The 57,671-nt window shown below is 63.4% G+C and carries 47 protein-coding genes, 1 tRNA gene and 1 pseudogene (1 of these 49 cut by a window edge); 27 read left to right on the top strand and 22 right to left on the bottom strand.

The genetic code is table 11. The features are described 5' to 3' along the window. Positions 1–1,238, top strand: the 3' portion of a protein-coding gene (locus VM94_RS03630; protein ID WP_082127536.1) for a S9 family peptidase. The gene continues 1,162 nt to the left of window position 1, outside the view; 1,238 of the gene's 2,400 nt are visible here — the last part of the coding sequence; its start codon lies beyond the left edge, outside the window; the stop codon is at positions 1,236–1,238. A 106-nt stretch (positions 1,239–1,344) separates the two neighbouring features. Here the strand turns inward: VM94_RS03630 and VM94_RS03625 are convergent, their stop codons facing one another. Next, positions 1,345–2,328 carry a cytochrome-c peroxidase gene (locus VM94_RS03625; protein ID WP_235432804.1) on the bottom strand — a complete coding sequence of 328 codons (984 nt, stop codon included), beginning with the start codon at positions 2,326–2,328 and terminating at the stop codon, positions 1,345–1,347. Between the two features lie 220 nt (positions 2,329–2,548). Between VM94_RS03625 and VM94_RS03620 the strand changes: the two genes are divergently transcribed. After that, complete coding sequence (locus VM94_RS03620) at positions 2,549–2,980, top strand: hypothetical protein (RefSeq protein ID WP_046682216.1); 432 nt, start codon at positions 2,549–2,551, stop codon at positions 2,978–2,980. 20 nt (positions 2,981–3,000) lie between these two features. Here the strand turns inward: VM94_RS03620 and VM94_RS03615 are convergent, their stop codons facing one another. Then, entirely contained in the window at positions 3,001–3,771 is a 771-nt protein-coding gene (locus tag VM94_RS03615) for a hypothetical protein (RefSeq protein ID WP_046682215.1), read from the bottom strand. 119 nt (positions 3,772–3,890) lie between these two features. Between VM94_RS03615 and VM94_RS03610 the strand changes: the two genes are divergently transcribed. From VM94_RS03610 to VM94_RS03600, 3 genes are all read left to right on the top strand, one after another. Then, a tRNA-Phe gene (locus VM94_RS03610) sits at positions 3,891–3,966 on the top strand. Between the two features lie 285 nt (positions 3,967–4,251). Then, a complete protein-coding gene (locus VM94_RS03605; RefSeq protein ID WP_046682214.1) occupies positions 4,252–4,584 on the top strand; it encodes a hypothetical protein in 333 nt (110 codons plus the stop codon). Between the two features lie 123 nt (positions 4,585–4,707). Beyond that, positions 4,708–7,155, top strand: a complete 2,448-nt coding sequence (locus tag VM94_RS03600) for an acyl-CoA dehydrogenase (protein WP_082127535.1) — start codon at positions 4,708–4,710, stop codon at positions 7,153–7,155. Here the strand turns inward: VM94_RS03600 and VM94_RS28810 are convergent. Continuing rightward, positions 7,131–8,237 (bottom strand): annotated as a pseudogene (locus VM94_RS28810) (TCR/Tet family MFS transporter); the annotation flags it as partial. The gene VM94_RS03600 and the pseudogene VM94_RS28810 overlap by 25 nt on opposite strands. A gap of 105 nt (positions 8,238–8,342) precedes the next feature. Between VM94_RS28810 and VM94_RS03590 the strand changes: the two are divergent. The 4 genes from VM94_RS03590 (at position 8,343) to gdhA (ending at position 13,421) form a co-directional block, all read left to right on the top strand. After that, positions 8,343–8,981 (top strand): TetR/AcrR family transcriptional regulator, encoded by a 639-nt coding sequence (locus VM94_RS03590; RefSeq protein ID WP_046682212.1) that lies wholly within the window; start codon positions 8,343–8,345, stop codon positions 8,979–8,981. 90 nt (positions 8,982–9,071) lie between these two features. Further along, positions 9,072–10,433 (top strand): prephenate-dependent tRNA uridine(34) hydroxylase TrhP, encoded by a 1,362-nt coding sequence (gene trhP / locus VM94_RS03585; protein ID WP_046682211.1) that lies wholly within the window; start codon positions 9,072–9,074, stop codon positions 10,431–10,433. Between the two features lie 183 nt (positions 10,434–10,616). Then, the gene (locus tag VM94_RS03580; RefSeq protein WP_046682210.1) at positions 10,617–11,864 is read left to right on the top strand and encodes a DUF819 family protein; all 1,248 of its coding nucleotides are present in this window, start codon (positions 10,617–10,619) and stop codon (positions 11,862–11,864) included. A 213-nt stretch (positions 11,865–12,077) separates the two neighbouring features. Continuing rightward, a complete protein-coding gene (gene gdhA, locus VM94_RS03575) occupies positions 12,078–13,421 on the top strand; it encodes an NADP-specific glutamate dehydrogenase (protein WP_046682209.1) in 1,344 nt (447 codons plus the stop codon). A 234-nt stretch (positions 13,422–13,655) separates the two neighbouring features. On the opposite strand, the gene VM94_RS03570 is transcribed toward gdhA, so the two are convergent. Continuing rightward, positions 13,656–14,213, bottom strand: coding sequence for a flavin reductase family protein (locus tag VM94_RS03570; protein ID WP_046682208.1), 558 nt, complete (start codon positions 14,211–14,213; stop codon positions 13,656–13,658). Positions 14,214–14,388: 175 nt separating this feature from the next. Here VM94_RS03570 and VM94_RS03565 point away from each other — a divergent pair, with 175 nt between their 5' ends. Then, positions 14,389–15,018 (top strand): head GIN domain-containing protein, encoded by a 630-nt coding sequence (locus VM94_RS03565; protein ID WP_046682207.1) that lies wholly within the window; start codon positions 14,389–14,391, stop codon positions 15,016–15,018. Between the two features lie 42 nt (positions 15,019–15,060). Then, positions 15,061–15,861 (top strand): enoyl-CoA hydratase, encoded by an 801-nt coding sequence (locus VM94_RS03560; protein ID WP_046682206.1) that lies wholly within the window; start codon positions 15,061–15,063, stop codon positions 15,859–15,861. Position 15,862: 1 nt separating this feature from the next. Here VM94_RS03560 and VM94_RS03555 read toward each other — a convergent pair whose 3' ends face one another. From VM94_RS03555 to VM94_RS28670, 5 genes are all read right to left on the bottom strand, one after another. Then, positions 15,863–16,600, bottom strand: coding sequence for an AIM24 family protein (locus VM94_RS03555; RefSeq protein ID WP_046682205.1), 738 nt, complete (start codon positions 16,598–16,600; stop codon positions 15,863–15,865). A 3-nt stretch (positions 16,601–16,603) separates the two neighbouring features. After that, the gene (locus VM94_RS03550) at positions 16,604–17,245 is read right to left on the bottom strand and encodes an AIM24 family protein (protein WP_034753503.1); all 642 of its coding nucleotides are present in this window, start codon (positions 17,243–17,245) and stop codon (positions 16,604–16,606) included. A 17-nt stretch (positions 17,246–17,262) separates the two neighbouring features. After that, on the bottom strand, positions 17,263–17,916 hold the full coding sequence (locus tag VM94_RS03545; protein WP_081922678.1) for an AIM24 family protein: 654 nt from the start codon (positions 17,914–17,916) through the stop codon (positions 17,263–17,265). Between the two features lie 122 nt (positions 17,917–18,038). Continuing rightward, entirely contained in the window at positions 18,039–21,203 is a 3,165-nt protein-coding gene (locus VM94_RS03540) for a S8 family serine peptidase (protein WP_046682204.1), read from the bottom strand. Position 21,204: 1 nt separating this feature from the next. Further along, positions 21,205–22,020 (bottom strand): NF038120 family PEP-CTERM protein, encoded by an 816-nt coding sequence (locus tag VM94_RS28670; protein WP_046682203.1) that lies wholly within the window; start codon positions 22,018–22,020, stop codon positions 21,205–21,207. 430 nt (positions 22,021–22,450) lie between these two features. On the opposite strand from VM94_RS28670, the gene VM94_RS03530 reads away from it, so the two are divergent. Beyond that, the gene (locus VM94_RS03530) at positions 22,451–23,362 is read left to right on the top strand and encodes a histidine kinase (RefSeq protein WP_052755498.1); all 912 of its coding nucleotides are present in this window, start codon (positions 22,451–22,453) and stop codon (positions 23,360–23,362) included. Positions 23,363–23,370: 8 nt separating this feature from the next. Continuing rightward, entirely contained in the window at positions 23,371–24,018 is a 648-nt protein-coding gene (locus tag VM94_RS03525) for a response regulator transcription factor (protein WP_046682258.1), read from the top strand. Here VM94_RS03525 and VM94_RS03520 read toward each other — a convergent pair. After that, entirely contained in the window at positions 24,015–26,501 is a 2,487-nt protein-coding gene (locus tag VM94_RS03520) for a TonB-dependent receptor (protein WP_046682202.1), read from the bottom strand. The two genes, VM94_RS03525 and VM94_RS03520, sit on opposite strands and share 4 nt — an antisense overlap. Before the next feature lie 103 nt (positions 26,502–26,604). Next, on the bottom strand, positions 26,605–27,066 hold the full coding sequence (locus tag VM94_RS03515) for an Lrp/AsnC family transcriptional regulator (protein WP_034784295.1): 462 nt from the start codon (positions 27,064–27,066) through the stop codon (positions 26,605–26,607). A gap of 99 nt (positions 27,067–27,165) precedes the next feature. Between VM94_RS03515 and ilvB the strand changes: the two genes are divergently transcribed. Beyond that, positions 27,166–28,917: a biosynthetic-type acetolactate synthase large subunit gene (gene ilvB / locus VM94_RS03510; RefSeq protein WP_046682257.1), complete on the top strand. Its 1,752-nt coding sequence runs from the start codon at positions 27,166–27,168 to the stop codon at positions 28,915–28,917. A gap of 164 nt (positions 28,918–29,081) precedes the next feature. On the opposite strand, the gene VM94_RS03505 is transcribed toward ilvB, so the two are convergent. Then, positions 29,082–29,939 carry a helix-turn-helix domain-containing protein gene (locus VM94_RS03505; protein ID WP_046682201.1) on the bottom strand — a complete coding sequence of 286 codons (858 nt, stop codon included), beginning with the start codon at positions 29,937–29,939 and terminating at the stop codon, positions 29,082–29,084. 135 nt (positions 29,940–30,074) lie between these two features. On the opposite strand from VM94_RS03505, the gene VM94_RS03500 reads away from it, so the two are divergent. The 5 genes from VM94_RS03500 to bamE are packed head-to-tail and all read left to right on the top strand — an operon-like array spanning position 30,075 to position 33,521. Further along, on the top strand, positions 30,075–31,514 hold the full coding sequence (locus VM94_RS03500; protein WP_046682256.1) for a cytochrome P450: 1,440 nt from the start codon (positions 30,075–30,077) through the stop codon (positions 31,512–31,514). 35 nt (positions 31,515–31,549) lie between these two features. Next, positions 31,550–32,011, top strand: a complete 462-nt coding sequence (locus VM94_RS03495) for a GNAT family N-acetyltransferase (protein WP_046682200.1) — start codon at positions 31,550–31,552, stop codon at positions 32,009–32,011. Beyond that, the gene (locus VM94_RS03490) at positions 32,008–32,367 is read left to right on the top strand and encodes a nucleotide pyrophosphohydrolase (RefSeq protein ID WP_046682199.1); all 360 of its coding nucleotides are present in this window, start codon (positions 32,008–32,010) and stop codon (positions 32,365–32,367) included. The genes VM94_RS03495 and VM94_RS03490 overlap by 4 nt, the downstream gene beginning before the upstream one ends. A 60-nt stretch (positions 32,368–32,427) precedes the next feature. Continuing rightward, positions 32,428–33,216 (top strand): hypothetical protein, encoded by a 789-nt coding sequence (locus VM94_RS03485; protein WP_046682198.1) that lies wholly within the window; start codon positions 32,428–32,430, stop codon positions 33,214–33,216. Then, a complete protein-coding gene (gene bamE / locus VM94_RS03480; protein WP_046682197.1) occupies positions 33,213–33,521 on the top strand; it encodes an outer membrane protein assembly factor BamE domain-containing protein in 309 nt (102 codons plus the stop codon). Before VM94_RS03485 ends, bamE begins: the two co-directional genes overlap by 4 nt. A 34-nt stretch (positions 33,522–33,555) precedes the next feature. On the opposite strand, the gene VM94_RS03475 is transcribed toward bamE, so the two are convergent. The 3 genes from VM94_RS03475 to VM94_RS03465 form a co-directional block, all read right to left on the bottom strand. After that, entirely contained in the window at positions 33,556–35,211 is a 1,656-nt protein-coding gene (locus tag VM94_RS03475) for a methyl-accepting chemotaxis protein (RefSeq protein ID WP_046682196.1), read from the bottom strand. A 441-nt stretch (positions 35,212–35,652) separates the two neighbouring features. Beyond that, positions 35,653–37,812, bottom strand: coding sequence for a DEAD/DEAH box helicase (locus VM94_RS03470; RefSeq protein ID WP_082127541.1), 2,160 nt, complete (start codon positions 37,810–37,812; stop codon positions 35,653–35,655). Positions 37,813–38,012: 200 nt separating this feature from the next. Next, complete coding sequence (locus VM94_RS03465; protein ID WP_046682255.1) at positions 38,013–38,894, bottom strand: alpha/beta fold hydrolase; 882 nt, start codon at positions 38,892–38,894, stop codon at positions 38,013–38,015. 135 nt (positions 38,895–39,029) lie between these two features. On the opposite strand from VM94_RS03465, the gene VM94_RS03460 reads away from it, so the two are divergent. Then, a complete protein-coding gene (locus tag VM94_RS03460) occupies positions 39,030–40,655 on the top strand; it encodes a M28 family peptidase (RefSeq protein WP_046682195.1) in 1,626 nt (541 codons plus the stop codon). A gap of 88 nt (positions 40,656–40,743) precedes the next feature. On the opposite strand, the gene VM94_RS03455 is transcribed toward VM94_RS03460, so the two are convergent. From VM94_RS03455 to VM94_RS03445, 3 genes are all read right to left on the bottom strand, one after another. Further along, entirely contained in the window at positions 40,744–41,160 is a 417-nt protein-coding gene (locus tag VM94_RS03455) for an SRPBCC family protein (protein ID WP_046682194.1), read from the bottom strand. Positions 41,161–41,300: 140 nt separating this feature from the next. Beyond that, positions 41,301–41,999, bottom strand: a complete 699-nt coding sequence (locus VM94_RS03450; RefSeq protein ID WP_046682193.1) for a dienelactone hydrolase family protein — start codon at positions 41,997–41,999, stop codon at positions 41,301–41,303. 86 nt (positions 42,000–42,085) lie between these two features. After that, on the bottom strand, positions 42,086–45,016 hold the full coding sequence (locus VM94_RS03445; protein WP_046682192.1) for a polymer-forming cytoskeletal protein: 2,931 nt from the start codon (positions 45,014–45,016) through the stop codon (positions 42,086–42,088). Positions 45,017–45,131: 115 nt separating this feature from the next. Here VM94_RS03445 and VM94_RS03440 point away from each other — a divergent pair, with 115 nt between their 5' ends. Beyond that, positions 45,132–46,136, top strand: coding sequence for a GlxA family transcriptional regulator (locus VM94_RS03440; protein WP_046682191.1), 1,005 nt, complete (start codon positions 45,132–45,134; stop codon positions 46,134–46,136). 12 nt (positions 46,137–46,148) lie between these two features. Here VM94_RS03440 and VM94_RS03435 read toward each other — a convergent pair whose 3' ends face one another. Continuing rightward, a complete protein-coding gene (locus tag VM94_RS03435; protein WP_046682190.1) occupies positions 46,149–46,382 on the bottom strand; it encodes a hypothetical protein in 234 nt (77 codons plus the stop codon). Between the two features lie 132 nt (positions 46,383–46,514). Further along, a complete protein-coding gene (locus VM94_RS03430; protein ID WP_035824324.1) occupies positions 46,515–47,621 on the bottom strand; it encodes an S-(hydroxymethyl)glutathione dehydrogenase/class III alcohol dehydrogenase in 1,107 nt (368 codons plus the stop codon). Positions 47,622–47,835: 214 nt separating this feature from the next. Here VM94_RS03430 and VM94_RS03425 point away from each other — a divergent pair, with 214 nt between their 5' ends. From VM94_RS03425 to VM94_RS03415, 3 genes are all read left to right on the top strand, one after another. Then, positions 47,836–49,284: a PQQ-dependent sugar dehydrogenase gene (locus VM94_RS03425; RefSeq protein WP_046682189.1), complete on the top strand. Its 1,449-nt coding sequence runs from the start codon at positions 47,836–47,838 to the stop codon at positions 49,282–49,284. Positions 49,285–49,402: 118 nt separating this feature from the next. Next, a complete protein-coding gene (locus VM94_RS03420; RefSeq protein WP_046682188.1) occupies positions 49,403–49,846 on the top strand; it encodes a thioesterase family protein in 444 nt (147 codons plus the stop codon). A gap of 69 nt (positions 49,847–49,915) precedes the next feature. Continuing rightward, complete coding sequence (locus VM94_RS03415) at positions 49,916–50,707, top strand: substrate-binding periplasmic protein (protein WP_046682187.1); 792 nt, start codon at positions 49,916–49,918, stop codon at positions 50,705–50,707. Positions 50,708–50,724: 17 nt separating this feature from the next. Here the strand turns inward: VM94_RS03415 and VM94_RS03410 are convergent, their stop codons facing one another. Next, the gene (locus VM94_RS03410) at positions 50,725–51,228 is read right to left on the bottom strand and encodes a DUF3016 domain-containing protein (RefSeq protein ID WP_046682186.1); all 504 of its coding nucleotides are present in this window, start codon (positions 51,226–51,228) and stop codon (positions 50,725–50,727) included. A gap of 433 nt (positions 51,229–51,661) precedes the next feature. Here VM94_RS03410 and VM94_RS03405 point away from each other — a divergent pair, with 433 nt between their 5' ends. Then, positions 51,662–53,173: a DUF3369 domain-containing protein gene (locus VM94_RS03405; protein ID WP_046682185.1), complete on the top strand. Its 1,512-nt coding sequence runs from the start codon at positions 51,662–51,664 to the stop codon at positions 53,171–53,173. A 205-nt stretch (positions 53,174–53,378) separates the two neighbouring features. On the opposite strand, the gene VM94_RS03400 is transcribed toward VM94_RS03405, so the two are convergent. After that, entirely contained in the window at positions 53,379–55,334 is a 1,956-nt protein-coding gene (locus VM94_RS03400; protein WP_046682184.1) for a GAF domain-containing sensor histidine kinase, read from the bottom strand. Between the two features lie 185 nt (positions 55,335–55,519). On the opposite strand from VM94_RS03400, the gene VM94_RS03395 reads away from it, so the two are divergent. Then, positions 55,520–57,067: a C13 family peptidase gene (locus VM94_RS03395; RefSeq protein WP_052755494.1), complete on the top strand. Its 1,548-nt coding sequence runs from the start codon at positions 55,520–55,522 to the stop codon at positions 57,065–57,067. Between the two features lie 29 nt (positions 57,068–57,096). Further along, entirely contained in the window at positions 57,097–57,471 is a 375-nt protein-coding gene (gene czcI / locus VM94_RS03390) for a cation efflux protein, CzcI family (protein WP_046682183.1), read from the top strand. The last annotated feature ends 200 nt before the right edge of the window (positions 57,472–57,671 follow it).

Raw genomic sequence — 57,671 nt, 5'->3', positions numbered from 1 at the left:
TGCACCGCGTCAGCGACACGGCCTGGGTCAACCGCCGCGCCGAGGAATTCGGCTGGCTGCCCGACAACGCCACCCTGTGGTATCTGTCCGAGGAAAGCAGCTACGCCCACCTGTACACGAAAACAGGCGCTGCCCCGGCACGTGCACTGACCAGCGGCCAGTGGGAAGTGAGCGCCGTCGAATGGAGCCGCGACGGCAAGAATGCCTATTTCATGTGCAACCGGCAGGCGCCGGGCACGTATGAAGTATGCGCCAGCACGGCCAGGGATGGCGGCGCGCGCGAAGTGACCAGTTTGAAAGGCGTGGAAAACTTCGGCCTGTCGCCCGACAACGGCAAACTGCTGCTGCGCTATTCCACCAGCTATATGCCGGCCCAGCTGGCCACGATTTCCGTTGCGGGCGGCAAGGCGAATATCCTCACCGATACACGCAGCGACGCCTTCAAGGCGCGCAACTGGGTCATGCCGGAACTGGTGCAAGTACCGTCCACGCATGGCGCGGCACCCATCTGGGCCAAGCTGTACCGGCCTAAGCAGCTGGAAGCGGGCAAGCGCTACCCGATCGTCATGTTCGCGCACGGCGCCGGCTACCTGCAGAATGTGACCGAGCGCTATCCCGTGTATTTCCGCGAACAGATGTTCCATAACCTGCTGGTCGAGCAAGGCTACATCGTGCTCGACGTCGACTACCGCGCCTCGCTCGGTTACGGCAGCGCCTGGCGCACGGCCATCTACCGCCAGATGGGCCACCCGGAACTGGAAGATTTCATCGACGGTACCAACTGGCTGGCGCAGCAGCACCAAGGCGACATCAAGAACGTGGGCATCTATGGCGGCAGCTATGGCGGCTTCATGAGCCTGATGGCCCTGATGCGCGCACCTGACATCTTCAAGTCGGGCGCCGCCCTGCGCCCCGTGACGGACTGGACCACCTACAACCACGAGTACACGGCGAATATCCTGAACACGCCGGACATCGATCCGCAAGCGTATAAAATCTCGTCTCCGATCGAATATGCGGACAAGCTGACGGGCAACCTGCTGATCGCCCACGGCATGATCGACGACAACGTGTTTTACCAGGACTCCGTGCGCCTGTCGCAGCGCCTGATCGAGCTGAAAAAGGATAACTGGGAAATGGCCAGCTACCCGATGGAGCGCCACGGCTTCGTGCAGCCGGAAGCGTGGTATGACGAGTACCGCCGCATCTATCAGTTGTTCCAGCGGACGCTGAAGTAAGCGATATCAGAATGTCGGATTACGCGGCTACGCCGCTAATCCGACCTACCCGCTCCGGCGTAGCTCGGATTAGGTCCGCAGGACCGTAATGCGACACCACACCCAGTCAGTCAAACGGCACCGGCCGCGGCGTCGTGTCCGACGATGGCGGCAGGATTGGCAGCACAATGTGCGGCTGCTTGCCCGTCAGGGTCTTCAGGAAGGCCACCAGTTTCGCGTTTTCGTCGGGCGTAAACGTGCGGCCCAGCTGCAAGCGGCCCATCACGTCGACGGCCTGCGTCAGGGTCGCCGCTTCGCCATCGTGGAAGTACGGATACGTCAGCTCCACGTTGCGCAGGGTCGGCACCTTGAAGTTGAAGCGGTCCGCATCCTTGCCCGTCACGGCCGAGCGCCCTTCTGCCGTCATCGCCGTTTTATATGGTTCCACCACGCCCATCTTCTGGAAAGTGTTGCCACCCACGGCGGGACCGTTATGGCAGGCGATGCAGCCGCTCGACTTGAACAGCTGGTAGCCGGCCAGTTCGTCTTTCGTCAGCGCGCTTTTCTTGCCCGACAGCCATTGATCGAAGCGCGAACCGGGCGTCACCAGCACTTCCTCGAAGGCGGCGATGGCGCGCGTGACTTGCTCGATGGTCAGCTTGTCCTGGCCAAACACTTGTCTGAACTCCGCGCGGTAGGCGGGAATCGAGGCCAGCACGTCGATGGCCAGTTCGTGCGTAAAAGCCATCTCGCCGGGATTGGCGATGGGGCCGCCCGCCTGCTCCTGCAAATCCTTGGCGCGGCCATCCCAGAATTGCGCCACGTTCATGCCGGCATTGAGCACGGTGGGCGAATTGATGGGCCCGCGCTGCCAGTTGTGGCCAATCGAGGTCTTGATATTGTCCGTGCCGCCCATACTCAGGTTATGGCAGCTGTTGCAGGAAATAAAGCCCGAGCGCGACAGGCGCGGGTCGAAAAACAGTTTTTTGCCCAGCTCGACCATCGCTGGATTGGCCACCTTGGCGGCGGTAATCGGCTGGATCGGCTCCTTGCTGGCGGCGTGCAGTGCGCCACTGAAAGCAAGGCTGGCAATAAAGAATAAGGGGGACATGGTGCGGCGCATAGTCTAACTCCTGGAAACATTCCCGAATCGGCGGCGCGCACCGGCGCGGGAATGCAGCGCGCCGGCCCGGTTGCCACCCGTACATCGCTGACTGGATGTTGATTTATATTAACTTTGACGGGTTGACAATGAAAATGACCGGGGTCAAGGATCGAGCAGCATACGAATCGTGCTTGCCATTTACGCAAGCGTGGCACATGATGAAGGCATGAAAACGCCTAACTACTCCTCCCTGTTGCGCGCCACGTGCGCCAGCTTTCTGCTGCTGGCCGCCAGCGCCTGCGGCAGCGCCCCCACGCAAGACGATGCGCCGCCCGCGCCCGGCAATGCCGGCTTGCTGGCGCAAATCCAGGCGGAAGTGGGCCCCGCCGCCTGCGATTCCACCCAGCAATGTCAGACGATCGCCATCGGCGCCAAGGCTTGCGGCGGCCCCGAGCGCTACCTGGCCTGGTCCAGCAAGGGCAATGACGGCAAGAAACTCAAGGCACTGGCCCAGGCACAAGCCGACGCCAGCCGCAAACAGCAGCAGGCGGACGGCATGATGTCGACCTGCTCCATCGTCACGGACCCGGGCGCCACCTGCGAAGCGGGACGCTGCGTGCTGCAAAAGAGCGCCATGGGCGGCAGTGCCGCCATGTAATGGAGTGATTCGGCAACACGTCAGGACTGCAATTGCAGGGTCTTGACGATCTTGCTCTCCACCCTCTCGCCCGCGCCTGAGGTGGTGTTCTTGCTCTCCTTGCGCAGCAACAATAAATGGTCGCCGCTGACGCCATACTGGCGCGTCTCGTCCGTCTTTTGCGTAAAGCTGACGACGACAAAGGCGCGCCCGCTCACGTCGAAGTGAAAACGGCTGGCCAGCGGCGTGCCATCCGCGGCGATCCACACCTCGATACCGCCTTCGAACTTCTTCACATACTTGCGGTCCTTCTCAGGCACCTTGTCGAGCGACAAGGTAAAGCTGAGCAGGCGCGCCGGCTTGCCCTTGTAGCTATCCACTTTTTCACTGCTGAACACGGCTTCCTCGATCTCGCGCGACAAAGAGTCCGCCGCCGACACCATGGAGCGCAGCTCCGTCGCCTTCATTTCCCCCAGCGCAAAGCCGATCGGCGTCTTGACCTTCGGATCTTTCACCTTGGCGCGCTGCTCGGCCTCCACTTTCGCCAGCAGGTCCTTGCCGTAGAGCACTTGCAACCCCGCCGGCCCGCCGTCGACGGAGACCGTGGCCTGGCCGCTATCTTCTTCCGCCTCCTTGCCCTCGCCCTCCCGACGCCAGCTTTTCGATTCCACCTGCGCCTTGATCGGCGTCTGCCCTTGCAGCCGCGCCAGCGCCGCATTCAGGTCAGCCAACCCATCGGCCCGCGCCACACCGCACACCACGCTGAACAAGCCGCCCAGCACCAGCCATTGCACGCCATTACGTCGCTGCATCGCCACATCCCTTCAATTCATACAAGGATGCCAAAACACCATGTTTTGGCCATCTGTTGCATTTGAACACAGCTAGCTCTGGTCAGGTAGAAAGTCTTTCTGCTATAATTCGCCGCCTTGGCCTGGTAGCTCAGTCGGTAGAGCAGAGGATTGAAAATCCTTGTGTCGGTGGTTCGATTCCGCCCCGGGCCACCAAGAATTCAGCAGTACGTAGCAAAAAGCCAACCTTCGGGTTGGCTTTTTTGTTTTCCTTTGCACAAAACCTCCTCCACTCGCCGCTGTGTACGCAAACGTACGGACTACGGCTGTCCAAGAGCCCATGCTGCAGGCAGACCACACACCCTTCCCGCCGCCAGCGCCCTGCGCGACACGGCGCAACGGCCACCTGGCCAGTTCTCCCCGCCACACCGCCATGCGAAACTCGCGCCCGACGTCGTCGAGCCGTTCCGTACATTACGGCACACTGCCAAAGGATGCATCATGAAAACTACCCTGATATTGCTCGCGCTCGCCTCTACCCTTGCCCTGACCGCTTGCCAGCGCGAAGCGCCACCCGCGCCCACCGTCGTACAAGTCGTTCCCGGCCCTGCAGGCGCGCCTGGTCCTGCCGGCGCGACGGGCGCCAAGGGCGCTGAAGCCCCTGCCGGCGCGACCGGTGCCACTGGCGCCACGGGCCAGACCGGCGACAGTGGCATGCAAGGCAACGATGGCGCCAAGGGCGACGCTGGTGCTGCCGGCGACGAAGGTGCCAAAGGCGACACGGGCGCCAAGGGCAAGCAGGGCGACACGGTGATTGTCGTTCCGCAACGTTAATACGCTTCACGCCTGACACCACAACGCCAACCCATCCGGTTGGCGTTGTGCGTATGCGCTGTACCGCACAGTAACATTCGCCATCTCGGCCTATCCTGTCGTCATATAACAGGGAGGTATCGCATGCTGACGATCATACTGGTGGTGGCCCTGCTGGGCCTGGTTGTACTGTTCGCGCCCGGCCCCGTGCGCCGCGCCCTGGTGACTCCGCACTTGCTGGCCCTGTTCAAGCGCATTTTGCCGACGATGTCGGACACGGAGCGCGACGCGCTCGAAGCCGGCACCACGTGGTGGGATGCGGACCTGTTTTCCGGCCGGCCCGACTGGCCAAAACTGCTGGGCTATGGACGCGCCTCGCTCACTGCCGAGGAACGCCACTTTCTTGAACACGACGTCGAACGGCTGTGCGAACTGGTCGATGACTGGGAAACGCAGCAGCAACTCGACTTGCCGCCGCAAGCCTGGGACTACATGAAGGCGCAAGGTTTCCTCGGCATGATCATTCCCAAGCAATACGGCGGCAAGCAATTCTCCGCCTACATGCATTCGCAAGTTGTCATGAAGCTGTCGAGCCGCTGCTCGGCGCTGGCCGTGACCGTGATGGTGCCCAATTCGCTGGGGCCGGCCGAACTGCTGCTGCACTACGGCACCGAAGAACAGAAAAACCATTATTTGCCGCGCCTGGCCGCCGGCACCGAGATTCCCTGCTTTGCGCTGACCAGTCCGTATGCCGGTTCCGACGCGGCCGCCATTCCCGACCTGGGCGTGGTTTGCATGGGCATGCATGAAGGACGCCCTACCCTGGGTTTCCGCCTCACGTGGAACAAGCGCTACATCACCCTGGCGCCCGTGGCGACCTTGCTGGGGCTGGCGTTCCAGACCAGCGACCCCGAGCATCTGCTATCCGACAACGATGCGCCCGGCATCACTTGCGCGCTGATCCCTGCCAGCCACGACGGCGTGGTGATCGGGCGCCGCCACCATCCCTTGAACGCCGCTTTCCAGAACGGCCCCACGTCGGGCAACGATGTGTTCATCCCCATCGACTGGGTCATCGGCGGCCAGGCGCAAGTGGGCAAAGGCTGGCGCATGCTGATGGAGTGCCTGGCGGCCGGGCGCGCCATTTCGCTGCCCTCGTCCAGCGTGGGCATGGGCAAGATGGCCGTGCGCGGCACCGGCGCGTATGCGGCCGTGCGGCGCCAGTTCAACATGCCGATCGGCAAATTCGAAGGGGTGCAGGAAGCGCTGGCCCGCATGGGCGCCAACCTGTACCTGATGGACGCGGCGCGCACCCTGGCCGCGCACGCCGTCGACCTGGGCGAAAAGCCCGCCGTCATTTCCGCCATCGTCAAATACCACGTCACGGAACGGGGCCGCGCGCTCGTCAATGACGGCATGGATATCCTCGGCGGCAAGGGCATCTGCATCGGCCCCAACAATTTCCTCGCCAGCGCCTACCAGCAAATCCCCATCGCCATCACGGTCGAAGGCGCCAATATCCTCACACGCAGCCTGATCATCTTCGGCCAGGGCGCCATCCGCGCGCATCCGTATGTACTCAGGGAAATGGCCGCCGTCAGCGAAAGCGACGGCCGCAAAGCCATACGGGATTTTGACTCCGCCTTCTTTGGCCATGTCGGCTTTGTGCTGGGCAACCTGGCCAGGGGATTGTGGTACGGAATGGGCGGCGCGCGCCTGGCGGCAGCGCCCGACGCCGGCGCGCCCGTACTGGCGCCCTACTACCGCGCCTTGACGCGGCTGTCGACGGCGTTTGCCGTCATGACGGATATGTCGATGTTCGTGCTCGGCGGCGAACTCAAACGCCGCGAACGGCTGTCCGCCCGCTTGGGCGACGTGCTGGCGCAGCTATACCTGGCGTCAGCCGTGCTGAAGCGCTACGAAGACGATGGCCGTTTCGCCGCCGACCTGCCCTATGTGCACTGGTCGCTGCAGGATGCGCTGGTCAAGGCCCAGCAAGGCTTGACGGGCGTGCTCGACAATTTCCCTGCGCGCGTGCTGGCGGCGCTGCTGCGCACCTTGCTGTTCCCGTTTGGCTTGCCCCATCGCCCGCCATCCGACGAACTCGGCAGTGAAGTGGCGCTGGCCCTGCAAACGCCGGGCGCCGACCGCGAGCGCCTGCTGGCCGACGGTTATGTGGCCACCGACAGCAGCGATCCCGTGGCCTGCGTCGAGCGGGCACTAGTACTGCTGCCCGACGTCCTGCACATCGAAAAACGCCTGAAAGACACGCCCGAAGGCGCGGCACTGCGGCACCTGCCGCAAAGCCTGTCCGCCATGCAGCAGTGGCTGGCCGCAGCCAAGGCGGCGGGCTCGCTCAGCTGCCAGGAGCACAATAGCTTGCTCGAGTATGCGCGCCTGGTCGACGGCTTGATACAGGTCGACGATTTTGCGCCCGCCGCCAAGCAGGAAACGCCGGCCTCCTATCCGCGCGACGATGCCGGCGTGGTCGACGCCAGCGACAAGCCCAGCACGAGCGGCACCAGCGCCGCGTACACGACAATCACGGACAGCCAGACGGCGCCGGGCCAGTACGCCCTGACGCCAAAATAGATGCTGGAAAACACCAGCGGACACAGCACGGAAGCGAGGCTCACGGCCGAGGCCAGCACGCCCTGGAACTGGCCTTGCCGATCCTCGGCAACCTGGCGCGTGGCCAGCGACTGCAGGGCTGGCGCGCCGATGCCGCCCAGGGCGAACACGGGCATGATGGCGAAGATCATCCAGCTGCGGGTGGCAAAGGCCATGACGACCAACGCCACGCAGGCGCAGGCCACACCTGCCAGGATGGTGGCGCGCTCGCCCAGCAGTTTCACGGCGGGACCGGGCAAGAAGGCTTGCGCCAGCGTTTGGCACACGCCAAAGGCCCCCAGCGACAGGCCGATCCACAGTCCATTCCACGCGAACGCATCGTGCCCCCACAAGGCCCAGCACACGCCATACACTTCGCCGGCCGCGCTGAAGGTAAAGAAGATGACGGTAATCGGCAGCAAGCTTTTCTCCGAAAAAACCCAGCGCAGCGGGCGCAAGGGGTTCAGTGCCGCCAGGTCGATTTTTGCGCCTGTCGGCGTACGTGATTCGGGCAAGGTAAAAAACGCCAGCAGCAGGTTACAGCCGTTCAGCACGGCAGCCGCCATGAACGGCAGGCGCAGGCCGTAGTCGCCGAGCGCGCCACCCAGCACGGGACCGATGATGAAGCCAGCGCCGAACATGGCGTTGAGCAAGCCGAAGCGGCGCGCCCGCGTCGCCTCGGGAGAAATGTCCGTGATGTAGGCCGTGGCCACGGAGACGTTGGCACTCGTCAACCCCGCGATGGCGCGCCCCAGCAGCAGCATCCACAGGCTCGGCGCAAAGGCGAGGAACAGGTAATTGACGGCCGCGCCCGCCAAGGAAAGCAGCAGCACGGGACGCCGGCCCAGGCGGTCGCTCAGCGCTCCCAGCACGGGCGCAAAGATGAATTGCATCAACGCATACAGGGCCGTCATGATACCGATATACGGCGCCACGTTATCGGCATGCGTGACGTTGCGCAGCAGCGCGGGCAGGATAGGGAAGATCAGGCCGATACCGACGGCGTCGAGCACAACGGTAGCGAAAATGACAGGCAGCGCCGCCACAGGAATGGTTTCTTTCATATACTTGATCTAAATATGTACTCAGTACATAAATAGTACGCCCGGTTTTGCCACGCCATCAAGCGTTATCTGTACTCAGTACACTTCGTGTATGATCGAGGCAACATGACGATTCCCACCGACCTCCGTTCCCGCAAACGTCTTGCCACCCGCCAAGCCATCTCGAATGCCGCCACGCGGCTGTTCTTCGTGCACGGTTTCGACCAGGTGACGGTGGACGAGATCGCGGCGGCCGCCAATGTGGGACGCATGACCGTGTTCAACCACTTCCCGCGCAAGGAAGACATGTTCTTCGACCGCGAGGAAGAGGGCCGCGAACTGCTGCGCGCCGCCTTGCGCCAGCGCGATCCCGCAGTTGCCCCCATCGAGACCCTGCGCCTGCTGGCGCACCGCCTGGTACTGGACGACAGTCCGTACATCGCGTTTTCCGCCGCCGGCCAGGGTTTCATCGCCACCATCGAGGCCAGCGATACATTGAAGGCCCGGGCACGGGCGATCCGCGACGAGCTGGCGCACGTGGTCGCGCAAGCGCTGATGGAATCCACGGGGCGCGATGCAAACGATCCCCTCGCCAACCTGGCGGCCAGCCTGCTGCTGGCCACCTGGAGCACCGCCCTCATCGAGGCTCACCGCGCTTTCGCGCGGCATGGCGATGCGCAGCTGGCCAAGGCCGGCTTTCTCACCCTGGTGGACCAGGGACACACTGGCTTGAACGCGGCCATGGCGGGCACGCCTTACGCCTGAAGCTATCGGGCGCCGGATGCCAATCCCTTGACCCAAGGCAATGCAATACAGCGCCAGCCAGCATAAGATCGCCGGCTTTGCCCATCCTCCATGCGCCACGCTCCCGAACTCCTCCTGCCTGCCGGTTCCCTGGCCAAGATGCATGCCGCCTTCGACTTTGGCGCCGACGCCGTCTACGCGGGCCAGCCGCGCTACAGCTTGCGCGTGCGCAATAACGACTTTTCGACCTTGCAAGCCTTGCAGGAAGGCATCGATGGCGCCCATGCGCGCGGCAAGCAATTTTTTGTCGCCAGCAATATCTTCGCCCACAACGCCAAGCTGAAAACGTATTTGCGCGACATGGAACCGGTGATCGCCATGCGTCCGGACGCGCTGATCATGGCCGACCCGGGCCTCATCATGATGGTGCGCGACAAGTGGCCGGACATTCCCGTGCACCTGTCGGTGCAGGCGAACGCCGTCAACTGGGCCGACGTCAAATTCTGGCACCGCATGGGTTTGACGCGCGTGATTTTGTCGCGCGAACTGTCGCTCGACGAGATCGAGGAAATCCGCCAGCGCTGCCCGGAAATGGAACTGGAAGTCTTTGTCCACGGCGCCCTGTGCATCGCCTATTCGGGCCGTTGCTTGCTGTCCGGCTATTTCAACCACCGCGACCCGAACCAGGGCACCTGCACGAATTCCTGCCGCTGGGATTACAAGGTGAAAAATGCGTCCGAAGACGCCAGCGGCGACCTGGGCGGCATGCAGGTGGTGCCGCTGGAATTTCACCAGGCGCTGGCCGAGGCCGACAACAATGCGTTTTCCGCCCTGCACCAGCAGCCGCGCCACCCGCTGGCCGACCAGCCCTACCTGATTGAAGAAGCCCAGCGCCCGGGCCAGCTGATGCCGATCCTCGAAGACGAGCACGGCACCTACATCATGAATTCGAAGGACTTGCGCGCCGTCGAACACATCGAGCGCCTGGTGAAAATCGGCGTCGATTCGCTGAAGGTCGAGGGCCGCACCAAGTCGCTGTACTACGCAGCGCGCACGGCGCAAGTCTACCGCCAGGCCATCGATGACGCCGTCGCGGGCCGCCCCTTCGACATCGGCCTGCTGGGCCAGCTGCAAGGCCTGGCCAACCGCGGCTACACGGACGGCTTTTACCAGCGCCACCACACGCAGGCGCACCAGAACTACATGCGCGGCGCGTCCGAGGCGGACCGCAGCCAGTACGTGGGCGACGTGCTGGGCGTGACGAACGGCTGGGCCAGGGTGGAAGTGAAAAACCGCTTCGCCGTGGGCGACCGCATCGAAGCCGTGCATCCGGGCGGCAACCGCGACGTCACCATTACCCGCATGCTCGGCGATGACGGCAGCGAGATCCAGGTGGCGCCCGGCAGCGGCCACTTCGTGCGCATCGAACTCGACGGCGCTCTCGACAAGGCCTTGCTGGCGCGCTATTTGTAACCGCCAGTCTGCCGCATCAGGTAGCGTAGCAGTTTCCAAGTGTTTGATTTGACAAGAAAAAATCCAGCCGACACTACCTAAATAATTTGTTTAGGCTTCAACATTGCTATACGATACGGCCACCCGCGCCCGGGGGCCTTATCGGCATCCCGTGCGTCCCTGACACGTTCACCGGAATCCCCGATGCCACCTGCCACACCCGCCCTGATCACCAATGACGCCGTCGTCCTCGGCCTGCTCGCCATGACCCTGGGAGCCGTCTTCTGGAGCGCCTCGCGCCCCGACGGCTTCTGGAAAAAGTTCTACACGTACATTCCTTCCCTGCTGATGTGCTATTTGATCCCGGCGCTGCTCAATACCTTCGGCATCATCGACGGCAATGCGTCCGGCCTGTACGCCGTGGCGCGCGACTACCTGCTGCCCAGCGCGCTGGTCCTGCTGTGCGTGGCCATCGATTTCGGCGGCATCATCCGCCTCGGGCCCAAGGCCATCATCATGTTTTTGACGGGCACCCTGGGCGTGATGCTGGGCGCCCTCGTCTCGTTCGAAGCCTTGCGTTTGATCCACCCGGAAACGGTGGCCGGCGACACGTGGCGCGGCATGACGACTGTCGCCGGCTCGTGGATAGGCGGCGGCGCCAACCAGGCGGCCATGAAGGAAGTGTTTGAAGTGAACGCCACCTTGTTCGGCCAATTCGTCGCCGTCGACGTGCTGGTGGCCAACGTCTGGACGGCCGTGCTGCTGTTCCTGGCCGGCCGCGCGGGCGCCTTCGACCGCTGGACCGGCGCGGACTTATCCGCCATCAACGCGCTCAAGGACAGCATCGAAAGCTACCGCGCCCAGCACGCGCGCATCGCCAACCTGACCGACATCATGATCATCCTCGGCGTGGGCCTGGGCGTGACAGGGCTGTCGCACTTCCTGGCCGGCCCCATCATCGGCTGGATCAGCACCCTGCCCGCCGCATGGCGCTTGCAGGATTACAGCCTGACGTCGAACTTCTTCTGGATCGTCGTGCTCGCCACCACCTTCGGCCTGCTGCTCAGTTTTACCCGGGCGCGCAGCCTGGAAGGCGCGGGCGCCTCGACCATCGGCTCGGCCATGCTGTACGTGCTGGTGGCAACCATCGGCATGCACATGGACTTGAAAGCCCTGTTCGACAAACCGTTTTTGTTCCTGCTGGGCCTGATCTGGATCGCCGTGCATGGCGGCCTGATGCTGATCGTCGCCAAGCTGATCCGCGCGCCCCTGTTTTTCATGGCCGTGGGATCGCAAGCGAACATCGGCGGCGCCGCCTCGGCCCCCGTCATCGCCAGCGCCTTCCACCCATCCCTGGCCCCCGTTGGCGTCCTGCTGGCCGTGCTCGGCTACGCGCTGGGCACCTACGGCGCCTACATCACGGGCTTGATCTTGCGCGGCATGGCGGGGTGATCCCTGTCCTGGCTTGTCCAGCCAGGCACGCAAGAATGACGACAACGCCAGCCTTCGGGCTGGCGTTGTCGTTTACGGCTCGCCTCTGCCGCAGCGTCTTAAAAAATCCCCAAAATGTAGCAGAAACCCCTCAAAACCAAATTTCCGCACCATTTTTGTGCGAAATCTGCGATGATAGTTGCCCAAATAACCGATTACCTCCATGGAATTCTGATGAAATACGCATCTGCTCACGAGTATGTCCAGCATGTCGCCGCACGCAATCCAGGTCAACCCGAGTTTCTGCAAGCCGTCACCGAAGTCATGGAGAGCTTGTGGCCGTTCCTGGAGCAGCACCCGAAATACGCGGAACAAGGCTTGCTGGAACGCTTGATCGAGCCGGAGCGCGTGGTGATGTTCCGCGTGTCGTGGGTCGATGACCATGGGCAAGTACAAGTCAACCGCGGCTACCGCATCCAGCACAGCATGGCCATCGGGCCGTACAAGGGCGGCATCCGCTTCCACCCTTCCGTCACCTTGTCCGTGCTGAAATTCCTCGCCTTCGAGCAAACGTTCAAGAATGCGCTGACGACCTTGCCGATGGGCGGCGGCAAGGGCGGTTCCGACTTTGATCCGAAGGGCAAGAGCCCGGGCGAAGTGATGCGCTTCTGCCAGGCCTTCGTGAGCGAACTGTTCCGCCACGTGGGGTCGGACACGGACGTGCCGGCCGGCGACATCGGCGTGGGCGGGCGCGAAGTAGGCTACATGGCCGGCATGATGAAAAAGCTCAGCAACCGCGCCGACTGCGTGTTTACGGGCAAGGGCGCCAGCTTCGGCGGCTCGCTGATGCGTCCGGAAGCGACGGGCTACGGCACCGTGTATTTTGCGCAGGAAATGCTGAAGACGCGGGGCCGCTCGTTCGAAGGCATGCGCGTGTCCGTTTCCGGCTCGGGCAACGTGGCGCAGTACGCGGTGGAAAAAGCCATTGCGATGGGCGCGAAAGTCATCACCGTCTCCGATTCCAGCGGCACCGTCATCGACGAGGCAGGCTTTACGCCGGAAAAACTGGCCATCCTGATGGAGGTCAAGAACCATTTGTATGGCCGGGTCAGCGATTACGCCGCGCGCACGGGCGTGCGCTTCGAGGCTGGCGTATCGCCATGGCATGTGCCTGTCGACATCGCCCTGCCCTGCGCCACGCAAAATGAACTGCACATCGACGATGCGCGCACCTTGATCGCCAATGGCGTGCAATGCGTGGCCGAAGGCGCCAACATGCCCACCACCATCGAGGCCGCCAAGGCGTTCGAAGCGGCCGGTGTGCTGTACGCGCCGGGCAAGGCCAGCAATGCGGGAGGCGTGGCGACTTCCGGCCTGGAAATGAGCCAGAACGCTGCCCGGATTTCCTGGCCGCGCGAAGAAGTCGATGCGCGTTTGCTGCAGATCATGCAAGGCATCCACGCCGCGTGCAAGCAGTACGGCACGCGCGCCGATGGTTCCGTCAGCTATGTGGATGGCGCGAATATCGCCGGTTTCGTGAAAGTGGCCGATGCGATGCTGGCGCAGGGGGTGATTTAAGGGGGGTGATTTAAGCGGCCTCACGACACCTGACAAAACCGTAGCGAGCGGAAGATAGAGGTGGCTAAGAAGCGCAACCGTACTCAAGTACGGTGAGCATCGCAGGCCGCCTATATCGACGCGCAGTAGTAGTAGGTCGGATTAGCGCAAAGCGCGTAATCCGACGCCATTGTTGGCACGGCTGGTGGTGGTGTCGGATTACGGCGCCTTGCGCCTAATCCGACCTACGCCGACCTACGACATTTCCGGTTTCATCAAGCTCTTGCGGCTGATCGTGCGGCCCGACACCATGAACTCGCCGTTGCCACGGTAATGCAGGGTTTCGGGCAGCTTGGGCGAGGTGGCCACGTGGGCTTTCACGCACTCGAAGATGAAGAAGCCGCCCTTCGGGTTGCCCGACACCTGGGCCAGCTTGCATTCGAAGTTGGCGTAGCATTCGGCGATCAGGGGCGCACCCACCTGTTCGGCCGGCTGCGGCGTCAGGCCGAAGGCCGTGAACTTGTCCGTGTCTTCGCCGCTGCAATTGCCGATGGCGACCACCTGGTCGACCATGTCGGCCGTGGGCAGGTTGATCACGCACTCCATGCTGCGCTTGATCATTTCGTAGCTGTGGTTCGCATCGGAAATGAAGCAGCCCAGCAAGGATGGGGTAAATTCCATCAGCATGTGCCAGGCCATGGTCATGACGTCGCTTTCGCCCTTCCACGTTGAACTGACGAGCACCACCGGCCCCGGTTCGAGGAAGCGCCGGATATCGGCGACGGGATAATCTTCTTTGTGGTAATTTTTCATCTGGTCTCCAGGACGCGGTACGCCATAGCATAGACCAACGACGCCTTGCCGGGCGCGCGGCTGGCCTGCGGAGGCGTGTCATCCGCACCGCGATTTGTGCCGTTCATCGCAAATTTATCCCTCTTGGAGATGTTGCAACATAGAATACACTGATCAACTACTCAAGGAAATCGCCATGCGTCCTCTGTTCCTGTTGTCAGTCCTGTCCCTCGCCTGCCTCTCGCCCCTCGCGCATGCCGACGAGCAAACCCGCACGGTGGGCGCCTTCAACGCCATCGACATCCGCGGCCCCATCAGCATCGAAGTGGAATCGGGCAAGGAGCAAAGTCTGCTGCTGCGCGGCGACCAGAAATTTCTCAGTGGCGTCATTACGGAAGTGGTCGATGGCGAGCTGAAAATTTCCATGAAGGACAAGGACATCAAGAAGACCGAGGGCGACCCGCGCATCATCATCACCATGCCCACCTTGCGCAAGCTGATCGCGGAAGGCGCGGGCGAAAAAATCCTCACCAAGCTCAATGGTCCTCGGGTCGACATCAGCTACAAGGGCGCGGGCCGCCTGTCTGCCGATGGCCAGGTCGACTGGCTGCGCCTGAAGGCGCAAGGCGTGGGCGAAGTCGATACGAAAGCCTTGCTGGCGAAAAACGTCGACGTCAATTTCGAAGGCATCGGCTCCGTCAAAGTGTATTCCTCGGGCGAACTGAACGCCGTGGTGCGCGGCATGGGCGAACTGACCTATTACGGCAAGCCGAAGATCGTGCACAAATCGATCGCCGGCATCGGCAGCGTGAATGCCGCCAAATAAGTTTTCCTAGAACAACAAGGCCATCAGGCCACTGGAGACCGCATGACCGCAACACATGATACCGAAGCGCCGCTGGTGCTGCGCGAGGAGCACAATGGCCTCGTCACCCTGCGGCTGAACCGCCCCCTGCAATTCAATGCCCTGTCCGAAGCCATGCTGGCCGCGCTGCAGGAAGCGTTCGATGCCATCGCGCAGCAGCCGCACGTGCGCTGCGTGGTGCTGGCCGCCGAAGGCAAGGCCTTTTGCGCCGGCCACGATTTGCGCCAGATGCAGGCCACGCGCCAGCTTGCGTATTATCAAACCCTGTTCGCGCAATGCTCGCGCGTGATGCAAGCCATTCAAACCTTGCCCGTGCCCGTGATTGCCCGCGTGCACGGCATCGCCACGGCGGCCGGCTGCCAATTGGTCGCCAGCTGCGACCTGGCCGTAGCGGGCGCATCGGCCCGCTTTGCCGTCTCCGGCATCAACGTGGGCCTGTTCTGCGCCACGCCATCCGTCGCCCTGTCGCGCAACGTGTCGCCCAAGCGGGCCTTCGACATGCTGGTGACGGGCCGCTTCATCGACGCCGACACGGCCGCCGACTGGGGCCTGATCAATGAAACGGTGGCCGACGCGGCGCTCGACGAGGCCGTGGCGCGCCTGGCGCAGCAGATCATGGCGAAAAGCCCGACGGCCATCCGCTACGGCAAGCAGATGTTCTACCGGCAGCGCCAGCTGCCGCTGGACGAGGCTTACGCCTACGCCGGCGACGTGATGGCGCGCAATATGATGGAAGAGGATGCGGACGAAGGCGTGAGCGCCTTCCTGGAAAAACGGCCGCCCCACTGGGCGACCGTCAAATAGCTTAACGACTGTCCTTCATCTGCTGCTGCACGGACAAGCTCAAGGTCCCCAGGTCTTCCTTGCCCAGCATCGGCAATTGCGCCAGCAGGTTGGCCAGGGCCGAGCTGCCCGTCACGTCCAGCTCGGACGACTGCACCAGCACCGTGCCGGCGCCCGTGAAGTCGATCTGCTTTTCCTCGCCCGACAAGGTAAAGCCCGTGAGCGCGCCGGCGGCCGAGGCCCAGCCCTGCACGTGAGCATAATCGTAGTGATACGAAGGGCTGGGGCAATCGGCCCAGCCCAGCACGGCCTGCTCGTCCACGCGGCATGGCAACTCGAGGAAATGCACGGGACCGTTCGACGAGGCGATCACTTTACCTGTGCCTATCATCGTCAGGTAACCGGGCAAGGTCGATTCCTGGCAGATCACATCCTTCGTGAAACCCAGCAGGTTTTTCGCGCGGATGGTCATGTTGGCGTTGTCTAGGTCGTAGCACGCCAGGTCGTTGCCGTTGTCGCCCAAAATCAATTGACCCTGGCCTTGTGCGACGACAAAGTGGTGGATGTATTTCGGCGCATTGAAGGCATTGCGCACGATCAGGTCGAGCACGCTGCTGCCCATGGCCTCGAAGCGCAGCTCGCCATAGAAGGCGATCATCTTGCCCTTGCGAATGAATATCTGTTCCTTGACGTCGATGACATACGAAAAACGGTTCAGGTTATCGTTCTTCGGCAAGGTATCGGGATTGTAAATCGTCATGGCTTACCTTTCGCTCGCTTGGATGTAGACCGTGCCCTGGCCCGTAAACTTCACCTGGTACGATTCGCCGGACGCCTGGCCGACGAAAGTTTTCCAGTTCAAGTCCGTGACGATGGTCGAGCTCAATTGCCCCGTGTGGCCGATATACGCTTGCGGGTCGACAAAGACGGGCACGTCCGGCGTGACGGGCAAGCCGATGGCATTGCCGTCGGACAAAATCGCCACGTCGCCCGTGCCTTGCAAGGTAGTGGTAAACAAGCCTTGGCCCGAAGCCATGCCGCGCACCACGCCCTGCACGCCACCCTGGTTGCCGAGGAACATGGTGCCGGCCGTCAGGCGTGCATCGAAGGCCAGCAGGGAATCGCTTTCCACGTAAAACGTTTCGCCACGCACGGGCACGATGGTGACGAACAGGCCGCCCTGCGCGTAAAACACGCTGCCCGTGCCGCGCGCCGACATCATGGCGTAGCCTTCGTTCGTGACGGCGCGCATGGCCAGGCTTTGCACACCTTGGCCGGCCAGGAAGGAGCGGCTGAACGCCACGTCGCCCTGGTAGGACACCATGGCGCCCTTGCGCGCGAACACTTCTTCATTGCCGAGTTTGACCTCAAGCATCTTTTCATTGATCTGCTGATAGACAGGCATCGCGGGTCCTCGCTAACTTAACGTTCGGCGGGCTGGATGAACACCACGCCCTGGCCTGTGAATTTGTGCTGGTACGATTCGCCCGAGCTCTGGCCGATCATCGTGCGCCAGTTGACGTCGAAAACGAATTCCTGGCGGATATCGCCCTTGAAGCCGACGAAGGCGTCCGGGTCCACACGCAGCGGATGCGCGGGCGTCACTTCCAGCATGATCAGGTTGCCGCGCGAAATGACGGCCAGGTTGCCATGGCCTTCGACGGTGGTGGAAAACAGGCCCTGGCCCGAGCTGGCGCCGCGCAGGCCCGCAAAACTGGTGCCCGTCTTCAGGCTCGTGTCGTAGGCCAGCAGGCTGCTGCTTTCGATGGTCAGCTTTTCGCCGGCCAGCGCCATGACGGTGATCTCGGCCGCATTCTGCGCGAAAAACACGGTGCCCGTGCCGGCGGCCTGCATCACCTGCATGCCTTCGTTCGTCACCTTGCGCTTGAGCGCGCCGAAGAGGCCCTCGCCGCCGAGCAGGGATTTTTCAAATTTGATGGCGCCCGTATAGGCGACCATCGCGCCGGCAATCGCCAGCACTTTTTCATCCTGCAGGCGCACTTCCAGCAGGCGGTCGGTATTGGTGCGGAAACTGGTCACGCGCGACTCCCCAAGTATGCCAGGCCACAAAGCCATGGCTATCCGACAAGATACCGGGGGCGTTACCGCCATGCAAGTGCTATTCCTCCCGAACGGGGGGTATCCATTAAAAAAAAGGCGTGCCCGGAGGCACGCCCTGCGCTTACACCGGCAACGGTTTACTCGGCCAGCACCGGCTTGGCGCCGCGCGCGTTCTGGAACAGCGGCACGGGATCATTGGTATTGACCTCGACCACCGTCACACCCTGCACCACGCCAGCGACCTGGTAGCCGACGGCGCCCAGGTGGCGCTTGCCTTCGGCCAGGTTGGACCAGCTCAGCGAGACAGACGCAGTGCCGCCCATGAAGGCCGTGCCCGGCATCAGCGCCTTGAAGCTGCCGTTGTTCAAGCCCGGGGCCAGTACCCACGACGACAAGGTGTAGTCGGCCTGGCCGTTTTGCGGCGCAAAACCGATCACGCACACCTTGTAGGTGCCGGCGGCGGGCAGGCGCAGTTCCACCTGCTCATTGGAACTTTCATTGCCGCTGCTGCCGACCAGCACATTGGCGGCGTTGTAGACCTCCATGTCCATGTCGGTATTCGCGCCGCCCGTCGTTTCCGAGTCGTAGGTGGCAAAGCGCGCCGCCAGCGTGCCGGCCGGAACCACCACGTTGTGCACGTTCACGCCCGTCGCACCACCGGCCTTGCAGGCAGCCGATGCGGCAGCGCCCGTCGCCGCCTGGCCGATCGTGCGTGTTTCGCGCACGGCTTCGACGAGACCCGACTTGACGCCCACCAGCGCGCCCGTGAAGCCCGTGCCCAGGGTCAGCACCTTGCTGCCGGTGGCCGCTTCGCTGCTGACCAGCGGAATGGCGGCCAGCGAGGTGCCGCGCGCCGTCAGCGGGCTGCGCACCGTGTGCGTGCCATCCGTCCAGCTCAGGGCTCCGTAGGTCCAGGTATTGGCCGGCGCCGTGGTGCGCGTCAGCTTGACCTGGTACTGGCCCTTGGCGCCCGGCGCCAGGCTCAGGCTCGTAGGCGTCACCGCCACCGTATAGCCGGGCAGGCTGGCCGAGACGTTATAGACGGCGCTGCTGGCGCCCACGTTGGTCACCGTGCGCGTCAGCACTTGCGTGCCCAGCACGTTGGCCGCCGTCAGCGACGCCAGGTTCAGGTTGTAGGCAGGAATGGTGCCGACAGCCTGGCAGGTGGCGGCGCTGTAGACCTTCAGGTTCAGGCCGCACAGGAAGCGCGCATAGTCGATTTCCGACACGTCGTACACGAGGCCGGGATCGGCCGCGCTGTTCGGCGCGATGTGCCCGGCGCCCTGGCCCCACGGCAGCTGGCCCGAGTTCTTCGCCGTGGCATCCCACGACACGGAACCGTTCAAGCCGTCAGGATACGTGCTGAAGGCCGTCGTCATCAGCGCCGACTTGATGGCCGCGGGCGACCAGCTCGGATGCTGCTGCTTGAGCAATGCCGCCACGCCGGCCACGTGCGGACTGGCCATCGAGGTGCCGGAATAGAAATCCCACTCCGCCACTGGCGCCACGCCGCCGGCCGCCACGGCATCGCGCTGCGCCGGGGTCAGGTCGGCCGTCACGCCGGCGAGGATGTTGGTGCCGGGCGCCGACATGTCCGGTTTCAGGATATTCGCGTTGGCCACGTTCGGCCCGCGCGAGGAACGGTCGCTGACGATCGGCGCCTGCACCGTCGTGTCGGCGATCGTATGGATTTCGCCCAATGCCGCCGTGCCGTCCGGATTGGACGCCATGAAAGCCTTCAGCGCGTCGCCCTGCGCCTGCGCCAGGTGGACCGTCGACAGCACGTGCGCCTGGTTGATGATGGTATTGGCGCCGCCGACCACGTTGGCGATGACCACGCCCGCCGCGCCCGCCGTCTTCGCATTCGCGCTCTTGTTGACCAGCACGTTGCCGCCACGGTCGCACACGAGTATCTTGCCCGCCACTTTCGCCGGGTCCAGATAAGCCGAGGTGGCATCGGCCGCGCCGAAGCAGCGCAGCAAATTGAGGTCCGTCGGCGACACGCCGGCCAGGCCCGCATCGCGCGAGCGGATCAGCGGCAGCGCCGGCGTCTTCGCATTGCTCGATGCGCCTTCCAGCTTGGTGCCGTTGCTGAGAATGACATTGCCCGCGTACAAACGGTTGTGGGTGGAATTGGCCACCGTCGCCAGCCAAGGGCTGATGTGCGAAACGGGAGCCGGCACGTCGGGCGCCGGCGTGGATGGACCGGAATTGCCGCCGGACGTGGCGACAAACACGCCGGCCGCCGCCGCGCCGAGGAAGGCGACTTCCGTCGGTTCGTCGAAAGCGCCGCCGCCCGCGTTCGGGCCGATGGAGAAGTTGATGACGTTGACGCCATCCTTGACCGCCTGGTCGATGGCGGCCACGCTGTCGGCCGTGGCGCAACCGTTGCGGCCCGTCGATGCGGCCGTCCAGCACACTTTATAGGCGGCGATGCGGGCGCGCGGCGCCATGCCGGACGCCTTGCCCAGCGACACCCCGTTCGAAGTGGCCAGGGCGCCATTGTTGCCGCCGGCCGTGGACGCCGTGTGCGTGCCATGGCCGCCGTGCCCCGTCAGGCCGGCGACGGAATCGCGCGGCGACAGGAATTCCGTCCAGTGCAGCGCCGACGTGGAGGCGCGGTAGTAGCGCGCACCGATCAGCTTGTTGTTGCAATTCTCGGCGCTAAAACCTTCGCCGGTCTGGCAAGTGCCTTGCCAGCTGGCCGGTGGCGCGCCGTACACGACGTTGCTGCCGCTGTGGCTGGGCACGCCGTTCTCGTCGAGGCGGTCGGCAAAGGCCGTGTTCTCGGGCCAAATGCCGCTGTCGACGATGCCGATGATGATGTCTTCGCCCGCGTGTGTCTTGCCGCCCAGTTGTTCCCACAGGCCGCCCGGCTTGTCCAGGCCCAGAAAGGTGGGCGTGTAGCTGGTGTCGAGCTGCAGGATGGAGTCGGCGCTGACGCTGGCCACGCCGCTGTTTTTCTTCAGGGCCCGCACTTCATCGTCCGTCAGCAAGGCGGAAAAGCCGTTGAAGACGACGCTATACTGGTGCGTGATTTCCGCCGCGCTGACGGTGCCGGCCACGGCGGCCTGTTTGGTGTCGAGGTAGTTCAAATAGGCCTGCACATCGGCGGCGCCCACGTTGATGCGCGCGCCCGGAGCCGGCTTGGTGGCGGCCAGGCCGTCGATCTGGCCCGTATAGGTGGCGGCCGGCTTGTCGACCAGTTGCACGATGTAGGAACGGCGTTCCTGCGCCTGCGCCGCTTGCGCCAGACTGGCGGCCAGCAGGAGGATACCGAGTGAAACGGGACGTAATTTCATCTCATGCTCCTTGCACGGTGAATGCTGCGAACTTGCCGCTGCGGCGGCGCGACAGCATGCCGATGGCGCCCAGGCCGGCCAGCAGCAGCATGTAGGTCGACGGTTCCGGCACGGCGCTGATGTTGATATTGTCGAGCGCAAACTGGCCTTGGTTAAAGGCGGGGAAATCGATGGAATTGGTGCACGCGCCAGTGTCATTGAAAATGCAGGCGTTGAAGGTCAGGCCCGTCAACGCATAGTTGCTGAAGCCGCCCAGCAGGGAAGCGCCCTGGAAATGGTAATTGCCATCGCTGCCCTGGCCGGGAAACGCCAGCGAGGTGCTGACCACCTGGCCGTTGCTCAGGGTGCCGCTCAGCTGCAGCTGGCCCCAATTCATGTTCGGCAAGCCGGAGACGGGCGCGATGAAGGAATAGTCGAAACCGGCCAGGCTGAACGCCTGGTGGTCGGCACGCGCGAAATTCACGCCGCCATCGTTGAGGATGGCCAGGTAGTTGCCGGTGGCGCCCTGCGGGCAGGCGGCGATATCGCACGACGAGCCCACGCGGCCATCGAGGATGGCGCCCACGCCGCTGACGCCGCCGCCTGCCGCCGTGGTCGGGTCGGCCAGGAACAGCAGGTTGTAGCTCGACGTATTGAGCGTCTGGCCGCTGGCATACACGTCGGGACGCAGGGAGTCGAAGGTCAGGACATCGGCCATGGCCGGCGCCGAGGCCAGCACGGACAAGGTGGCCAGCGCGGCCAGGACGGTGGCGCGGCCGCGGATAGCGGGCGCAGTGGCGGTGGCGGGCGATACCCGCGCATGTGATAGACGATTCATTCTATTCCCTTGGTTGTTGTGGATAGATAGGTCGGCAGGTCTGGCGCCCGCTTTCAGCTTTTTCACAAAAGTGTCAACAAATATAGCAAACCACACAAAACAAATATCATATTTTTAATATCATTTATTTATTTTTTATCTAACTCTGCGAAACTTTGTTTTGTTTTATCTATGAAAGCTTGAGCAATCTCAACGTTACATCGGAACAACAATGCGTCGCACTGCAGACGTGCGCGCCAGCGTGCCCGCCCGACTTCAGATAAGCTCGAAAACCGTGCCTGCTGTGCCGTCATTGCTCCGTCACATCGCGGTACACCTGTTCCATCCTGGAACACTTGTCTCTCCCCGCCACGCGCCCGGCCACTGCCCCTGCGCCGATGGCATGAAGCTTGCACAACAAAGGAATCGACCGTGCTCAGGGAGCAGCATCATGGAACACCATCAATTTGCCGGCAACGGCCGCTCAGACACGCGGCCGGCCCAGCGCCTTCTCGTGTGCTGCGCGCTGGCGCTGGCTTTTTTCCTGCTGGCCGCCAGGCTGGACCTGGCCGAACGGCTGACCTACGCGCTCGGGCGCCACGAACACTGGCAACTCGATGAACTGGCCCTGAGCCTGTTGCTGCTGGCGCTGGCGCTGGCCAGCTTTGCCGTACTGCGCGGCCGCCAGGTGGCGCTGCTGCTGGCGCAAAACCGCGCCCTCACGCAGCGCCTGCTGCGCGCGCAGGAAGAGGAGCGCTGCGCGCTGGCGCGCGAGCTGCACGATGAAGTGGGACAAGACTGCACGGCCATCCGCGCCGCCGCCAGCTACATCCTGCGCGCGCGCGATGGCGACCAGGCGAACGTGCAAGCCTGCGCCGCCAGCATCGCCCGTTCGTCGGAAGCGCTGCATGCGATGGTGCGCACCATGCTGCGCCGGCTGCGCCCGCCCGTGCTCGACAGCCTGGGATTGGCGCCGGCCCTGCAGGCGCTGTGCGACAGCTGGGCCCAGCAGCACGGCATCGCTTGCCATTTCGCGCCGCACGCCATCCCCGCCAAGCTCGACGACGGCACCGCCACCGCCATCTACCGCCTGGTGCAGGAAGGCTTGACGAACGTGGCGCGCCACGCGGGCGCCGACCGGGCCACGGTGGAGTTGCGCGCCGATGCGCACGGCTTGCTGCACCTGGCCATCGAAGACAATGGCCACGGTTTGCATCCAGACAAAACGCCGGCGGATGGCTTCGGCATGTTGGGCATGCGCGAGCGCGTGGCGGGCCTGCGCGGTCATATCCGCTGGATCAGCGCGCTGGGCAACGGCTTGCGCATCGAAGTGGCGATGCCGCTGGCGGCTGGTGCGGCATGAACGCGGCCATGACACCGATCCGCGTGATGCTGGTCGACGACCATCCGGTGGTGCGCACCGGTTACCGGCGCCTGCTGGAACAAGGCGGCGACATCGCTGTCGTGGCCGAAGCGGGCAATGGCGAAACGGCGTATGCCTTGTATCAGGAACATGCGCCCGACGTCTGCGTGACGGATTTGTCCATGCCGGGCATCGGCGGCCTGGAATTGCTGCGCAAGCTGATCGCCCGCGATGCCGGCGCCCGCGTGCTTGTGTTCAGCATGCACGACACGCCGCAGCTGATCGCGCGCGCGTTTGACGGCGGCGCCTGCGGCTTCGTCAGCAAGCAGGCCGACCCGGAACACCTGGTCGACGCCGTGCGCGCCGCCCACGCGGGCCGGCGCTACCTCGATCCGCACAGCACCCCCGGCGTGTTGCAGGGCGCGGCCAGCATGGAAGCGCAGCGCTTGAGCAGCCTGAGCCAGCGCGAGTTCGAAATCTTCCGCCTGTTGGCCGAAGGCCGCAGCGCCGCCGACTGCGCCCGCCTGTTACACGTAAGCAGCAAGACGGTGGCCAACCACCAGACCTGCATCAAGGAAAAGCTCGACGTGCCCGGCCCCGCCGCCTTGGTCCATCTTGCATTACGCAATGGCGTCATCGAGCACATCCTCCCTTAAAACACGTAGCGCAAGCCCACATTCACGCTGCGCGGCGCGCCGGCCGCATAGAAGGTCGCGTTGACCATCGGATACTCGCCGTTCACGGCCGGCAGCGGCCGGGCATTAAAACTGCCATTGGCGTCGAAACCCGTCGCGCCCAGCTGGGCCGCCGTCGCATAGTGTCGGTCGAGCAGATTGTTGACCTGGGCGAACACGCTCAGTTGCCGTGTCAGCTGGTATTTGCCGTTCAGTTCCACCACGGCGTAGCCGCCGCTCTTGCCCGCGCCCAGGTACGCCGGCCCGCCCGCCTGATGCGCGTTGTTTTCATTGCCGCGCGCATAGGCACTCGACACGGCCGTCATGGCCAGGCCCACCGTCCAGTCGCGTCCGCCCTGAACCTCCACGTGCGCCTTCAGGATATGGCTGGGCGTGAGCGGAATGCGCTTGCCCGGCGTGATGACGATATTGCCTTCCAGGCCGGGCGCTTCCGCGTCGCTGCTGCTGTTGGCGCTGCCGTTGACGGTTTCCCGGCTTTGATACGTCGCCTGCAGCCACGTGTAGTTGACGCCGAAGTCGAGCGCGCCCGCCTTGCCGTCCAGCGCCAGCTCCACGCCCTGGTGGCGCGTCTTGCCGAAATTCTTGAAGTAGCCGAAACCGGCCTGGTTGTCGGCCACGAACAGGATATCGTCATGGTTTTCCGCGCGGAACACGCCCGCGCTCCAGCGCGCCACCTCGCCCCACTGGCCCCGCACGCCCGCTTCCCACGTCTTCGTCACCACCTGTTTCAAGGGCGGGTCGCCGGCCATGGCGTTGGGCAGGCGGCATGGGTTTTCCGGGTCGGCGCAACCAAGCTCGATGGCCGTTGGCGTGCGGCTGCCTTCGTTGTAGCCGAGATAGGCGCTCACGCCCGAGGCCGGCGCGTAGGCCAGGCCGATGGCGGGATTGAAGCGGCTGAAACGGTGGTCGCCATCGAGCGAGCCGCTGCCGCCGCCGGGCGTGATGGCGTCGCGGTTGCGCACCGTGCTGCGGTTGTAGCGGCCCGAGACGGTCAATGTCAGGTCTTGATTGAACGCGATGCTGTCGCTCGCATACACGCTCCACGTACGCATGCGCCCGCTCAAGTCGACCCGGTTGTCGACGGGCGTGCCGTCATCGTCGATTTCCGTCCCATCGGCAAAGAAGTCGACGGGCGTGATGCCGCGATCCGGGTTCAGGTAGCCGAACTGGCTCGTCTGGCGGAAGGTGGCGTGACTCGTGTCGTAGGCGGCGCCGGCCGTGACGGCATGGCGCATGCTGGCCACGTCGGCCAGCGCAGTGAACTGGCCGGAAAAACCGTAGTTTTCCTGCTGCGTATGACTGCGGTTGATCATGCCATTGCATTTTTCGGCTGGCTCATCGTTCAGCAGCACATTGCCGATGCAGCGCCACTTCGGGAAAGGCGTATTGCCGGCATTCGCCCCGCTGGCGGGAAAGCCCGTGTAACCGGCCGCCGCCAGGGCAGCCCGTTCGGCCGCGCCGGGCTGGTAGACGGACTGATCGAGCGACTCGTCGTTCAGATCGCCGTTGTAGGTGTGCGTGTCGATCTTGCGGTAATACACATTACCGGACAAGAGCAAGGCAGCGCCGGCCTGGTGCTTGCCCGTCAGGTTCAGCAGGGTCGACCTGTTTTGCGTCAAGTCCGGCTTGGTGTAGACGCTGCGGTAGTCGCGCGCCAGCATGCGCTGTTCCTGCAAGCCGTTGCCCGTCAACGCATTGTCCGCGTGGGCCACGGTGACGGCGATATCGGTGCGCGCATCGCTCCAGCCCAGCTTGCCAAACACCTGGCGCACGTCGGACGGCGAATCGTCGCGCCAGCCATCTTCCTTGAAACGGTTGCCCGTCACGTACCAGTGCCAGCCCTGCGCATTGCTGCCGCCATGTTCAACTTCCACGCCGCGGCGTTGATCGGAACCCAGGCGCGCCTCGACGGCGGTGCCTGGGCTGGTCTTGCCATCCTTGGTCTGCAGGGCCAGCGCACCGCCCAGGGTGTTCAGGCCGAACAGGGGATTCGAGCCGGGCATCAGGGTCAGCGAAGCTATGGCCATGCGCGGGATCAAGTCCCAGCTGACGACGTCGCCAAACGGCTGGTTCAGGCGCATGCCGTCCAGGTACACGGACAGCCCCTGTGGCGTGCCCAGCAGGGGCGAGGCCGTATAGCCGCGGTAGCTGACGTCGGGCTGGAACGGATTGTTCTGCACTTCGTTCACGTAGACGCTGCCCAGGTTGCGGCGCAGGAAGGCGGAAATATCGAGCGCGCCGCTGGCGGCGATCTGCTGCGCGCTGGCCGTCTGCACGGGCGCGGCGAATGTGTCGCGCGGCTGCTCCACGGTGGGCAGCGGCATGCTGCCCGTGATGATGACGGTGGGCAGATCGCCCGAGGCGGCCAGGCTGGCATCAGCAGGTTCGGCTGCCTGCGCCTGGCACAGCGCCATGGCGGCGGCGGCCAATAAAGTCAGTTTCATGCTATCCCCGTTTTATCATGGTTTTTATGTCTGTCCAGTATCGGACAGCCACCATCGATGAACTAGGGAAAAACTCCCGCCGTGCGGGCGGCGGGCAAGCACGCTATCGCTGCAGCGGCAAGTAACTCTGCTTCAATTGGCGCAGCACAAAGCTCGATTTGCTGTGGCGGATGCCGGGGATTTTGTATAAACGCTCGCGCAGCAGGCGTTCGTAGTCGCGCGTGTCGCTGACCGCAATGCGCAAATAGTAATCGTAGTCGCCCGAGACGAGAAACGCTTCCAGCACTTCCGGGATCATGGCCAGCGCGTGGCCGAATTCGAACAGGGCCTGGTCGGAATGGTCGTCCAGGGTGACTTGCACGATGACGGTGTCGGCCAGCCCCACCTTGGCCGCGTTGACGTTCACCGTATAGCCTTCGATGACGCCATCGTCTTCCATGCGCTTGATGCGCGCCCAGCATGGCGACGAGGTCAGGCCCACCTTGGCGCTCAGCTCGTGCAGGCTGATACGGGCATCCTGCTGCAGGGCCGTCAGGATGGCGAGGTCGAATTTGTCGAGCTTCATTCTGGTCTTTCCATATTTTGCAGCAAATTTTGCTGAAGTATGCATTTTATACGAGAAAACCAGCAGCCTTTTCTGCCGCATCAGGCAGAAAATAAGGCCATGAAACCCGATCCCGCTCCCCTCCTCGCTCCCGCCCACGATCTTGCGCCGCGCAACGGCGCCAGCACCCTGATCGACACCCTGCTGGCCCTGGGCGTCGACACCGTCTTCGGCTATCCCGGCGGCGCCGTGCTGCCCCTGTACGATGCGCTGCACGCGCAGCCGCGCTTGCGCCACGTGCTGGTGCGCCACGAACAGGCGGCCGTGCATGCGGCCGAAGGGTATGCGCGCAGCACGGGCCGGCCCGGCGTCGTCTTCGTCACGTCCGGCCCCGGCATGAGCAACACCACCACGGGCTTGCTCGACGCCCTGTGCGATTCGATTCCCGTCATCTGCATCAGCGGCCAGGTGGCCACCACCAGCATCGGCACGAACGCCTTCCAGGAATGCGACGCGCTGGGCATTTCGCGCCCCGTCACCAAGTGGAACCGGCAAATCCGCACGGCCGACGAAACGGCCGCCGTCGTGTACGAAGCATTTATCCAGGCCACGCAAGGCCGGCCCGGCCCCGTGCTGATCGATTTTCCCAAGGATATGCAGCTGGCTCACGTCGCGGACCACACGCCGCTGCCCTCCGCCGCCGCAGTGGCTGCATCCCTGCCCGACAGCAATGAGCTGGAACGGGCCGCCAGCCTGATCGCCAACGCGCGCCAGCCCGTGTTCTATGGCGGCGGAGGCCTCATCAATTCCGGCCTCGATGCCTGCGCCGCGTTCCAGCAACTGGTGAAACTGGCGGCCGCGCCGTGCACCCTGACCCTGCTGGGACTGGGCGCCTTTCCCGCCTCGCACCCGGCCTTCCTCGGCATGCTGGGCATGCACGGCACCCTGGAAGCGAACCTGGCCATGCACCATGCGGACCTGATCGTCTGCGTGGGCGCCCGCTTCGACGACCGGGTGACTGGCAGGCTGGACGCCTTCTGTCCCGGCGCGAAAATCATCCACGTCGATATCGACCCGGCGTCGATCGGCAAGGTGGTGCGCGCCGACGTGGCCCTGTGCGGCGATTGTGCCCCCGTGTTGACCGCCTTGCTGGCGCAGCTGCGCGGACGCCTGCTGGCGGACCGCCAGCCGTGGTGGCAGCGCATCGACGGCTGGCGCGCGCAGGATTCGCTGGCGTTCGACGATACGCTTGATGTGATCGCGCCGCAGGCGCTGATGCGCCGGCTGCAGGCGGCCCTGGATGGACAGGACGCCATCGTGTCCACCGACGTGGGCCAGCACCAGATGTGGGCCGCGCAGCACCTGCGCTTCGAGCAGCCGCGCCGCTGGCTCACCTCGGGCGGCGCCGGCACCATGGGATACGGCTTGCCGGCCGCCATCGGCGCGCAGATCGCCCATCCCGGCAAGCGCGTAGTCTGCGTCAGCGGCGACGCGTCGATTTTGATGAATATCCAGGAACTGGCCACAGCCGTGCAGCACCGCCTGCCCGTGAAAGTGGTGCTGTCGAACAATGGCTACATGGGCATGGTGCGCCAGTGGCAGGAACTCATCCATGGCGGGCGCTACAGCCACAGCTACACGGAAGCGCTGCCCGACTTCGTCGCGCTGGCACGCGCGTTCGGCTGGCAGGCGCATACGGTCAGCCGGCGCGACGAGCTCGACGGGGCGCTGGCGGCCTGCCTGGCATCAAGCGGCCCCTACTTCCTCGACGTGCGCGTGCATGGCGAGGAAAACTGCTTTCCCATGATGGCGCCCGGCGCGGGGCACCATGAAGTCACCCTGTCCAAGGGAAAGGTGTACAGCGAACGGTAATCCGGCATGACCACTGGCCACGCCAACGATGTTGTCGGATTACGCGTGGCGTTGCCACGCTAATCCGACCTACGCCCGTATTTGGTAGACATCACCACTCGCCACCACGGGTAGGCCGGATTAGCGGCGGTACGCCGCGTAATCCGACATCACCACCGGCCGGATTACGCCCATATCCTGTAGATCCAATAACTTTCATCCTCTCGGCTGGCGCGCGCGAGTTCCGTGGGACTCAGGCCCGTGATGGCGCGCACTTCGCGGCACAGGTGGGCCTGGTCGGCGTAGCCGCCCTCGGCGGCGATATCGCTCCATGCAGCGTTGCCTTGCAGCATGGATTCTCGCGCATCGAGAAACGACTGTTCCGCGCGGCGCATGCGGCGCAAGGTGCGCATGGGCTGGCCGGCCCAGGCCTTGATGCGGCGCTCGATATTGCGCGCGCCGCTGGCCAGGCCCGTCGATGCCGCCTGCACGCCCAGGCGGCGTACCCAGTCCTGGATGGCGCCGGCAGGATGGTCGCCGTTCTTGCGCGCCAGTTGCCAGCGCGGCGCAAGAAAATCTTCCACCAGCGCGATGCGCGCCGCGTCATCGGGCGCGGCCAGCACGGCGTCCGACAGCACCAGCCAGTCGGCGTCGAACAGCGCGTCGAGCGGGCGAAACTGGTCCAGCAGGGCATCCATCGATACGCCCGTCAACGCATGCAGGGCGGCCGGATAAAACATCACGATAAACGAATGCACTGGGCCGGGGTTGTAGCTGACCAGCGGATACGAACGGGGACCGCCGAACAGCGCGGGCGGCATGCGCACGTCCGGCAGCGACAGTCCCGGCGCGGCCGCTTCCACGTCGCCGGCGACGGTCCAGATGATGCTGCACATGGGCGCGGCGGGAAAGCGGTTCAGGCGCTGGGCCGGCGGCAACGGTGCGCAGCCCGTGGTGTCGCGCACGAGGAAAGCGCGCACGCAGGACGCCAGCGCGGTGCGCGGCGCGATCAGGTGGCTCAAGGGCGTAGGGGCGGCAGGCATGGCGACGATTGTACCGGCAATTTCTGGCCGCGCACGATGTCGTATTCATTCAATACAAGCGGGCCGCAATCGCGTAGAGTGTGGCCATTATTGCAAGCAATCCGCGTACTTTTACCGTATCGACAGGAGATGTTCATGCCGCCACTCGACCACGCCGCCGCGCCCGCCACCACCGCGCCGCTGCGCCAGATCCGCCACTTGCCGGGGCCATTCGCCCTGCCCATCGTCGGCAACAGCCTGCAAATCAAGCTCACGCGCATCCACCGCGACGTGGAACAGTGGGTACGGCGCTACGGCCCCTTCATGCGCGCCTGGTTCGGCCGCACCCTGGTGCTGGTGGTGGCCGACAGCGAGGCCGTCGGCGCCGTGCTGCGCGACCGGCCCGACGGTTTTCGCCGGCCCTTGAGCAGCTCCATCGTCTCCGACGAAATGGGCGGCGTGCCCGGCCTGTTCCTGGCCGAGGGCACGGAGTGGCGCAACCAGCGCCGCATGGTCATGGCCGGCATGGCGCCCGGCGCCATCAAGGCGTATTTTCCGGCGCTGGTGACGGTGGCGCAGCGCCTGCAACGGCGCTGGCATCTGGCCGCCACGCAAGGCCAGGCGATCGACCTGGACGGCGACCTGAAACGCTACACGGTCGACATCATCGCCGGCCTGGCCTTCGGCACGGAAGTCAACACGCTCGAATCGGGCGAAGACGTGATCCAGCGTCACATGGACGACATCCTGCCCGCCGTGGCGCGGCGCAGCCTGTCCATGTTTCCGTACTGGCGCTATGTCAAGCTGCCCGTCGACCGCCGGCTGGACCGCGACGTGGCGGCCCTGTCCGCCGCCGTGGCCGACCTGGTGCAGCAGGCGCGCACGCGCATGGCGCACGACCCGGCGCGCCGCGAGCGTCCACCCAACCTGCTCGAAGCGATGATCGCCGCGGCCGACCTGGAGGGCAGCGGCGTGACGGACCGCAACGTGGCCGGCAACGTGCTGACCATGCTGCTGGCGGGCGAGGATACGACGGCCAATACCGTGTCCTGGATGATCTATCTGCTGCAACGCCATCCGCACACCCTGGCCCGGGCGCGCGAGGAAGTGCGGCGCCTGGCGCCCGACGTGGCCGGTTTCACGATCGAGCAGATGGATAGCCTCGACTACCTGGGCGCCTGCGCCAGCGAAGCCATGCGTTTGAAACCGGTGGCGCCCTTCCTGCCCGTCGAGGCGCTGCGCGATACGGTCATCGGCGATATCGCCGTGCCGGCCGGCACCCTCGTATGGTGCGTGATGCGCAACGACACGGTGTCCGATGCGCACTTTCCCGACGCCCAGGCCTTTCAGCCCGAGCGCTGGCTGGAAGGCGGCGAAGCGAACAACAAGCGCGCTGCGATGCCCTTTGGCGCCGGCTTGCGCACGTGCCCGGGCCGCTACCTGGCCTTGTTGGAAATCAAGATCGCCATGGCCATGCTGCTGGGCAGCTTCGACATCGCCGGCGTCGACACGCCCGATGGCGGCGAGGCGCAGGAACTGATGGGTTTTGTCATGTCGCCCATCGGCCTGACGATGCGCCTGGCGCGGCCGCAGTGATACCATGGGGAATATCTCATTCACTTGACTTCCCCATGACCATCCGCCTGGAATCGCCGCAGCAAGCCGACGTGCAAACCCTGATCGCCGAGCTTGATGCCTATCAACAGACCCTGTATCCGGCCGAGTGCGTGTATTCGCTGGACCTGGCGTCCGTGCCGTCCGATACCCTGCTGTTTGCCGTCGCCCGCGATGCGGCAGGCGCGGCGCGGGCCTGCGGCGCCATCGTCGTCACGCCCGATTTCGGCGAAGTCAAGCGCATGTACGTGCACCCGGACAGCCGCGGCCTGGGCCTGGCCAAGCGCCTGCTGGCCCTGCTGGAAGAACAGGCGCTGGCGCGCGGCTGCCGCTTGCTGACGTTAGAGACGGGCATCCACCAGCCTGAAGCCATCGCCCTGTACGCGCGCCATGGCTACCAGCGGCGCGGACCGTACGGCGACTATCCCGACGATCCGTTCAGTGTCTTCATGGAAAAACCGCTGCAGGTGGCGGCATGAACGCGCCAGCCGACAGCCTGCTCGACATGCGTACTCGCCTGCGCGCCTTTGCAGCCGAGCGCGACTGGGACCAGTTCCACACGCCGAAAAACCTGGCCATGGCCCTGTCCGTGGAAGTGGCGGAACTGGTCGAGCACTACCAGTGGCTGCCCACGGGCGCGGATGCCGAACTGGACGAAGCCAAGCGCACGGGCATCCGCCATGAACTGGCCGACGTGCTGATGTATCTGGTGCGCCTGGCCGACAAGAGCGGCGTCGACCTGCACGCGGCCGTGCTGGAAAAGATGGAACTGAACGCGCAGAAATACCCGGCGCAGCAGGTGCGCGGCGATGCGCGCAAATACAGCGAGTACTGAGCGAATACTGAGACAGCCACCCGTGCGTGGCTGATGCGCAAAAAAGCGTAGCATCAAGCCATGCGTACCTACCACCCTCTCCTGCTGGCGTTGCTGCTCCATGGCCCTGCGGCCCTGGCGCAAACCGCGCCCGTGCCGCAAGTCAAAGTGGACGCCACGCGCGACCCCGTCGATAAATCCTACCGCAAGATGCTGCAGGGCGTGGACCGCTTCGAGCGCGACCATGCGCTGGCGCCGCAGGCGGTGCTGCGCTTTCGCTTGCTGCCGCGCCAGCCCGGCGTGGACATGACGGGCGTGCGGCTGCGCATCGCCGGCGACACCGTCAGCATCCCCCTGCCATTGGCCGAGGACAACAGCTTTGCCCCGGTGCGCAATGCGCAAGCGGCGCGCGAAGACGCCGTGCTGATCGCCAACCGCAAGGCCACCACCATGAGCTGGCGCGCGCAAGTCATCACGCCCGGCTTGCCGCCCGGCACGCGGCGCCTGGGCGACTTGCGCCTGGAATGCCGCGCCGGCATGGATTCCGGCCTGATCTCGAACGACCCGCAAATCATCGCCTGGCTGTCCAGCATGCTCTACAGCACCGACAAGGTCTGTTCCGAACCGGACGGCAATTATCTGTTCTTCACGGACCGCCCCCTGTTCGGCGTGACTCTCGTGCATGGCGAGCGCAGGGTTTCGCTACCGTTCAAGATGCTGTATGCGGGCGGCGAGCAGACGCCTGCCTCGCTGCCGTATTGTGATTGCCAGGTACTGCTCGACCGCACGTATTACGCGCCCCTGTGGGATAGCAGCTGGCCCGACGATACCCTGCTGGAATTTAACTATATGGACGAGGTGGCGCCATGAGGTGGCTCAGTGTCTTCGCGCTGGCGCTGCTGGCCGCCTGCTCCGGCACGCGTGCCTTGCAGGCAAGCAAGAACGTGCCTTACGCAACCCTGGAACAGACGGTGCAGGTCGGCAGCAGCACGCGCGAACAGGTACGCGCCGCGCTGGGAGAGAGCACCTCCATCCGCTTCGACAGCGGCAATGAAGTGTGGATGTACACCTACCCGGCCGCCTCGGGCGCGCAGGGGGAATATGTCATCTTGTTTGGCGGGGATGGGGTGGTGAAGAAGGTGCGCAGCGGAGAGGTGTACCGGGTACCGAAGTAAATCCCGCCAACGGTGCGCTGGCGGGATAATTGTCTTAGCGTGCCTTCAGCAAGGCCCGTGACGCCACGCCCGCGCCCACGCTGCGCCCCACGCCAGCCGTCTTGCGCTTGGGTGAAGCCTTCAATTTGAAGATGCCGATCGACTGGGCCACGCTGTCGGTGCGCTGCGCCAGGCTGGTGGCGGCGGCGGCGGCCTGCTCCACCAGCGCCGCATTCTGCTGCGTGATGCCATCCATGTGGATGACGGCCTGGTTGACTTGCCCGATGCCTTGATTCTGTTCGCGCGTGGTCGAGGAAATCTCGTCCATCACTTCCGTCACGCGGGCTACCGAGGCGATCACTTCCGTCATGGTGGCGCCCGCATTGCTGGTCAGCACGCTACCCGCATTCACGGTGGCGATCGAATGGTCGATCAGGTTTTTCACCTCTTTCGCGGCCGTCGCCGAGCGCTGCGCCAGGCTGCGCACTTCGCCGGCCACGACGGCAAAACCACGGCCGTGTTCGCCCGCGCGCGCCGCTTCCACGGCCGCGTTCAAGGCGAGGATATTCGTCTGGAAGGCGATGCCGTCGATGAGGCCGATGATGTCGAGAATCTTGCGCGACGAGGTGCTGATCTCGTCCATCGTGGTGACCACTTCGCTGACGATGGTGCCGCCCTTGGCCGCGACGGTGGACGCCTGCGCCGCCAGCTTATTGGCCGTGTCCACGTGGTCGGCGCTGTTTTGCACCGTCGACGTCAGCTCTTCCATGCTGGCCGCCGTCTGTTCGAGGCTGGAGGCCTGCGATTCCGTGCGGCTGGACAAGTCCATATTCCCCGTGGCGATTTCCGCCGTGGTGATGCGGATATCCTCGAAGTTGGCGCGCACGTCGCCGATGATGCTGTGCAGGTTGATGTTGGTCTGGCGCAAGGCCGCCATCAATTGGCCCATGTCATCGTCGCGCACCTTGTCGATGACGCCCGTCAAGTCGCCGCCAGCCATCTTGCGCGCCACCGTGATGGCCTCGCCCAGCGGTGCGACGAGGGAATTGTGCAGGTGGGCCCAGAAATACAGCATCAGCGCCACGGCCGCGGCGGCAGCGCCGCTGAGCCAGCTGCGCGTGGCCGTGCTCGTGTCGCCGTCGATATTCCACACGGCGCAGCCGAGGATGGCCAGCACGACGCCAAAGACGATGCAATGCAGGGCCAGGTCTTGCGACAGGGTCAGCTTGCGCCACTCGGCCAGCTTGGCGGCCCAGCCCTGGCGCACGACGCGGCCATTGCGGATCGCCAGCTTGGCGCTATTACCGTCTTTAAAACTTTTATACAGGGCTGCCGCTTCGTTGATCTGCTCGCGCGTAGGCTTGGTGCGCACGGACATATAGCCGATCGGGCGGCCATTTTCGATGACGGGCGTGATATTGGCGAAGACCCAATAAAAATCACCATTCTTGCAGCGGTTCTTGACCATGCCGGTCCATGGCATGCCGGTCTTGATGGTGTCCCACAGGTCGGCAAACGCTTCGGCCGGCATATCGGGATGACGCAGGATATTCTGTGGCGCACCCAGCAGTTCCATTTCTGAAAAACCGCTGACTTCAATGAAATACTGATTGGCGTAATTGATATTTCCCTGTAAATCCGTGGTGGAAACAATCGTCATGCCTTCATTTAATACGTATTCATTTTGCGTGATAGGCGTATTGACCCGCATCTTCGCTCCTCTATTTTTTTCAACTAGCATAACAAAAACATAAAAACAATATACCACATCAAGCACCCATGATATATCGCCCAGGCGACAGTGATACTGGTCAAATAATTTAATAAAAGCCAATTCATTTATGTTTTAGAATTTACTTTGATTTAACTTTATTGATTTTATTGAATGCAAAATTCAAATTGCGCGCAGATACAATAATTAATAAAAAATTATGTACTGGCGCAGCAGCCAATAAATACGGCGTATGCGCCGATAAAAAGACGCAGATGAACTGGCGCAATGGCCGGCACGTGGCGACGCCTGCCGCCAACAATAACGCGGCAACAATATTCATTTCTTGAGGGAAAATAAAAACTGGCGCGAATGCGCCAGTTGGGGAACTGTCTCCAATCCGCGACACAGGCGCCGGGGAGGCGCCCGTGCAGGGATTGCTTACTTGAATGTTTTGCGCGGCGACTTCGGACGCGGTGGCGCCGGCTTGCGCTCCGTCGTGCCATCGTCCAGGCTGATGCGCAGCTTCTGGCCCGAGACCACGACCGATTTCAGGTGGTCGAGGATTTCCGGCGGCATGCCTTCCGGCAGGTCCAGCACGCTGTAGTTGTCAAAGATATCGATGCGGCCGATATGCTTGGCTTCCAGGTTCGCTTCGTTGGCGATGGCGCCGACGATGTTGCTTGGCGTCACGGCGTGTTCACGGCCCACTTCGATGCGGTAGGCCGTCACGCCTGGACGTGGGCGTTCCTTCTTCGGCGCGCGCGGCGCAGGGGCTGCGTCGCCCGCGTCCGCTGGCGCATCCTTGAACGCTGGCGCCGACTTGGCGGCGAACGGCTTGCGCGGCGCGGCTGGCGGCGCCAGGTCCGGCGCGTCGCCGTCGCGGCTGATGCGCAGCTGCTGGCCCGCGACCCACACGGTTTTCAGCTGGTCCAGCAATTCTTTCGGCATGCTATCCGGCAAGTCCAGGACGCTGTAGTCGTCATAGATTTCGATGCGGCCGATGTTTTTCGAATCGATGCCCGCTTCGTTGGCGATGGCGCCCACGATATTGCCTGGTTTCACGCCATGCTGATGACCGACTTCGATGCGGAAGGTCTGCATGCCGGCATCGGCTGGACGTTGGATGCGTTCCTTTTTCGGGAAGGCCGGGCGCTCGCCACGGTCGCTGCGCTCGTTACGGTCGAAGCGGTCGCCCCGTTCCGGACGGTCGTTGCGCTCGAAGCGGTCTTGACGCACAGGACGGTCGTCTTGCCACGTGGCTTGCTCGCGCGCCTTGTTCTTGTCCAGCAGCAGCGGCGTATTGCCACGCGCCATCTTCGCCAGGGCGGCGGCGATTTCGATGGCGGGAATGTTTTGTTCGCGTTCGAAATCCTCGATCAGCGACTGGAACTGTTCCAGTTCGCCCAAGGCCAGGGTTTCGCTGATCTGTTCCTTGAACTTGGCGATACGTACGTCGTTGACGGCCTGGATCGTCGGCAGTTCCAGCATGCCGATCGGCTGGCGGGTCGAACGTTCGATGGCTTTCAACAAGTTCTTTTCACGCGGGGTGATGAACAGGATCGCTTCGCCGCTGCGGCCGGCGCGGCCCGTGCGGCCGATGCGGTGGGTATAGCTTTCCGGATCGTGCGGCACGTCGTAGTTGACGACGTGGCTGATGCGCTCGACGTCCAGGCCGCGGGCGGCCACGTCGGTTGCCACGAGGATGTCGATCTTGCCGTCTTTCAACTGCTGGATCGTGCGCTCGCGCTGGGCTTGCTGGATGTCGCCATTAATGGCGGCAGCCGAGAAGCCACGGGCTTGCAGCTTGCCGGCCAGCTCTTCCGTGCCCAGCTTGGTGCGGGCGAAGATGATCATGCCGTCAAACGCTTCCGCTTCCAGGATGCGTGTCAGCGCGTCGAGCTTGTGCATGCCCGACACCAGCCAGTAGCGCTGGCGGATGTTGTCGGCCGTGCCCGTCTTGGCGGCAACCGTCACTTCGGCCGGGTTCACCAGGTAGGTCGTGGCGATGCGCTTGATGACGGAAGGCATGGTCGCCGAGAACAGGGCCGTTTGATGGCCTTCCGGGGTTTCTTTCAAGATACGTTCGACGTCGTCGATAAAGCCCATGCGCAGCATTTCATCGGCTTCGTCAAGCACCAGGGTTTTCAGCTTGGACAGGTCGAGCGAACCCTTGTCCAGGTGATCGATCACGCGGCCTGGGGTGCCGACGATGACGTGCACGCCGCGGCGCAGGGCCGACAGCTGCGGGCCGTAGCTTTGGCCGCCGTAGATCGGCAGCACGTGGAAGCCGGGGATGTGGGCGGCGTACACCTGGAACGCTTCGGCGACCTGGATGGCCAGTTCGCGCGTCGGTGCCAGGACCAGGGCTTGGGGTGAGCTTTGTTTCAGATCGATGCGCGACAGGATCGGCAAGGCGAAGGCGGCGGTTTTACCCGTGCCCGTTTGCGCCTGGCCCAGCACGTCGCGGTTCGCGAGCAATAATGGAATCGTGGCCGCCTGGATAGGCGACGGTGTTTCGTAACCGACATCCTTGAGCGCGCGAATCAGCGGCTCGCTCAGGTTAAGGTCGGAAAATAAGGAAATTGGTGTATCAGACATGAAATCACTCACAAGTTCGCTCGAATCGCCCAATGCGAAAGAGTGTATCCGCTAGTTTACTCTTTACTGGACCTTACCGGGTGGAACGGGGCGGCAGAACGCCATTTTTTGCAGTCTAAAACGCAGAAAAATCGGCGATCCGCACGCAATTGGTGCAAAAACCAAGCAATATTATGTGTTTTGCAATAGATTCGGCTACTTTACAGATGCGCTTCGATATTGCTGGCCGCATCGACCGAGTGGCGCAAAAATTCCAGCAAGTCCTCGTTCAGTCTGTCCTTGTGCGTCGTCGCCAGGCCGTGCGGCGCGCCCGCGTACACGAGCAGCTTGCTGCCGATGATGAGCTCGGCAGTGCGCCGCGCCGAGGCGGCAATCGGCACGATCTGGTCGTCGTCGCCATGGATCACCAGGGTCGGCACGTCGAACTTGGCCAGGTCCGCCGTAAAATCCGTCTCGGAAAATTGCTTGATGCACAGGTAGGATGCCGGCATGCCCGCCTGCATGCCTTGCCGCCAGAAACTGTCGCGCACGCCCTGCGAGGGCTTCGCATCGGGCCGGTTGTAGCCATAGAAGGCCTCGCTCAAATCCTGGAAAAACTGGCTGCGGTCGGCCTGCACGCCGGCGCGGATGGCGTCAAATGTGGATAGCGGCAAGCCCAGCGGGTTTTCCGTGGTTTGCAGCATCAGCGGCGGCACGGCGCCCACCAGCACGGCGCCGGCCAGGCGTTCCGTGCCGTGGCGGCCGATATAGCGCGCCACTTCGCCGCCGCCCGTCGAGTGGCCGACAAGCGTCGCGCCCGTCAAGTCCAGTGCGGCGATCAGGGCGGCCAGGTCGTCGGCATAGGTATCCATGTCGTTGCCGTCGAACGGCTGGCTGGAGCGGCCATGGCCGCGCCGGTCGTGCGCGATGACGCGGTAGCCGCGCGAGGCCAGATAAAACATCTGGTCTTCCCAGGCGTCGGACGACAATGGCCAGCCGTGGCTGAAGACGACGGGCGGGCCGCTGCCCCAGTCCTTGTAGTGGATCAATGTGCCGTCGGCGGTACGCAGGGTATTACTCGATTGCAAGTTCGTGGCAGTCATGGAACGCTCCTTGTCGGTGGACCAGCAGCCATTGTGGCCGCAATCGGCTTGCACGCGCCGCGCGCTACGCCAAGGCATTGCGGTAGAGTAAGATTGTCGCTGCTTTGCTTTCCCGTATTCACTTTTGGAGTTGTCATGCGCTTTCCCATCGTCCTCGCCGCCAGTCTGTTCAGCACGGCCGCCCTCGCCCAACCGCTCGTTGCCGAAGCGCCCCTGCGCGCCCACCTGTCCTTCCTGGCAGACGACTTACTGGAAGGACGCGGCACGGGCCAGCGCGGCGGCGACCTGGCCGTGCGCTACCTGGAAACGCAGGCGGCCGTGGCCGGCCTGCAACCGTTGAAGGATGGCAGCTATCGCCAGGCGCTGACCATCGTCGGCAGCAAGGCCTTGCCGTCGAGCAAAGTCACGTTCAGCGCGGGCGGCAAGACCTTGTCGCCCGCCTTCGGCAAGGACATCGTCTTTGGCGCGGCGAATGGCCAGCAGAAAGTGGCGTTCGATGCGCCCGTCGTGTTCGCCGGCTACGGCATCCGCGCGCCAGAAGAAAACTGGGACGATTTCAAGGGCGTTGATTTAAAAGGAAAACTCGTCATCATGATGGTCAACGACCCGCAGCCCACAAGCACCGAGCCGAACCGCTTTGCCGGCAAGTCGCTGACCTATTACGGCCGCTGGGTCTACAAGTACGAGGAAGCGCTGCGCCAGGGCGCCGCCGGCGTGCTGCTGATACACACGACCGCATCGGCTTCGTATCCGTGGTCGGTGCCGGCCAACGGTTTCGGCCATGAACGCTTCAACCTGGCCGGCGCGGGCAATGCGATGGAAGGCTGGCTGCAGGAAGACATGGCGCGCGCGTTGTTCCAGGCGGGCGGACAGGACCTGGACGCCTTGCGCGCGCAGGCGGAAACGCGCGAGTTCCGCCCCGTCGCCTTGAACGCAACGGTTAAGGTGGCGCTGGATAGCCAGGTGCGCAGCATCGAGCAATTCAACGTGGCCGGCATCGTGCCGGGCACAGACCCGAAACTCAAGGACGAGGCGGTGATCTACTCAGCCCACTGGGATCACCTGGGCAAGGATGACGAAGGCAGCGTCCAAGGTGTCAAACAAGGCCAGAGCGACCACATCTACAACGGCGCCATCGACAACGCCTCGGGCGCGGCTGCCCTGCTGGCCATGGCGCAAGTGGCAGTAAAACAGCCGGCGCGCCGCACGCAGATCTTCCTGTGGCCGGCCGGCGAAGAAACGGGCATGCTGGGTAGCACGGCCTACACGCGCGCGCCATTATGGCCGTTGGCCAAGACGGCCGCCGACCTGAACCTTGACAGCATGAATTTTGTTGGCAAGACGCACGACATCGGCGTGGCTGGCGCCGAGCGCAGCAGCCTGTATGCGAGCGCCGCCAAGGTGGCCAAGCGCATGGGCCTGCGCCTGGCGCCCACCATTCCCGACCTGTCCGGCGCGTTTTACCGGGCCGACCATTTTGCGTTTGCCAAGGCCGGCGTGCCCGCCTTCAACGTGGGCTCGGCCGTGTTTTCCGGCGACGGCTCGTTCGACTTCGTCCAGGAGCCGAAAGCATCGGGCGAGCGCCTGGTGGCGTTCAAGAAGGACTACCATCAGGTTACCGATGAGTACAACCCTTCGTGGGATCTGTCCGGCATGGTGCAGCAGGCGCAATTTACATTGAACCTGGGCTATGAAGTAGCCAACGACAGGAATTTGCCGGTATGGAACAAAGGCGAAGCGTTTGGGAAGGTGAAACGGTAACGTCAAGCGTAGGTCGGATTAGTGGGGCATCGCCCCGCGTAATCCGACAACATTGTTGGCACCGGTGGGAATGCCGGATTGCGCAGCTTCAGATTGCCATGATGCGTTTCAGGTCGACGAACGCGGTTTCGTACAAATGCTGGAACGCACCGGTCATGACCTCTTCCACGCCTTCGGCCGCGTCGAACTCGCTCGACCATTCGGCCACGCACTCGTTCGCGCCCGGCTCGCCCGTGACACGCAGGGTGGAACGGTAGTTCTTGACGGGGATCGGGCCCGAGACGATGGTGTAGCTGTAGCTCTTGTCCGCTTCGCTGTAGCTTTGCAGGCGTTCGGCGATGATGGCGCCATCCGTGGTTTTCAGGCGGCGCACGCGGCCGCCGTGCTCGGACAGGCTGGTCTTGATCGAGCTCGACCATTCAGCCAGCGACTGGAAGCCGCCGATAAAATCCCACACGCGTTCGGCGCTTGCCGCCAATGTTACAGAAACAATTACTTGGGCCATCTTTAATTCGGTTCCTCATCCAGGTTTGCCGGGCGCCGTGCCCGGCCGGCCGGAGTTGCCCGGCACAGCCGCTATTTTAACGCCCATGCAGCGTTGCTGCTGGGCGGAAAATAACGGCTGGCCAGCCCGGCGAGGCAGTCTTACAGATTTTCCGCCAAGAAAATCAAGGAATTGCCATGCGCCTGGGCGGCGGCGCGCTGCTGATAGCTGTCGCGGTGGGTGCAATTGAAACCGTGCTCGGCGCCCGGGTAGATATGGATTTCCACGTCTTGACGGTCTTCGAAGCGCTCGGCGATCTTTTGCACGGCTTCCGGCGGGATGTGGCTGTCCTGGCCGCCGAAATGCATGAGCAGCGGCACCTTGATCCGGTCGGCCAGGTCCAGCTTGTTCTGGATGCCGCCGCCGTAATAGGCGATGGCTGCATCAACCAGGCCGGCCGCGGCTGCCTGGTACGACAACCGGCCGCCGAAGCAATAGCCGACCGAAGCGAGCTTGCCCGTCACTTCCGGACGCGCGCGCAGGGCGGCGACGGTGGCGGCGATATCGGCGTCGGCCTGCGGATTGTCGGTCGCCTGCATCAGCTCGACGGCGCGCTTCCAGCCCGCTTCGTCATAGCCCAGTTCGATGTGCGCGCCGGCGCGCCAGAACAGGTCGGGCACCAGCACCACGTAGCCATCAGCCGCGTACTGGTCGGCCACGGCGCGGATGTGCTCGTTGACGCCGAAAATTTCCTGCAACAGGATGATGGCGGGGCCCTTGCCCACGTGCGGCACGGCCAGGTAAGCCTGGAAACTGCCGTCCGGGCCGGCGATATCGATCCACTGCGAAGTTGTGCTCATAGAAACTCCAGTCTGAGGTTGGGGGAATGCCACAGCCACGCATGTTACTGGTTTTTCGCTCTGCCTGCCCCCGCCCTTGGTCCAGGCTAATACATCTCGCGCAGGTAAATCACGGGGCCCGACTTGAAGACGCCAAAGACGACGGTGCCTGTCGTACTGGGCAAGTACGACAGGCCCGGCACGGAAACGTCCACGCTGCCGGACTTGCCGACGCCGGGCGCCGCCAGGGTCAGCCGCCTATTTGGCGGCAAGATGCCATTGTTGACGGTATAGGTGCCGTTGGCCAGCTTGAAATCCGTGCACACCAGTGTTTTCTTGCAATTGGCAAACACTACCTGGGTGTTGCTGAACGCGCTGATGCTGTCCAGCAGACTCGTCACCCAGGTCTTGCCATCCCAGTACTGCGCCTGCACCGCCAGGCGCACGGGATAGCGCTCGGAACCATAGTCATGCGGCACCATCAGGCGGCCCGTGAGCACGGTCAACTGCGCGTCAATGCCATCAGGCGACGCCGAGCTCACATTGCCGGCAGCCGGATAGCCATACGTCGCGCGCAGCAGTACATTCGTCGGCGATGCCAGCGCTTTCAGCTCTTTGGGCACGGCATAGGCGGCGGGAAAGCTGTAGGCGATGGTGCGCGTTGCAACGCCCTCCTTGAACCTGGTGACAGGTATGCCCGTCACGGCGGCAGGCACTGTTTCCCCATCCGTCAGCGTACTGCCGGACGGATCCGTTGGTGGATAGCTGTTCTTCACCGTGGCCGCGTCATAGGGAACCAGCGACACTTGCGTTTTGTTGATGTCGCCATTCCTGGCGTCGAAGTTCTTCGTCTCCTTGGCAGCAGCGTTCCGGGCGCGGATGGTCAGGTCAAAAGGCTGGCGCGAATACACGGCACGGTTGCCGGCGCAGGCGAGCGGCGTGCTGCACGGGAAAGGAAACTCCGTCTTCGCCCCCCCCGGGAGATCCACTTGCTTGATAACCAGTTCCGTCACGAAGTGATGCGGGTAAAAGAGCACGGCATCGCTGGCGCCCGACGACGTCAAGGTACTGTCCAGGTAACCTTTTTGCAGCGCGGCCGTGAAATTGATCTTGCCCACTTCAGGCCAGACCAGCGGCGGCGCCTCGATGGCGCCCCCTTTTTTCACGAAGTCGAGATCGCCGCCGACTTCCGGGTTGATTACGCCTGTGTAGACCGGCGCCAGCAGGCTACGATCGAGCACGACTTTTTGCACAGCGATATTGCTTTCGTTGCCAAAGTTCTTCGTCACGGCACCAGCCGCATTGACGGCCGATAACGTGATGGTCGCACCGGGCGTCAAGGGTGCCGCAGGCAGGCCCGCGCGCTGCGTCGGCGCCAGCTTTGTAAACAGGAATTGCTTCGGCGCCACGATGACCGTGCCGCTGCCGCTCATGTCCAAACCTTTGTCGCTGCCGCTGTCCGGCTTGTAGGAGGCTGTCAGGAGCAGCGCTCCCGCATCCGCATACAGCATGTTCGGCCTGGCCACGCCATCGGCGCCGAAAGTCACAATCACTTTGCTACTCAGCGCAGCACAACTGCTCTGGTCGCTGCCAGCCAGGGCAACATAACTATTTTTGCCGCTGTCAAAAATGCGCGCAGGCAATGTCCCCTTATCCGGGTTGCTGTACGCACAAGTCAAGTTCAACTCCTTGTTCTGGCCGGCGAACATGGGCACGCAAACGTCCTTGTTGCCGGACGAAGTCTGCAAGGCGCTGATTTCCAGTACGGCCGCGTCTTCAGCGTAGCGCGGAAAGCCGCTCACCTGGAAGCCGCTGGCAAGGAAGCTGATCTGGCAATTGCTCGTGCTGCCGCCGCTCTTGCACACCAGCGCCCCCGTCGTGGCGGGCGTGCTGACCAGGCCGAGGGTGGCGATGCCCACCGTGGTCTGGCGCACCATGACATTGGCATTGACGCCGCTAGTATCGATCTGCGTCGGCACGCCGCCCGGGCTGACGGTGACGCTGGCGCCACTCTTGTAGAGCGCACTGCAGCTGGCATCGGCGCAGGCAGTCACCTTCACCGTGGGCGTCTGGCAAGTAAGCGCCGTCAGCGAATGCTCGATCTGGAAATGGTGCAATCCGCTCTGCGTACCAGGGCCGCACTTCGGCCCCATCGGTTCATTGAAGGCCCAGCCGCTGTTATTCGTCACGCAGCTGCACGGATTGGACGGCGTATAGGCCTTGCAGGTGATGGTTTGCTGCACCCGGCCCTGCCAGCCCAGAGTGATGTGGTCGACCTTGGCGTTGCCCGTGATATAGGCATTGGACGAGTCGAGCGTCACCTCGCCGGCATCCACGTTGCCCTTGATGCCATTGCCGGAGGAGATCGACAAGGAATTGCTTGCCTCCACGTCGCCCGTGACGAGCAGGCCGGACGGCTTCAGGTCGATCGTCGGCGATTTCAGGTTGCCCGTCACCTGGCTGCCCGAACCGATGGTCAGCGAGGTGGTCGCCGTGATATCGCCCTGGATGCGGGTATTGGCGGCCAGGATATTGACGACGCTACCGCTGATCGGCCCGTTGATGACCGAACCCGAGGCAATGTCCACCTGGCCCTTGGCGCTGATCTTGCCCGTCACCGTCACGTTGTTCGAACCCATCTTGATGGTCGTGGCGAAAATATTCGCCGTGATCGTCTGTTCCTGCGCGCCCATGAGGAAAGTGCCGCCCTCGGCGCTCAAGCTTCCCCCCGTCACCTTCAGATTGGCCGGTTTGATATCCTTGATGTCGAGACTGCCCTTGACCGTCAGCGCGGCGTTGCCGCTCATCGTCAAGCCCTGGTTATAGCTCATCGACAAGGAACTGTTCACCGTCACGCCGTTCCCGCTGGCAATGATGATGACGTCCGTGTCGGCCAGGTTGAGCGAAGCGCAAGTGTACAGATTGCCCACGCGGGAACAGTTGTCCACATCGCCGCCATTGAAGTTGAGCGTGACCGCGTGGGCAAGGGATGAGCCCAGCAATAATGTCAGGGCGGCAAAAATGTGGAGTAAGCGCACGATATTCAGGAATCCGATGGGTGGGGAGCCAGCGGGCGCGCCGATTATTTCATGCTAACCTACGCCATCGCTGTTGTTGCATTATGGCAGTATTTATCCCCCTCGCGCATATCGCATGATCAAGCAAAGCCCCAAAGAATTCCCCCTGCGCACCGTCGACATCATCGTCTATCCCGGCTTCAAGGCGCTCGAAGCCATTGGCGCCATGAAGGTGTTTGACTACGCCAACACCCATCTGCGCCTGCGCAAGCTGCCCGGCGGCTACGACGTGCGCATCGCCTCGACGGCCATCGGCCCGGTCGAATCGGACACCCTGATGTCGCTGCACGCCAGCAAGGCGCTCGACGCCAGCCGCCTGCCCGACCTGGCCGTCATCGTCGGCTGCCACCACGTCGAGCAAGTCTTGCAGGACATCCCCGCTCTCGCCGCCTGGGTGGCCGAGGCGGCGCCGCGCATCGATACCCTGGCGGCCCTGTGCACGGGCTGCTTCTTCCTGGCAGAAGCGGGCGTGCTCGACGGCAAGAGCGCGGCCACGCACTGGAGCGCCGTGGACAGCCTGCGCCAGCGCTATCCATTGATACAGGTCAATGCCGATGCGATTTTCGTACGGGAAGGGAAATTCTGGACGTCGGCCGGCGTGACGGCCGGCATCGATTTGGCGCTGGCCCTGGTGGAAGACGATTTCAGCCGCGATATCGCGCTGGAAGTGGCGCGCGACCTGGTCGTGTATTTGAAGCGGCCCGGCGGCCAGTCGCAGTTTTCCGTACACCTGTCGAGCCAAATGACGACGCATCCGACCATGCGCCAGTTGCAGGGCTGGATCATGGAGCATCTTGCCGAAGAGCTCACCGTGCCGCTGCTGGCGGCCAGGCTGGCCATGAGCGAGCGCAATTTTACGCGCGTGTTCCAGCGCGAAACCGGCACCAGCCCCACGGAATTCATCGACACGGCCCGCTTCGAAGTGGCGCGCCGTTTGCTGGAGGACAATGTGTCTTCCTTAAAACAGGTGGCCGTGCAGGCGGGCTTGCATAGCGAGGACAGGCTGCGCCGCCTGTTTCAAAAGAAGCTCGCCATCACGCCGCGCGACTATCGCGAGCGTTTTTCCAGCACGGCGCGCTAGGCGCAGGGGAAATCAGCGCGACTTGTTGGTGCGCACGTGGCGCGTGGCCAGCTGCTGGCGGTGCCAGGCCAGCGGCGTAAACATCAGCGCGCACAGCAGATAGGTGGCCAGCAGCGCCAGCCAGATGGCGGGCGTGGCAAGGATGGCGGCATTGCTCCACCACAAGGCCAGCAGGGAAGACAGGGCCGCGCCGAGGAAGACGGGCAGCATGCGGCGCAAGGTCGCGAGATAGGCAGTGGCAAACATGAACGGCTCCCAAAGCAAGGCGGTGATGTCTTCACACTAGCAGGGGCAGGCAGCGAAGTACAGCGTGCCGCCCTGCCCCGTCCGTCAAGTGTTGCGCAATGAGTACAGTCCGATAGGATTAATCCACTACGATTAATACAGGACCACGGAACGGATCGATTCGCCGCTCTTCATCAGGTCGAAGCCTTCATTGATGCGTTCGAGCGGCAAGCGGTGCGTGATCAGGTCGTCGATGTTGAGCTTGCCTTCCATATACCAGTCGACGATCTTCGGCACGTCCGTACGCCCCCGCGCGCCGCCGAAGGCCGAACCGCGCCATTCGCGCCCCGTCACCAGTTGGAATGGACGGGTGGAAATTTCCTGGCCAGCCGCCGCCACGCCGATGATGAAGGACTTGCCCCAGCCCTTGTGCGTGCACTCGAGCGCCTGGCGCATCAGGGTCGTATTGCCCACGCATTCAAACGAATAATCGGCGCCGCCGTCCGTCAGTTGCACGATGGCGTCGACGACGTTTTCCACTTCGTTCGGGTTGATGAAATGCGTCATGCCGAACTTGCGCGCGATGGCCTGGCGCGCCGGGTTGATGTCGATGCCGATGATCTTGTCGGCGCCGACCATTTTCGCTGCCTGGATCACGTTCAGGCCGATGCCGCCCAGGCCGAACACGGCCACGTTGGCGCCCGCCTCGACCTTGGCCGAGAACAGGACGGCGCCCACGCCCGTCGTCACGCCGCAGCCGATGTAGCACACCTTGTCGAACGGTGCGTCTTCGCGGATCTTCGCCAGGGCAATTTCCGGCACGACGATGTAGTTCGAGAACGTGGACGTGCCCATGTAATGGAACAGCGGCTGGCCATTGAGCGAAAAGCGGCTGGTCGCGTCCGGCATCAGGCCGCGGCCTTGCGTGGAACGGATGGCCTGGCACAGGTTGGTCTTTTGAGACAGGCAGAACTTACACTGGCGGCATTCCGGCGTGTACAGCGGGATGACGTGATCGTCCTTTTTCAGGGTCGTCACGCCCGGACCCACGTCGACGACGACGCCGGCGCCCTCATGGCCGAGGATGGCCGGGAAGATGCCTTCCGGATCGGCGCCGGACAGGGTGTAGTAATCGGTATGGCAAATGCCCGTGGCTTTCAGCTCGACCAGCACTTCGCCGGCGCGCGGGCCGGCCAGGTCGACTTCTTCGATGGTCAGCGGGGCGCCCGCCTTCCAGGCAATCGCGGCTTTGGTTTTCATGTGTATCATTCCTGCATCGGTTTCAGATGCGCCATTATCGGGCGCGTGAGGGCGTGACGGGACAGCTGACGCCGCGCTTGTCTGAAAACGCGGCGCATTTGTCCGATGGCGCCGCACGTTTGCGCCAGCACAAACTTCCCAACACAAAGACGCGCATTCTTGGCACAAGCTCCTCCTTGGAGCAGCCGTTGCGTCGTTCCCGCAGGAGACTGACATGCGCCATCTACTTTCCCGCTTTCCCAGGCCCTGGCTGGCCCTGTTGCTGGCATGCTGCCTGGCCCTGCTGGCCGCCTGTGGCGGCGGCGACGACGACCCTGGGCCCGGCCCCACCACCGGCAGCCTGACGGTCACCATCGGCGGCTTGCCGGCCGGCGTGGCGGGCGCCGTCACGGTTACGGGACCTGCGTCCTACAGCAAGACGCTGACGGCAAGCTCGACCTTGACGGACCTGGCGCCCGGCGCCTACACGCTCAGCGCGGCCAGCGTGGCGCAAGGCACGGGGACGCTGGCACCCACGCCCGTCACGCAGCAGGTGCAAGTCAATGCGGGGGCGACGGCCAGCGCCAGCGTCCTGTATGCGGCGGCCACGCCGCTGGCGCTGGGCTTGCAGGAAGTGGCCAGCGGCTTGAACACGCCCATCTTCCTCACGGCGCCGCCCGGCGACAGCCGCTTGTTCATCATCGAACGGGCCGGCCGCATCCGCGTGGTGCAAAATGGCAATCTGCTGGCCACGCCCTTCCTCGACATCAGCGCCCTGACCACCACCAGCGGCGAACGGGGCTTGCTGTCGATGGCCTTCCATCCGCAGTACGCCAGCAATGGCTATTTCTTCCTGTACTACACCAACCTGGCCGGCGATATCGTCATCGAGCGCCGGCAAGTGTCGGCCGACAGCGCCAACGTGGCCGATCCCCTGTCCGCGCTGACCATCCTCACGATTCCCCACCCCACGTTCAGCAACCACTATGGCGGCTTGCTCAGCTTTGGCCCGGACGGCTATCTGTATGCGGGCACGGGCGACGGCGGCAGCGGAGGCGACCCGCCCCGCAATGCGCAAAACACGAATGTCCTGCTGGGCAAGCTGCTGCGCCTGGACGTCAACGCCAGCAGTGTCGCCCAGCCGTACGCCATTCCACCCGGCAACCCGTTTGCCACGGCAGGCGGGCGCCCTGAAATCTGGGCCTACGGCTTGCGCAACCCGTGGCGCTACGCCTTCGATGTGCCGGCACAGCTGCTGTATATCGCCGACGTGGGCCAGGCCAACCTGGAAGAAGTCGATGTGCGCCCCACAGGCCAGGCGGGCAACAACTATGGCTGGAACATCATGGAAGGCACGCAGTGCTACAACAGCGCCAGTTGCAGCCAGGCGGGACTGGTCTTGCCCGCCATCGAATACGGCCACGATACGGCTGGCGGCTGCTCGATCACGGGTGGCTATGTGTACCGGGGCACGGCCTTGCCTGAACTGGCGGGGCAATACCTGTATTCCGATTATTGCAGCGGCTGGCTGAAGAGTTTCAGCTACAGCAATGGCACGGCATCAGCCGTGAAAGACTGGGGCATCACGAACGTGGGCAATATCCTGTCGTTCGGCCAGGATGCGCAAAACGAGCTGTACATGCTGAGCGGCACGGGCAAGGTGTACAGGATTGTACGCAAATAAGCGTACGCAAGCAGTCATGGCGGCACACGCCTGAGGCAGCGTTTTTCGACGGCGCGCGGGGAACCGGCTAGAATTGGATTTTCCCGCCGCGCCCTGCGCCCCAGCCCAAGAGAACACCATGGCCCGTTTGAAACTTGAATTTCCCGAAGACCAGTATTGCTATTCCTCGCAACTGACGGTACGCACGACGGACATCAATGCCGGCAACCATCTCGGCAACGATTCCATGATTTCCATGATTTCCGAAGCGCGCGCCCGTTTCCTGTTCGAATATGGCGTGCGCGACATCGAAGCGGACGGCAACGGCATCATCGTCACCGACCTGGCCACCACCTACCGCGCCGAAGCCCATGCGCGCGACCAGTTGCTGTTCGAAGTGGGTGTCATGGATTTCAATAAATATGGCGGCGACATCACCTTCCGCATCACGCGCCCGCGCGACAATACCCTGATCGCGATGGCCAAGTCCGGCTTTGTCTTCTTCAATTACAAGAGCAGCCAGGTCGTGCCCATGCCGGACGAGTTCGGCAGCAAGTTTCCACAGGTGAACTGGATCGATTGAGGGAGCGATTAAGCGGTCCCATGCCGCCATGCTGTATGCTTGCCAGGAAGACATTAAATCTGGAGCGGCATGCAATCAGCAATCACGGCAAAACTATGCCTGGCCTTGGCCCTCGCGCTGCTGGGCACGTTGCCGCCCGCCCTGGCCGCGCCGCAAACCGTCATCCTGTACGGCGACGATGACTATGCGCCGTACAGCTATGTGGAAAATGGCGCCTTCAAGGGCATGTATATCGACATCCTGCGCCAGGCGGCCGGCGCAATGCCCGGCTACCGGCTGGAACTGCAACCGCGCCCCTGGAAACGGGGGCTCGACGCACTGGAAAAGGGCCAGGTTTTCGGCCTGTTTCCGCCCGGACAGAAGACGGAACGCTCATACGTACAACCATATTCGGCCATGCTGCACCGCGAATCGGTGGTGCTGTTTTGCCATGACGCCGTCATGCGCACGCCGCGCACGCACTTCCCGACCGACTTTGCCGGCCTGACCATCGGCGTCAACACGGGTTTTCTGCTGTCGGAAAAGCTGATGGCGCCGGCCCGCCAGGGACTGCTGCGCCTGGAGGCGGCCAAGGGCAATGAAGCGAACCTGAAGAAACTGGCCCTGCGGCGCATCGATTGCTACGCCAGCGACCGCGGCGCGGCACGCCACACGGCGCGCCAGCTGCAAGGCGAACTGGCCCGCTACGGTTTTCAATTGCACGAAGTGCTGGAACTGTCGTCCGAAGCCACCTACATCGCCTACAGCGCGCACAATACGCCTTCCTACAAGGCCGATTTCATCGAGAAGATGAATGCCGCCCTGCTCACCATGCGGCAGAACGGCGAGCTGGCGCGCATCGAAGGCGCTTACCTGCGCTGAAAGTGGCGCAGCGGTGCTTATTTGCGCGTGTGGCGCTTGAGCTTGACGCCAAAGGTGTCGGCATACCAGTCGTCGATCATCAGCTTTTCATAGCGCAACTTTTCAGTGCTGAAATAAGGATTGATACGGCTCAGGTACGACATGTCGGACAGGGCCGCATTGCCGCTGCTGATGACCTTGCCATCCTGTTCCAGCACATAGTGCAGGCGCAGGCGCGGCCAGTCGACCCGGCCATTCATGACGCGGATATCCTGGCCCGCACGCAGGGAAGGATTCTCGCGTCCCGCCAGATCCACGTCCGTGACGTCGATTTTCAAGGTCTGCCCGGGTGGCAGCGCCGTACCCAGCTTCTCGAAATGCCGGGTCAGCTCCTTCAGTACGTCTTCCCGCTCATGCGGGTCAAACGGCACGTCCGTGAATTGATCCGGCTTACTGAAATGCACTTCGGTTCCTGCCCAGGCCGCGCTGCTGGCCAACAAGGCCAGTCCGGCGATCAGGGCGCGCGTCGTTTGCTTTTGCATGATGTACCCTTTCAGGAAATGTGAGTGGCATGGTGCCACTTCTTATGCCTGTCCAATATAGCGCGCTCCAGCCCATTCTGACGCGCAATTCATACCTTGTTACTTTTTCGGCTTGCCGTTGGAAAGGCGGAGCGCCGCTTTTTTTTGCGGATTCATTGGCAATATTAATTAAAACAAAGTATTGTCTTGAAAATATAGTTGCCTAAGCGATAAAGTATAGATAGTCTCGGCGGCATGCATTTAAAGTGCTTTTTTAGCACGTGTGTTGCATGATTTTAGTCAATTGTTCTTGCTTATTGTTAATACTTAGCTGTCAGTCTACAATCGACAAAATGCGCCCGAAAAACGCGCAACGCCGATCATGCGCACAGGAATTCCTGGCGCGGGCGTCTCAGCATTGCGTCAGTTATGCCTTTTAGCGGAACTCGCCCTTATGTCATTTTTGTCTTCAGCATCGCCCAAGTTACCTCCCTGGAAAGTCCTGCTCGTCGATGATGAACCCGACATCCACGACATCACCAAACTGACGCTGAGCCGTTTCCGCCTCGAGGGCCGCGCCCTGAGCTTCGTGCACGCGTACAGCGGCGCCGAAGCCAAGCAGGTGCTGGCGCGCGAAGAAGGCATCGCGCTCGTCTTCCTCGACGTGGTCATGGAACGCGAAGACAGCGGCCTGGAAGTGGCGCGCTGGATGCGCGAAGACCTGGGCAACCAGTTTACGCGCATCGTGCTGCGCACGGGACAGCCGGGACAGGCGCCGGAAGAACGCGTGATCGTCAACTACGACATCAACGACTACAAGGAAAAGACGGAACTGGACCGCACCAAGCTGTTCACCACCACTTTTGCCGCCCTGCGCGCCTACCGCGACATCATGAAGGTGGAAGAAGCGCGCCAGGCCCAGCTCCATTACCGCGAAGGCCTGGAAAGAGTCATCGCCGCCTCGGCGCACATCTTCAAGCAGCGCAACCTGCGCGACTTCGCCAGCGGCCTGCTGCAGCAAGTCGTCGCCCTGCTGCGCCTGGAAACGAGCATGCTGCTGCGCCTGCGCGGCGCCAGCGCCATCACGGGCGAACAGGACTATGAAATCCTCGCGCAGATCGGCGACCATGAAGCCGATGGCGGCATTCTCAGCCCGTCCCTGCTGTCGCAACTGGACGACGCGAAGAGCAACAAGATCTCGCGCCTGCACGGCGACACCTATGTCGGCTATTTTCCAAACAGCAGCGGCAAGGCGTCCTTACTGGTATTGAAAGGCGTGGAAGAAATCTCCGACCTCGACGCGCAATTGCTGGAAGTATTCTGCTCGGGCGTGGCGATCGCCTTCGACAACATCCTGCTGACGCAGGAAATCACCGATACCCAGGCCGAGCTGATCCTGCGCCTGGGCGACGTGGTCGAATCGCGCTCGCATGAAGGCGGCAACCACGTGCGCCGCATGGCCGAAGTGTGCCAGTTGCTGGCGCAGGCCTCGGGCATGTCGGAAGAGGAAACCATGGTGCTGCGCCACGCGGCGCCCATGCACGACATCGGCAAGATTTCCACGCCCGACGCCGTCCTGCTCAAACCGGGCAAGCTCGATGCGGCCGAATGGGAAATCATGAAGCAGCATCCGACGGTGGGCATGTCCATCCTCGACGGCTCGCAGCGTCCCCTGTTGAAGGCGGCAGCCGTGATCGCCCACCAGCACCATGAAAAATTCGACGGCAGCGGCTACCCGCAAGGCCTGGTCGGCGAAAGCATCCACAAATACGCGCGCATCGCCGCCGTCGCCGACGTCTTCGACGCCCTCATGCACAAGCGCTGCTACAAGGATGCCTGGCCTCTGGAGCGCGTCGTCAGCTACCTGCGCGAAGTGAGCGGCAGCCACCTCGATCCGCAGTATGTGGAGTTGCTGATTGCGAATCTGGATGAAGCGCTGGCGCTGAATCAGCGTTTCCCGGATTAGCAGATCAGAACCAAGTGCCGCCGAGCGATACGCACGCCGGCAAAACACGCTTCGGCCCAAGCCCCCAACATGGGCGTTCCGGGCCAAGCGGGCCTGAAAAATGTCGAGGGCAAGGCGCAGCGACGCAGACAGTACGCATGTACGGCAAGGAGCTGCAACGCCGTCATCGGCATTTTCTCAGGCCCGCGTCTCCGCCCCGCCGTTTTTAGGTTTTCAAGGACACATCATTGAAACCGAGAGGGAAGCGTATCTTGTAATGCAATCCCATGCCGGGCGCACTGACCACCTTCACCGTCCCGCCCAGCGGTCCCGTCACCAGGTTGTACAGAATATGCGCACCCAGGCCACTGCCGCCCGAGCCCCGCTTGGTCGTGAAGAAGGGGTCGAACAGCTGGCCCAGGGTGGCGCTGTCCATGCCCATGCCGTCGTCGCTGTAATCGAGTTCCAGCATGTCGCCCGCCGTCCTGGCGGACAGCTTGATCTTGCCCGGTTCGCCTTCGGCAAAGCCATGCACCAGTGAATTGACCACCATGTTCGTGACGATCTGCGAGACGGCGCCCGGATAGCTGCGCAGCTGCACTTCAGGCGCGCAATCGATCTCCACCTTGACCGGCTTGCCCTTGAGCTTGGGTTGCAGGGACAGCAGAATTTCATCGAGGTATTTGCGCAGATTAAAGCTGCGCAATTCGTCCGACGACTGGTCCACGGCCACCTGCTTGAAGCTGCGCACCAGCGCCGCGGCGCGCTGCGTGTTGGTCGTCATGATGCGCAGGGTCTGGTCGATGATGTCGAAGAATTGCCGCAAGCCGTCTTCATCGAGCTGGCCGCCTTCCAGGTCTTCGCGCGTGAGCTTCAATTCCTGCACCAGGTGGCTGGTGGCCGTCACGCAGATGCCCAGCGGCGTATTGATTTCATGCGCCACGCCCGCCACCAGGCGACCCAGCGAGGCCAGCTTTTCCTGGCGCACCAGTTCCGACTGCGCTTCCTGCAAGGCGCTCAGGGCGCTGTTCAGGGCCGCGTTCTGCTCTTCCAGCGCTTCCTTGGCCCGGCGCATGGCGCTGTCGGCCTGGATGCGGGCCATCGCCACAGCCACGTGGCTGGCCATGAAGGCCAGCACGTCCAGTTCGGCCTGGCCATACACGACGGATTCGTCATAGCTTTGCACGATGATCACGCCATACTTGCGCTCGCCCAGCAGCATGGGCGCGCCCATCCAGCTGGCGATGCCGACATTGCCCAGCGGCTCGTCCATCTCGCCGCTGGCCACCAGCGCCGCATAGCTGCTGGCATCCAGCAAACACGCCTGGCGCCGCGCCAGCACGTACGAACTCATGCCGATGCCATAGTGAAAACGTTTTACGGGTGCTTGCGCATCCTTCTCGTCGACAAAATACGGGATCGTGATGTCCTTGTTGTCCGGGTGGTACAGGGCGATGAGGAAATTTTTTGCCGTCACCAGTTCGCTGATGATGGCATGCAGGCGCGCGTACAGGGTGGTCGCGTCGGCCGCCTGCGCCGACAGGTTGGCGATTTCATACAGCGCATGCTGCAGGTTTTCCGCGCGGCGCCGCTCGGCCACCTCGTGCGCCAGCAAGGCCGTGCGCTCCTGCACCGCCTTTTCCAGCCTGTCCATGCTTTGCATGCCTTGCAGGGCGCTCGACACGTGCGTGGCGATCAGCGCGAACAGGGCCTGGTCTTCCAGGCTGAAACGGTGCTGGGCGTCATAGCTCTGGATGACGATGGCGCCCAGCACCTGATGCTGCTGGTCCAGCAGCGGACAGCCGATCCAGTGCTCGGCCTCCGTGCCGCCGCCCCAGGCGCCGCCGCCGATGGCGCGCATGGCGTCGTCCTCGGCCGTCATCACCAGCTGCTTGCGGTTGACGATGACCCACGCCGTCGGTGACTGCGCGGCGCTGGCCAGGCGCACGCCCTCGTCCGGATCGGGTGCGGCGTCGAATTCATCGACAAAATACGGAAAGCGCACGAGGCCGTCGTCGTGGTCGCTGAGCGCCACGTAAAAGTTCGCCGCATACATGATGCGCCCCAGCGCCGCATGCACCGCCTGCAGGAATTCGCTGATATCGCTGCAGGTGCTCGAGCGCTGCCCGATTTCCAGCAACACGGTTTGAACGGCTTCCAGACGGCTGAGACGGCTTTCCATGGGTGACTATGTACCTTGTGCAAGTATATGTTCTGAAAATCAATATTATCAGTTCAGCCCAGCCTTGGCACGGCATAAAACGGAGAATCTTGCCTTGAGGCAGAGCAACACACGCCACGCGCGCATTTGCCACGCTGGCAATACGGTGGCAGACTAGGCCCCTTCCTACAGACCAGACCGTCCTCATGACCGCCACGCTACGCGCTTCGCTTCGTCCCTACACCCTCGCCGGCCTGCTGGCCTTTGCCGCGCTGGGCATGCCGCCGCTGTGCGCCGCGCCAGCCAAGGCGCCGGCGGCGGAAACGGCCGATGGCGGACGCTATTTCGGCCCCCTCGTCGACGGCAAGATGCAGGGCCAGGGCCGGCTCGAATACGCGAGCGGCGCATTCTACGAAGGGGGCTTCGCGCGCGGCGTGTTTTCCGGCCAGGGCAAGCTGCGCCAGGCCTCCGGCGTCGAATACACGGGCGCCTTCCGCCAGGGCGCTTTCGATGGCATCGGCCGCTACACCTCGCCCAAGGGAGAAATCTATGCGGGCAACTTCGTCAAGGGCAGCTTCGAGGGACAAGGCCGCTTCCAGGGCGCCGACGGCGCCACCTTCGAAGGCCATTTCAAGCACTGGCGCCCGCACGGCGCCGGCAAGCTGACCGACACGGACGGCACCGTCTTCGAAGGCGAATTCGTCCAGGGCCAGGTGCAGGGCAAGGCCAAGGTCACCACCAGCGACGGCATCCACTACGAAGGCGAGCTGAAAGACTGGAAATTCGAAGGCGACGGCGTGCTGCACACGGCCGAGGGCGACGAATACCGGGGCGGCTTCAAGAATGGCCAGTTCGACGGCCAGGGCGTGCTGCGCTACGCCGTGGCGCAGGCCGATGGCCGGCGCGAAGACAGCGGCAACTGGACGGAAGGCCAGCTGGACGACCCGGCCCTGGACAAGCTCACGCGCGACAATATCGAGCTGGCCCTGTACAACCAGCGCAGCCTGCTAGACGGCGCCCTGGCCCGCATCGCGCCGCGCGATCCTGCGAAAAAAATCAATCTGTATTTGCTGGGCGTGGCCGGCGATGGCGCGCAGGAAGTGTTTCACCGCGAAACGGCCTTCGTGCAGCGCCAGTTCGACCGCGATTACGGCACCGTGGGCCGCTCATTGATGCTCGTCAACAGCCGCAACACAGTGGCGCAGCAGCCGATGGCCACGCGCACCAGCATCGGCAGCAGCCTCGACGCCCTGGGCGCGAAGATGGACAAGCAGAACGACATCCTGTTCCTGTTTCTCACCAGCCACGGCTCGCCCGAACACGAACTGGCGCTGGCGCAAAACGGCATGGACTTGCACAGCCTGCCCGCGCAGGAGCTGGCGTCCATGCTCAAGCACAGCGGCATCCGCTGGAAAGTCATCGTGATCTCGGCCTGCTATGCGGGCGGATTCATTGCGCCATTAAAAGATGACAACACCCTCATCATCACGGCCGCGCGCAGCGACCGCACCTCGTTCGGCTGCGACGACCAGAACGATTTTACGTATTTCAGCGAAGCGTATTTCAAGGAAGCGCTGCCCAAGAGCGCTGGCTTTGCGGAAGCGTTCGACAAGGCCAAAGTGCTGGTGCAGGCGCGCGAGGCGGCCGATTTCCGCGAAGGCGGCATGGAGACGGAAGAGCATTCCGAGCCGCAGCTGTTCCAGGGCAAGGCCATCGCCACGCAGCTGAAGGCGTGGCGCGCCCAGCCCCGCTAAGCGCTTCTTTCTGTACAATAGCCGTCACCATGCGCCGATTCTTCCTCATTTTGCTGCTATTCGTGCTTCCGCTCCAGATGTCCTGGGCCGCGGCGAGCGCGTATTGCCTGCACGAGGAAGGCAAGGCGGCGCAGCACCTGGGCCACCACAGTCACCAGCACAAGGCCGAGTCCGATGCGGACAAGCAGCCCGCCGGTGACAAAAAGGTGGCGGACCAGCAGAAAAAAGGCCAGCCGCACAGCGATTGCAACGTCTGCCACGGCATCGGCCATGCATGGCTGCCGGCCGGCTCCAGCCTGCCCGTCGGCGACATGGCGTCCGTGAACGCGGACACCTCCCCCTTCTTTTACGCTTCCCATATCCCGGACGCTCCCAAGCGCCCTGACTGGTCGTCGGCCGCCTAGGCCGACGGGACATCTCACTCACTTTTCGCAGTAAGTCAGGCGCAGGCCTGCACGTCCCGTCGAATTCTTTTCCATGCTTTTGGAGAATTCGATGCACCGATTCATTTTCTTGCTATCCGCTGGCCTGCTGGCCGGCAACCTTGTCCACGCGCAATCCAGCGTGGAACCCGCCGCACCGTTGACCCTGCCCGCCGCGCTGG

It is taken from the genome of Janthinobacterium sp. KBS0711 (assembly GCF_000988085.1).
Lineage (GTDB): Bacteria > Pseudomonadota > Gammaproteobacteria > Burkholderiales > Burkholderiaceae_D > Janthinobacterium > Janthinobacterium lividum_E.
The sequence above is the reverse complement of the archived record's forward strand: the minus strand, read 5'-3'. Positions and strand labels throughout refer to the sequence as shown.

What these genes read in the sequence shown, in the direction of transcription:
- VM94_RS03500 (WP_046682256.1), top strand. Translation starts at nt 30,075, where the DNA reads ATGCCGCCACTCGACCACGCCGCCGCGCCCGCCACCACCGCGCCGCTG.
- VM94_RS03400 (WP_046682184.1), bottom strand. Translation starts at nt 55,334, where the DNA reads ATGGAAAGCCGTCTCAGCCGTCTGGAAGCCGTTCAAACCGTGTTGCTG.
- czcI (WP_046682183.1), top strand. Translation starts at nt 57,097, where the DNA reads ATGCGCCGATTCTTCCTCATTTTGCTGCTATTCGTGCTTCCGCTCCAG.
- ilvB (WP_046682257.1), top strand. Translation starts at nt 27,166, where the DNA reads ATGAAACCCGATCCCGCTCCCCTCCTCGCTCCCGCCCACGATCTTGCG.
- VM94_RS03485 (WP_046682198.1), top strand. Translation starts at nt 32,428, where the DNA reads ATGCGTACCTACCACCCTCTCCTGCTGGCGTTGCTGCTCCATGGCCCT.
- VM94_RS03440 (WP_046682191.1), top strand. Translation starts at nt 45,132, where the DNA reads ATGATCAAGCAAAGCCCCAAAGAATTCCCCCTGCGCACCGTCGACATC.
- VM94_RS03550 (WP_034753503.1), bottom strand. Translation starts at nt 17,245, where the DNA reads ATGCCTGTCTATCAGCAGATCAATGAAAAGATGCTTGAGGTCAAACTC.
- VM94_RS03420 (WP_046682188.1), top strand. Translation starts at nt 49,403, where the DNA reads ATGGCCCGTTTGAAACTTGAATTTCCCGAAGACCAGTATTGCTATTCC.
- VM94_RS03625 (WP_235432804.1), bottom strand. Translation starts at nt 2,328, where the DNA reads ATGTCCCCCTTATTCTTTATTGCCAGCCTTGCTTTCAGTGGCGCACTG.
- VM94_RS03425 (WP_046682189.1), top strand. Translation starts at nt 47,836, where the DNA reads ATGCGCCATCTACTTTCCCGCTTTCCCAGGCCCTGGCTGGCCCTGTTG.
- VM94_RS03435 (WP_046682190.1), bottom strand. Translation starts at nt 46,382, where the DNA reads ATGTTTGCCACTGCCTATCTCGCGACCTTGCGCCGCATGCTGCCCGTC.
- VM94_RS03455 (WP_046682194.1), bottom strand. Translation starts at nt 41,160, where the DNA reads ATGGCCCAAGTAATTGTTTCTGTAACATTGGCGGCAAGCGCCGAACGC.
- VM94_RS03570 (WP_046682208.1), bottom strand. Translation starts at nt 14,213, where the DNA reads ATGAAAAATTACCACAAAGAAGATTATCCCGTCGCCGATATCCGGCGC.
- VM94_RS03490 (WP_046682199.1), top strand. Translation starts at nt 32,008, where the DNA reads ATGAACGCGCCAGCCGACAGCCTGCTCGACATGCGTACTCGCCTGCGC.
- VM94_RS03430 (WP_035824324.1), bottom strand. Translation starts at nt 47,621, where the DNA reads ATGAAAACCAAAGCCGCGATTGCCTGGAAGGCGGGCGCCCCGCTGACC.
- VM94_RS03470 (WP_082127541.1), bottom strand. Translation starts at nt 37,812, where the DNA reads ATGTCTGATACACCAATTTCCTTATTTTCCGACCTTAACCTGAGCGAG.
- VM94_RS03520 (WP_046682202.1), bottom strand. Translation starts at nt 26,501, where the DNA reads ATGAAACTGACTTTATTGGCCGCCGCCGCCATGGCGCTGTGCCAGGCG.
- VM94_RS03580 (WP_046682210.1), top strand. Translation starts at nt 10,617, where the DNA reads ATGCCACCTGCCACACCCGCCCTGATCACCAATGACGCCGTCGTCCTC.
- VM94_RS03410 (WP_046682186.1), bottom strand. Translation starts at nt 51,228, where the DNA reads ATGCAAAAGCAAACGACGCGCGCCCTGATCGCCGGACTGGCCTTGTTG.
- VM94_RS03540 (WP_046682204.1), bottom strand. Translation starts at nt 21,203, where the DNA reads ATGAAATTACGTCCCGTTTCACTCGGTATCCTCCTGCTGGCCGCCAGT.
- VM94_RS03405 (WP_046682185.1), top strand. Translation starts at nt 51,662, where the DNA reads ATGTCATTTTTGTCTTCAGCATCGCCCAAGTTACCTCCCTGGAAAGTC.
- VM94_RS03615 (WP_046682215.1), bottom strand. Translation starts at nt 3,771, where the DNA reads ATGCAGCGACGTAATGGCGTGCAATGGCTGGTGCTGGGCGGCTTGTTC.
- VM94_RS03605 (WP_046682214.1), top strand. Translation starts at nt 4,252, where the DNA reads ATGAAAACTACCCTGATATTGCTCGCGCTCGCCTCTACCCTTGCCCTG.
- VM94_RS03505 (WP_046682201.1), bottom strand. Translation starts at nt 29,939, where the DNA reads ATGCCTGCCGCCCCTACGCCCTTGAGCCACCTGATCGCGCCGCGCACC.
- VM94_RS03545 (WP_081922678.1), bottom strand. Translation starts at nt 17,916, where the DNA reads ATGGCTTTGTGGCCTGGCATACTTGGGGAGTCGCGCGTGACCAGTTTC.
- VM94_RS03395 (WP_052755494.1), top strand. Translation starts at nt 55,520, where the DNA reads ATGACCGCCACGCTACGCGCTTCGCTTCGTCCCTACACCCTCGCCGGC.
- VM94_RS03450 (WP_046682193.1), bottom strand. Translation starts at nt 41,999, where the DNA reads ATGAGCACAACTTCGCAGTGGATCGATATCGCCGGCCCGGACGGCAGT.
- VM94_RS03495 (WP_046682200.1), top strand. Translation starts at nt 31,550, where the DNA reads ATGACCATCCGCCTGGAATCGCCGCAGCAAGCCGACGTGCAAACCCTG.
- VM94_RS03515 (WP_034784295.1), bottom strand. Translation starts at nt 27,066, where the DNA reads ATGAAGCTCGACAAATTCGACCTCGCCATCCTGACGGCCCTGCAGCAG.
- VM94_RS03555 (WP_046682205.1), bottom strand. Translation starts at nt 16,600, where the DNA reads ATGACGATTTACAATCCCGATACCTTGCCGAAGAACGATAACCTGAAC.
- gdhA (WP_046682209.1), top strand. Translation starts at nt 12,078, where the DNA reads ATGAAATACGCATCTGCTCACGAGTATGTCCAGCATGTCGCCGCACGC.
- VM94_RS03525 (WP_046682258.1), top strand. Translation starts at nt 23,371, where the DNA reads ATGACACCGATCCGCGTGATGCTGGTCGACGACCATCCGGTGGTGCGC.
- VM94_RS03590 (WP_046682212.1), top strand. Translation starts at nt 8,343, where the DNA reads ATGACGATTCCCACCGACCTCCGTTCCCGCAAACGTCTTGCCACCCGC.
- VM94_RS03560 (WP_046682206.1), top strand. Translation starts at nt 15,061, where the DNA reads ATGACCGCAACACATGATACCGAAGCGCCGCTGGTGCTGCGCGAGGAG.
- VM94_RS03530 (WP_052755498.1), top strand. Translation starts at nt 22,451, where the DNA reads ATGGAACACCATCAATTTGCCGGCAACGGCCGCTCAGACACGCGGCCG.
- VM94_RS03565 (WP_046682207.1), top strand. Translation starts at nt 14,389, where the DNA reads ATGCGTCCTCTGTTCCTGTTGTCAGTCCTGTCCCTCGCCTGCCTCTCG.
- VM94_RS03460 (WP_046682195.1), top strand. Translation starts at nt 39,030, where the DNA reads ATGCGCTTTCCCATCGTCCTCGCCGCCAGTCTGTTCAGCACGGCCGCC.
- VM94_RS03600 (WP_082127535.1), top strand. Translation starts at nt 4,708, where the DNA reads ATGCTGACGATCATACTGGTGGTGGCCCTGCTGGGCCTGGTTGTACTG.
- VM94_RS03620 (WP_046682216.1), top strand. Translation starts at nt 2,549, where the DNA reads ATGAAAACGCCTAACTACTCCTCCCTGTTGCGCGCCACGTGCGCCAGC.
- VM94_RS03475 (WP_046682196.1), bottom strand. Translation starts at nt 35,211, where the DNA reads ATGCGGGTCAATACGCCTATCACGCAAAATGAATACGTATTAAATGAA.
- VM94_RS28670 (WP_046682203.1), bottom strand. Translation starts at nt 22,020, where the DNA reads ATGAATCGTCTATCACATGCGCGGGTATCGCCCGCCACCGCCACTGCG.
- bamE (WP_046682197.1), top strand. Translation starts at nt 33,213, where the DNA reads ATGAGGTGGCTCAGTGTCTTCGCGCTGGCGCTGCTGGCCGCCTGCTCC.
- VM94_RS03465 (WP_046682255.1), bottom strand. Translation starts at nt 38,894, where the DNA reads ATGACTGCCACGAACTTGCAATCGAGTAATACCCTGCGTACCGCCGAC.
- VM94_RS03415 (WP_046682187.1), top strand. Translation starts at nt 49,916, where the DNA reads ATGCAATCAGCAATCACGGCAAAACTATGCCTGGCCTTGGCCCTCGCG.
- trhP (WP_046682211.1), top strand. Translation starts at nt 9,072, where the DNA reads ATGCGCCACGCTCCCGAACTCCTCCTGCCTGCCGGTTCCCTGGCCAAG.